The organism is Palleronia marisminoris (assembly GCF_900172315.1).
In the GTDB taxonomy this organism is placed as follows: Bacteria; Pseudomonadota; Alphaproteobacteria; order Rhodobacterales; family Rhodobacteraceae; genus Palleronia; species Palleronia marisminoris.
In genome coordinates this window covers 168,062-223,302 of sequence record NZ_FWFV01000006.1, presented here as the reverse complement: position 1 = coordinate 223,302, position 55,241 = coordinate 168,062, and the positions used below count along the sequence as shown (strand labels likewise).

Sequence of the window (55,241 nt, the reverse complement as noted above, 5' to 3'; positions counted from 1 at the left end):
AACCTGATAGCCGGCGCCCGTCCAGGCCGGATAGCTGCCGATGGACACGGCCGAGTGGTCCGTGGCCAGTTGCCGGAGAACGTCGGCGATGTCGCCCTCGCCCCGGTCGAGCAGGAAGCTGCGCGACACGACCTGCCGCCCGCCCTCGATCTGCCGCAGCAGGCCGTCCAGCATCGCCTCGAAAATCCGGGGGACGCCGGCCATGACGTGGACATTGCCGATCGAGAAACCCGGTGCAGCCGAGACCGGGTTATCGATCAGCGCAGCGCCGTCGGGGATGCGGGCCATGCGCAGGCGCGCGGCGTTCATCTCGATCTCGCGGGCGTCGTAATAGGCCTGCAGGATCGCACGCGCGTCGTCGCGGACGTCGATGCCCGCGCCCATCGCTTCGGCCACGCAATCGGCGGTGATGTCATCATGAGTCGGGCCGATTCCGCCCGAGGTAAAGACGTGATCACGCTGCGCCGAAAGGTCCTGCACGGTGGCGACGATCGTCCTGCGGTCATCGCCGATGAAGCGCACCTCGCGCAGGTCGATCCCCTGGATCGCCAACCGGCCCGCCAGATGATGAGCGTTCGAATCCCGCGTGCGCCCCGAGAGGATCTCGTCCCCAATCACGATCATTGCGGCGGTGGGGTTGGTCATGGGCGCTCTCTCGCGGGGTTTTGGGCGTCAGGGTAGCCTCCGGCGCTGCGCTTTCAATCGCGCGGCCGCCGCTGGGCAGCAACGTCCTCGGCCCCGCCTGCCCGTCAGGAGCTGGCGCGGACGACTCGCCCCTTGGTGTCGAAGACATGGGCGTTGGCCGGATCGAACCACGCCTCGACGGTGTCGCCCACCTGCATCTGGCCATTCTGAACGATGATCAACCGCTGCCCACCCGGCGTCCTGCCGTAGACGAGCGTCTGTCCGCCCAGGTTCTCCTGAAGCTCGGCGCTGATCTCTCCGAGGTTCTCCTGGGCGGGCTGCGGGTCGAGACGCAGATGCTCCGGGCGGATGCCGATCTCGACCTTGTCGCCCGCGCTCAGCCCGTCCATGCGTCGCGGTACGGTGATCTTGCGCCCGTCGATCTCGAACGTGGTGCTGTCACCGGAGCCACGGACCGTCGCGGTGAAGAAGTTCATGTGTGGAGAGCCGATGAAACCGGCGACGAACCGGTTCGCCGGTGCATTGTAGAGATCCAGCGGCGAGCCGACCTGCATGATGTGGCCGTCCTTCAGGACCACGATCTTGTCGGCCATGGTCATTGCCTCGACCTGGTCGTGGGTGACGTAGATCATGGTATTGCCAAGCCGCTTGTGCAGCTGCGAGATCTCGACCCGCATCTGCACCCGCAACTCCGCATCGAGATTGGACAAGGGCTCGTCGAACAGGAAGATCCGCGGCTCGCGCACGATCGCGCGCCCGATCGCGACACGCTGCCGCTGCCCGCCCGACAGTTGCTTGGGCTTGCGGTCGAGCAGGTGGCCGATCTGAAGGATATCCGCGGCGCGATTGACCCGCTCGGCGATATCGGCCTTGGGCTGGCCCATGGTCTCCAGCCCGAACGCCAGGTTCTTGTATACGGTCATGTGCGGGTAGAGCGCGTAGGACTGGAACACCATGGCGATGCCTCGCGCAGCGGCGTCGACATTGTTGACCCGGTCATCTCCGATGAAAAGGTCGCCCTTCGAGATCGTTTCCAACCCCGCGATCATGCGCAGCAGCGTGGACTTTCCGCAGCCCGAGGGTCCGACGAAGACGACGAATTCCCCCGGATCGATCGTCAAGTCGATCCCGTGGATGACTTCGAGCGCGCCGAACGTCTTTACGAATTTCCTCAGCTCGATCCTGGTCGACATGCGGCCTTCTCCTGTGGTTCTGCGGGCGATCAGCTGGCTGCGGGAAGCCATCCGCTGCGGGCGGGATCGGTGTCGGATAGCGGCAGGGTCACCTGCCTCTGTGTCGCTGCAGACCGGTAGAACGCGGTCAGAAACGCGATGGCCGCGCGCGCATCGGCAACGCCAACGGGCGGCGGGGCGCCGGCTTCGAGCGCATCGTGGAACGCCATCATCTGGCCGGTAAATCGCTCGGGCGTGTCCGCACAGGCGCGCGCGATCTCGTCGCAACGCGCCTGCCGCTCGGGGTCGCGCGCGGTGATGGTCCACGGCCCGCGACCTACGGCATAGGGCGCGCGCGTGGTTTCGAAGCTGACATGCTCGAACGCCATGAACAGGCGGGAAAATTCGTCATGGCTTCCGGTGCAGGCGCTGAGAGAGCCCAAAGCGCCGGAAGCGAAGGCCACGCTGGCAGACGCGGTATCCTCTGTTTCGATGTCGTGGATGCGCGTCGCCATTCGGCCGAAAACAGCCTCGACCGGGCCCATCAGCCAGCTCATCATGTCGTGGATGTGGATCGCATGGGTGGTCATCGTGCCACCCAACTCGGCCCTGAGGTTGCCACGCCAGGGATTGTCGAAATAGGCGGCGTCACGGAACCAATGGGTCTCTGCCGTGGCGACGAGCGGCTTTCCGGCTATTCCCTCGTCGATTATCCTCCGCGCGGCCTTGGCGCCAGCGCCGAAGCGATACTGGAAGACCGGCATCAGAACGCCGGGGGCGCGCCGTTCCGCAAGTTCCAGCCTTTCGATCTCGTCCAGGGATCCGGCGAGAGGCTTTTCGCAAATGACGTGCTTGCCGGCGGATAGCGCCGACTCGACCTGCGGCAGGTGCAGCGCCGGCGGCGTGCAGATATCGACGATGTCGATATCTTCGCGCGCGATCACCGCGTCGAAATCGTCCGACGCGTCGCAGCCATACTCCTGCGCGACACTGTCCCTCCGCCCGGCATCCAGATCACAGACGACGGTCAGTTCGAATTGGCCCGGAAGTGTGGCCCATGCTTCTTCGATGTGCCCGCGTCCGACACCGAGGCCGATCACGGCGACCCTGTAGGTTTTCATCCGGTCTTCACCTCTCCGAGTTCCTGCGCGATGAGCCCCGCCTCCATGATGTGAAAGGCGGTATCCTGCGGGATCGCCGTTTCCGTGCCGTCTCGCGCATCCGCGAGCACACGGGCGCAGAAGTCGGACTGGTCTTCGCAGGGGATACGCCGCGGCCCGTCCGCATCGGTCAGGATCACGTGAGGGCCCACCCCTTCTCCGGCAGGGTCCACGTACTTGCGCAGTTCCAGGACGCCGTCGGTGCCGGTCAGGATGATCCGCCCGTCGCCCCAGGTCGGCATGCCCGCCGGAGTGTACCAGTCGACACGCGCGTAGCCCTGCGCATCGCCGGCCTCCATGACCATGTCACCCATGTCCTGAAAACCCTTCGCCGCACCCTGGCATGCCGTGCGGGCCGAAGTAATGCGCACGCGCGTTTCGCCGGTGAAAGCGAGGAATTGCGCGATATGGTGGGCCCCGATATCGGCGAGGATTCCCCCGTTGCGGTCGCGGTCCCAGAACCAGTCGGGTCTCGAGTCCGGATTCCCCATCCTGTGCGGTCCGGTACCGAAATAGTGGATGACCCGGCCGATCGCGCCGTCCCGCACCAGCCGCAATGCGGTCTGGGCGGCCGCGTTGCTTTCCAGTTCCGAATGATGGACGCGCACACGGCGTCCCGTCTCGGCATGGGCGGCGCGTAGCGCGGCAAGCCCGTCACGGGTTATCACGCCCGGCTTGTCCAGCAGGACGTCCTTGCCCGCCTGCATGGCCCGTCGTGCCAGCGCTGCCCGGTCGGATGGAACGGCGGCCGAGGTTATCAGCGCGATCTCGGGATCGGCCAGCAGATCGGCCTCGCTCCGCCGTGGGGCGTCTGGATGCGCGTCGAGGAACGTCTTGGCCTGCGCCTCGTCTTCAGTGGCGAAGCCGTCCAGCCGGCCGCCGGCGGCAAGCAACTCGGCCACCTGCCCATAGATGTGGTTATGATCGAGGCCGATGGCCGCGAAACTGGTCATGGATTGCTCCTACTTCATGCCTGTCGTGGCGATGCCGTCGATCAGCAGCCGCTGGAAGAAGATGAACAGCAGGAAGACCGGCAAGAGCGACAGGATCGACATCGCGAACAACCCGGACCAGTTGGATTGGCCCGTCGCGTCGATAAAGCTGCGCAGGCCAAGCTGGACGGTGTAATCCTGCATGCTGTTGAGATAGATGAGCGGCCCGAAGAAATCGTCCCATGTCCACAGGAACGAGAAGATCGCCGCGGTCGCCAGAACCGGCAGGGACAGTGGCAGGATTATCTTCCAGTAGATTCGGAACGGCGAGCACCCGTCCATCCGCGCGGCCTCGTCCAGCTCTTTCGGAATGCCACGGAAGAACTGCACCATCAGGAAGATGAAGAACGCGTCGGTGGCCATGAATTTCGGCACGACCAACGGCAGGATCGTGTCCACCCACCCCAGGTTGAGGAACAGCACGTATTGCGGGATCAGCGTGACGTGGTAGGGCAGCATCAGGGTGCCCAGCATCAGCGCGAACCAGAAGTTCTTCCACGGGAATTGCAGCCGGGCGAAGGCGAAAGCGGCTAGCGAACAGGCGACCACGTTGCCGATCACCGACAGCACCGCGATCACCATGCTATTGGCGAAGAACTGCCCGAAGCTGACCCGCAGGCCGAACCATCCCTCCGGATAGGATTCCACCCGCAACTGGCTGGGGATCAAGGAGGTGGAGCTGAAGATCTCTTCCGTCGGCCGGAAGGACGCCGAAAGCATCCACAGGATCGGATAGAGCATCGCGAACGAGAACGCGATCAGCAGCGCATGGGTCAGAAGCGAGCGCCAGAGCGGCCGGCTGCCGGGTTCCCGCGACGTTTCGGCTGGCTGAACATCAGTCATCGTAGTGTACCCAGTAGCGGGCGGTTAGGAAGCTGAAGGCGGTGAAGAGCGCGATCATGATCAGGAGGATCCACGCCAGCGCAGACGCATAGCCCATCCGGAAAAAGCCGAATGCCTCCTGGTAAAGATACAGCGTGTAGAACAGCGTCGAATTGATCGGGCCGCCGGTTCCGCCAGAGATGATGAACGCTGGCGTGAAGGCCTTGAAGGCGTCGATGGTCTGCACGATGGCATTGAAGAACACGACCGGGGTCAGCATTGGCAGCGTGATCCGCCAGAATTGCCGCGACTTCGATGCGCCGTCCATTCGTGCGGCCTCGTAGATATCGGCAGGGATTTGGCGCAATCCGGCCAGGAAGATGATCATCGGTGAACCGAACTGCCAGACCGCCAGGATCACCAGCGTATACAGGGCGGTGTCAGGGCTGGAGATCCAGCTTGGTCCCTGGATTCCGACACCGAGCAGCAGGTTGTTGATCAGCCCGTCGGCCGCGAAGAGTTGTCGCCACAGAACGGCGATGGCGACCGAAGTGCCCAGAAGCGACGGCAAATAGAAGATCGCGCGGTAGATCGTCAGTCCCCTCAGGCCGCGATTCAGCAGCATCGCCACGCCCAGCGCCACCGCCAGCTTCAGCGGGACGGACAGAAGCACGAAGGTCAGCGTCACGCGCACTGCATCCTGAAATGTCGGATCGTTCGTGGCGATCCGCACGTAGTTATCCATCCCTGCCCATCTGGGTGGAGTTATCAGGTCGTAGTCCGTGAAGCTCAGGTACAGGGAATAGAGGGCGGGGCCCGCGGTCAGGATCAGGAAGCCGGCCAGCCACGGGAACAGAAAAACATAGGCGGCACCCGAGGGTCCAAGCATCCGCGTCAAGCGGGCGCGAGGACCGTTTCGCATTACCAGCGGCGCGGCGGCTGCGGCAGAATAAGCCGGGGGATCGGATTGGGACGACATCGACACCTCCTGGACAAGTTGGAACGCCAGCCGCACGGTTCCGGACGGAGCTGACGCCCCGCCCGGACGATCGCGGCACTCAGCGTGACAGGATGCTCTCGGCCGAGGAGACCAGGCGCTCGGCGCCTTCCTCCGGGGTGAGCTGGCCGAAGGCCACCTGTTGCCCGACGGAGATCATCATCTGGTCGATCTCGCCCGCGCCCTGCGGCGGCGGCGGCGGCAGGGTTCCGGCATAGGGGTCAAGCCCTTCGATGAATTCAAGCTGCGCGAGCCCGTCCTCATCCAGTTCAGGACGGATCGCCTCGCGAACCTGATCCGAGATCGGGACCCCACGCTCCACGTCCAGAACCTTGCCGGCTTCGGTATCGGTAATGAAGAAGTTCACGAAGGCCATCGAATCCTCGGGGAATTCGGTGGACGCCGCCACGGAGAGGAGCTGCGAGGGCTTGAAGTAGTGCCCCTCGTTGGTGCTGCCTTCCACGAGCGGGAAGACCCGCATCACGATCTCATCTTCGTTGATCTGGGAAAAGCCGACCAACTGGTTGGAATTGGCGAACCCGATGGCCGTATTGCCAAGGGAAACCTGGTTCGTCTCGATGGACCGCTGGTCCAATGCCTGAACGTCGGGCGGCGGCGCCGCGCCGCTGTCGCGCATGTCGGCCCAGAACTCGTACCAGGCGACGACGTCGGACTCGTCGAAGGCCAGCTGGCCCTCGGCCGTATACAGGTCCTTGCCGCGCTGACGCAGCCAATTCTGGAACGCGGGCTCATAGCCGGAGCTGTCCTCGATCCCGTAATCGATCTGGTCGGACTTTTCCGCCACCTCGATGGCCAATTCCTTGACCTCTGCCCAGGTGTCCCCGTTTTCGGGCAACCGCACACCGGCTTCTTCGAATGCCGTGGCGTTGACCATCATGGCGACGGAATTGACGCCCAGGTTCACACCCCACAGCTTTCCGTCGGCCATGCCGCTTTGCAGATCCTCTTCGCTGACGCCGGGCAAGGCCAAAATCTCATCGCGATAGGGCATCATGTCCGCGAGCGCGCCGCGGCTTCCATATTCGAACAGGTAACGATAATCCTGCTGAATGACGTCCGGTGCATTTCGCCCGGCGACCTGCGTGGCCAAGCGCGTCCAATAATCGGACCAACCCACCGTTTCGCCCTGGATCGACACGTCGGGATTGGCTTCCTGGTACATGTCGATGACTTCAAACGTGCGGTCGGCGCGGGGCTGAGAGCCCCACCACAGCATCCGAAGCTCCTTCGCATCCTGCGCCGCCACCGGACCGGCCAAAAGTGCTGCAGCAGCGACCCCTGCCAGCGCAGCGATGCGGCCCATTCCAAACCGTTTCATGTAGATTCCTCCCCATTTCAAGGCAGAGCACAGGCCCCACCAATTCGAAGAGCGCCAGACCCCTCCTCGGCCGAAGCGCCCACCTTCCTCGAATCGATAGCAAGGCGACGGAAACCGGGCAAGCTTTATTACCGGTCGGTAGGTTATTAGTTGCTCCCTCCCCGCTTGGTGCATACGCTGCACGCCAACTACGCCGTCGCGAACGCAATCTCGGGGAGAAACCATGACAGCCACACATACGAGGGCCGAGGCCGATACGGAAAAACGGGCACGCTACGTTCTGGCGGGAACGGGGAACCGCGGGACGACGATGTGGGGGCAAGAGCTTCTCGAGGGCTGGAACGACCGTGTCGAACTGGTCGGCATCTGCGATCTGAACGATATGCGCGCCGAACGCGCACGGACGATGATCCGGAGCAACGCTCCGATCTGGACCGATTTCAACGCCTGCCTTGCCGAAACACGTCCGGAACTGGTCATCGTCTGCACGCCCGACGACACCCATGACGACCTCATCGTGGCTGCCCTGGAAGCCGGTTCCGACGTCATCACCGAAAAGCCGATGACCACCTCGCCGGAAAAGATCGCCCGGATCCGCGCGGCCGAGGCACGCACCGGGCGGCGGGTCGATGTGTCCTTCAACTACCGTTTCGCACCGACCTCCTACAAGATCCGCGAACTGCTCGCCTCGGGCGCCATCGGAACGGTGACCTCCGTGGATTTTCACTGGTATCTCGATACGGATCACGGCGCCGACTACTTCCGCCGGTGGCATGCCTTCCGCGAGCATTCGGGCTCGCTCTTCGTCCACAAGGCCACCCACCATTTCGACTTGCTGAACTGGTATCTCGACGCCGATCCGGTGGATGTCTCGGCCTTCGGCGAACTGCGCAACTATGGCCACAACGGGCCGTTCCGGTCCACGCGCTGCCACGACTGCCCCCATGCCGCAGAATGCAACTTCTACTTCGACATGGAAGCCGACGATTTCCTCTGGCCACTCTACGGTGACCCGGCAGAAGTCGACGGTTACTTCCGTGACGCCTGCGTCTTCCGCGAAGAGATCGACATCCCCGACACGATGACGTCCACCATCCGCTATTCCAATGGTGCAGTCGTGTCGTATTCGCTCAACACCTACATGCCGATCGAGGGGCACCACATCGCCTTCAACGGTACGGGCGGGCGGATCGAGCTGCGCCAGCACGAACGCCAGCCTTGGGAGGTCGAGCCCGAGGACCGCATCCTTTTGACCCGCAATTTCGGCGGCGGGCACGAGGTGATCACGGTTCCGCACGAGCCCGGCGGGCATTACGGTGGCGACAACCGGATGCGCGACACGATATTCCGTAATCGCGATGATCCGTTGAAGCAGCGCGCCGACAGCCGCGCGGGCGCCTTGTCCGTGCTGACCGGCATCGCCGCCCTGCGCAGCGCGGACACCGGGCGCATGGTCACGATCGCAGAGATCTGCCCCGGAGGTCTCGACCTCGGATTGCGCTGAGCGGGCGTCCAGACCCCTGCTTCGGCCCGGAAGCCGCGCCGAACTGATCCCCGGTAACGCTGCAATGCACGTGTGCCGGGGCTAGCCCTCGTTCGGCGGAGCGGTGTCTTCGGCTTGGGACAAGTAAGCCAGCAGCATATCCGCCGCGTCTTCGGCCCGACGGTCAAGCCAGGTATCATCGATCGGCAGGCGAAACACCGCGCGGAGGGTGTGCATGTTCGAAATCGGAAAATAGCACAGGGACGCCATGAACACGTAGAACTCGGCCGGATCGACCCGGCGAGCGAACACGCCCTGCCGCACGCCCTGCTCCAGCACCTCGCTCAGCCGCGTCACGAGTATCGACTGGATTTCGGATGCGTCATGAAGGCGGGCGACCGTCTCACCGCCTAGCAGGTTCTCGGAATTCAGCATCCGGATGAACCAGGGCTTGGCTCGAAAATGGTCCATGGTGAAACGCACCAGCTCGCGTACCGCCGCGCGCGGGTTGTCGGGGTCCAGCGCAAGATCCGCTTCGCCGCGTCGGATCTGGACGTAAGCCTCGCGCAACGCGGCGGCATAGATCGCGTCCTTGTCGCCGAAATAGTCATAGATCATCGGCTTCGAGATCCCGGCCCGCGCGGCGATACGGTCTACCCGCGCGCCCGAGTGACCCATGGTCGAAAACTCTTCCAACGCAGCCTGGAGTATGTCTTCCCGCGTCTGCTCGGCATCGCGGCGGCGGCGCGGTGGAGACTTCGCCGCAGACTTGGCCGAAGCTCTGGTCGATTTTCTGTCATCTTGCGCCATCGGACGACTTTACTGCCCGCAGCACGCCAACGCCAGTCATCCACGCACCAGAACGGCGCGGAAATCGTTGACATTGGTATGGGTCGGGCCGGTTTCGACCAGGCCGCCGGTGCCGGCGAAGAAGCTCCAGGCGTCGTTTTCGTCCAGGTGCGACAGGGCGGCGATACGGTCGAAGGGATCGCTCCCGACCCAGATCGCGCCGGCGTTGTGCTCCGACCCGTCTCGGCCATCGGTGTCGCAGGCCAGTGCCGCGACTTCGCCAAGACCGTCGGCCGCGAGGGCGAACGCCAGCAGGAACTCGCTGCACCGCCCGCCCCGGCCGCCTTCGGCACGCAGGGTCACCGTCGTCTCGCCGCCCGACAGCAGGCAGAGGGGCACGGGGGCGGGCTGGCCGTGACGCGCGACCTGATGCGCGATCCCCGCCATGACGCGCCCGACCTCGCGCGCCTCGCCCTCGATCGCGTCGCCCAGGATCAGGGGCGTCACACCGTGCTGGCGACAGACTTCTGCCGCTGCCTCCAACGCCATCTGGGCCGAGGCGATCACGCGAACCTCTCCCGACGGCGTGTCCGGTGGAGGGGGCGCGGCGATCAGACGGTGCGCGGCTTCGGGCAGCTCGATCCCCCAGCGCCGCACGATGTCGGCAGGGTCGGGACCGTTCGACGTCGCCGCGATGGTCGGCCCTGACGCGACGAGCGCCGGATCGTCGCCGGGCACGTCGCTGACGATGAAGGTCAGGACGCACGCGGGGGCGGCCGCGCGAGCCAGCCCTCCGCCCTTCACCGCCGACAGCCGCCGGCGGACCGCGTTCATCTCGGAGATTGGCGCGCCCGACCGCAAGAGCGCGCGCGTCACCGCCTGCTTGTCTGCCAGGGTCAGCCCGTCTTGCGGCGCAGCCAGCAAAGCCGACCCTCCGCCCGAGATCAGCGCCACCAACGTGTCGCCGGCCACGAGGTCGCCGGCCATCGCCAGCATCCGCCGCGCCGCGTCCTCGCTGGCCGCATCCGGCACCGGATGCGCGGTCTCCACCAGTTCGATGCGGGTCGTGGGAAGGGTTGCGCCATGGGGCACGGCGACGAGGCCTTCGACCGGGCCCCATGCCTCTTCGAGCGCCTGCGCCATCCGGGCCGAGGCCTTGCCCGCACCCAGCGCCAGGACCCGGCCTTCGGGACGCGGCGGAAGTGCAGGCGGAAGCGCGCGGCCGGGATCGGCCGCGGCAAGGGCTGCATCGAACATGGCGCGGAGAAGGTCGGGGTCGGTCATGGGCGGATCCTAGCAGACCGTGCGAGCGCGCTCGACGACCGTGGCAAGCACCTCGTCGGGATCGCGGCGCCACCAGTCGCGATCCGAGAAGATCTCGACCTCGTTCAGCCCTTCGAAGCCCTGTGTCTCCACCAGGCCGCGCAGATGGGGGATGTCGATCACCCCGTCGCCCATCATGCCCCGGTCGGTCAGCAGATCCCGCGTGGGCACCAGCCAGTCGCAGATGTGGAAGGCCATCAGCCGGTCACGGCCGGCCCGTTCGATCTGGGCGGCCAGCGCCGGATCCCACCACACGTGGTAGACATCCACCGCGCAGCCGATCCCGTCGCCCAGCCGGTCGCAGAGGTCCAGCGCGTGGGCCATCGTGTTCACGCAGGCCCGATCGGCGGCATACATCGGGTGAAGCGGCTCGATCGCCACCTTCACACCGGCCTTGCGGGCGTGGTCCAGTGTGCGGGCGAGGCCCTCCTCGACCAGATCCCAAGCCCGGGGCAGGTCCTTCGACCCCCTGGGCAGACCGCCGACGACCATGACGAGGCAATCCGCGCCGAGTGTCGCGGCCTCGTCCACCGCACGGGTATTGTCGTCGATGACCGCCTGATTGATGGCGCCGCTTTCGGTGAACCAGCCACCGCGACACAGGCCCGAAACGCGAAGCCCCGCATCACGGATGGCGCGGGCTGCCTTGTCGACGCCCATCTCGTGGAGCTTGTCCCGCCATGGCGAGATTCCGGCGATCCCATGCCGGGCGCAGCCTTCGATGCATTGGGCGAGGTCCCACTGCTCCCGCACCGTCGCGGTGTTGAGCGACAGACGCTCCGGTCCGATCCCGCCACTCATGCCGCCACCCCGCGCGCCGCAAACACCGCCCGCGCCCGCGCCGCGGCCCGGTCCGGGTCCACGATCAGGCCCGCTTCGTTGGCCAGCCGCACGATCTCGGCCAGGTGCAGGGTCGAGCGTGCGCTCTCTTGCCCGCCGATCATGGTGAAGTGGTCCTGATGCCCGTTGAGATAGGCCAGGAATACCACCCCGGTCTTGTAGAACCGGGTCGGCGCACGGAAGATGTGGCGCGACAGCGGGACCGTCGGTGCGAAGGTCGCGTGGTAGGCTTGCGTGTCGCCGCGCGCCAATTCCGACAGCGCCTTGGCGGCAACCCCCGCAATGGGGTCGAAGATGCCCAGAAGCGCATGGGAATGGCCCTCGGCATCGCCCTCGATCAGGTCGGGGTAGTTGAAATCGTCTCCGGTATACATGAGCACGCCGTCGGGCAGGCGGCGACGCATGGCGATCTCCTTTTCGGCGGACAGAAGGCTGATCTTGATCCCGTCGACCTTGTCCGCGTTGTCGGCGATGACCGACAGGCATGTCTCCATCGCGGCCATGTGGTCGTCCGACCCCCAGTAGCCCTTCAGCGCGGGGTCGAACATCTCGCCCAGCCAATGCAGGATCGCGGGCTGTTCCAGCCCCGACAGGACCCGCGCATAGACGCGTGCGTAGTCCTCGGGGCCGGTTGCCGCCGCCGCCAGCGCACGCGAGGCCATCAGGATCACGCGCGAGCCCGCCGCCTCGACCGCCTCGCATTGCTCCTCGTAGGCGCGAATCACGTCGTCGATGGTCACGTCAGGCCCGGGCGCCAGATGGTCGGTTCCGGCACCCGAGGCGATCAGGTGCCCGTGTCCACGCGCAAGCTCGGTCGACCTGCGAATGAGGTCGAGCGAGGTCGGCCAGTCCAGCCCCATCCCTCGCTGCGCGGTATCCATCGCCTCGGCCACGCCGAAGCCGAGGCCCCACAGATGCTCGCGGAAGGCCAACGTGCGGTCCCAGTCCACGGCGACATCCACCCACGGATCGGCCTCTGCAAGCGGATCGGCGACGACATGAGCGGCGGCGTAGGCGGTGCGGGTCCAGTCTCCGCCCCCCGCCGAAGCGGGGCCGGCGCGCAATTCGACGACCCCGCCGGGAAGATCCAACCGGGTGCTCATAGGTCGAGATCCTCCAGGTCGATCCAGCGCCGCTCTTTCGACGAGCGATATCCCGCCTCGGCCAGCTGCACGCCCTTGGCGCCTTCGGCCAGCGAATAGGACCACGGCGCGTCCTCGGCCACGTGGCGCAGGAATGCCTCCCACTGCACCTTGAAGCCGTTGTCGAAGGGGCGGTTGTCGGGCACCACCTCCCAGTTGTCATAGAAATCGAGCGCCTGCGGCTCGTCGGGGTTCCAGACCGGCTTGGGTGTGTTGACCCGGTGCTGCGACCAGCATTCGTGCAGCCCCGCCACGGCCGAGCCATGGGTGCCGTCAATCTGGAACGTCACCAGATCGTCGCGCCGCACGCGGGTACACCAGCTCGAGTTGATGTGGGCCACGATCTCTCCGTCCGGGCCGTCGAGCAGGAAGGTCGCATAGGCAGCGTCGTCAGCCGTCGCCTTGAAGCGCTCGCCGCGCTCGTCGAGGCGGCTGTCGATATGGGTCATGCCCAGGCAGCTTACCGACTTGACCGGAGCGATCACGTTGTCGAGCACGTAGCGCCAGTGGCAAAGCATGTCCGAGATCATGCCGCCGCCATCCTCGGCCCGGTAGTTCCAGGACGGGCGCTGCGGCGGCAGGTCGTCGCCGGTGAAGACCCAGTAGCCGAACTCGCCCTTCACGCTCAGGATCTTGCCGAAGAAGCCCAGGTCGCGCAGCCGCTTGAGCTTGATCAGGCCGGGCAGGTCCAGCTTGTCATGCACGATGCCGTTCTTCACGCCCTTCTCGCGGGCATGACGCGCCAGCGCAACGGCCTCGTCCAGCCCCTCGCTGACGGGCTTCTCGGAATAGACATGCTTGCCGGCGTCGATGGCCTTGCGCAGAAGGCCCGGCCGCATCTGGGTCGAGGCCGCATCGAAGAATATCGTGTCGCGGGGATCGGCCAGCGCCGCGTCGAGATCGGTCGTGAACCGCTCGACCCCGTGTGCGCGGGCCAGTGCCTCGATCTTGTCGGCGTTGCGGCCGACGATGATGGGATCGGGCACGAGCCGCCGTCCGTCGGACAGCACGACGCCGCCCTGGTTGCGGATGGCCAGAACCGAGCGGATCAGATGCTGGTTCATCCCCATCCGGCCCGTCACCCCGTGCATGATGATGCCGATACGTTCCTGTTTCAATCTGCGGATCCTCTCACATAGCCTTGAAGCACTATAACCTACCACACGGTAGGTTCAAGACGAATTCGGCCATACGGCCTTCTAGACGCCGCCGAACCCGGGCCGGTCCAGCGACCCCACGGCGACTTCGCCGTTCTCGATCCTGAGCGCGGGTCGCCCCTCGGTCTGCCGATAGATATCGTGATGTACCGAAAGCCTCTCCAAGACCTCCGCATCGGTCGCGCCCTGCATGCCTCCCGCGAAGTGGTGGCCATTGCGTTCCATGTCCTGCACTCCGCAGGCAGCGGCCATGGCGGTGTCCTGTTGCCAGCACAGGCCCGGCTGGCAGGTCAAATCCTCACCCGACAGAAGCGCTCCGGCGACATCGGCACGCGCGCGGTTCAGGAGCGCACGCAGAACGCCCTTGCAGCTCTTGATCGAGGTACCCTGCCAGCCTAGCGCCAGTGCCTCGGCGAACGCATCGTCGTGATCGTCGCTTTCGTCGATCACAAGCGGCACGGTAATCTTCCCGGAGACCGGGGCGGACAGCGCCTCGGCGCGATCGAAGGGCTGCTCGACGAAGCGCAGCGCGTCGCGGATCGGGGCCAACTCTGCCGCGCTCGAAAATCCCTCCCAGAACGCCGTGAAGCTGTCGACGGCGTATTGCTCGTTGGCGTCGAGCGTCACCGACCGCCCGGCCGTTCCGGCAATCACCGGAGCGATGACCGGCACGATGGCGCGCAGACGGGTCAGATCCGCCTGCGGATCGCCTTTCAGCTTTATCTTGAAAGCGCGGATCCCGTAGGTCCCGATCACCTGGTCCAGCGAGACGGGCAGCTCGTCTTGCGGTGCATCCGCCCCGATTTCATCCGCCGTCAGTGGCGCATCGAAGCCAATCGTATGCCGAAGGCGTACGCGGTGCGGCGGGCCGATCCGCGCCAACGACTGCTCCAGTGCATCTGCCGCGAGGTCCTCGGGACAATGCGCGCCCAGCCTGAAGACATCGCCTTGGGCGGCGCGCCAGAACGGCAGACCCGTTGCGTGGCAGACCGCATCGATCAGCGCCATCTCGACCAGCGCGGCCCCGAAGCCCGCGGCCAGTCGGGGCGTGGCTGCGGGCATCCGCGCCGCCGCCTCGACGCGCAGATCGCGCGCGACAGCGACCATCGGCCCCTTCATCCCGATACTGGCCTCGCAAGCGGCGCGCACGCTGTCCCGCAACTCGTCGATCGTGTCCTCCGCCGACAGCTCGGGGCGCTTGTCGAACCAACGGGGCACCATCAGCTGGGCCGAGCGACCCTCGACCTCCTTCCCGTCGATCACGGCGGCGATGCGGCAATGCGCTTCTCCGGTGCGCTGCATCGTCACCGCGCCGAACTGGAAGGGAAGGCGCATGACCACGTCCCTCTCGGTCCAGTCGGCGCGCTCGATGCGGATTTCCGTCATGTCGGTGTCCTCTCACAGGCGCGCAGGGTGGCGATGCCGGTGGCGGCCGTCACCGTTGCGTCGATCAATGTCCGAAACGGCTCCACCCCGATCGGGTGCGGCCACCCTGTGGTCGTCAAGGCCGGTACGATGTCGTGGAACGGGTCGTGCCCCATGCCGGGAGCACCCCGATTGGTGTCGTTCGCATGGATATGACCGATCATCCCGGTGGGCACCCAGTGGCGGATCAGGTCGGCGACCGGCGGCTCCACCTGTCCTGCGGCGCTGCAATCGATCATGGTGCGAAAGGCCGGGTGATCGACCGCCTCGACCAGCGCAGCACCCTCGGCCACGGTGCGGATCGTGTCGGCCTCGGCCAGTGGTTCGATGCAATAGGTCACGCCCAGCTCCCCGGCGCGCTCGGCGAGCGGCGCGAAGAACCCGGCCAGCCGCTCCAGAAGCTCGGTGTCGCCCAGCCCCTCGGGGCGAAGGCGCTGAGCGGGCGAACCGTGCACCAGCACCCGACCGCCAAGACCGGCGCAGAGGTCGATGAGGCCCAGAAGGATCGCTTTCGTTTCGGCTGCCCGGCCGGGATCGGTGATCGAGGCATCGGGCACGTTGGACAAGAGCCAGTGCAGACCCGTGATCCGGATACCCTCGCCCTCGACGATCCGACGAATGCGCGCGACGTCTCTGTCCGAAAGCTGGTGCGGCGCAGGCCCCAGAGTTGCGGGCGCCAACTCGAGCCCCGCATAGCCCAGCTCGCGCGCAACGGCTGCCTGGCGATCCAGCGCCAGCCCCTCCTGCGCCAAGAGCTCGTTGCACAGGGCATACTCAAGCATCGCGCGGACCCCACCGCGCGATCATGCTTGCCAGCCAGCGCCGCACGAAACTCAGGTTCGCCAGGATCGACACCGCGATCAGGATGGCGAACGCGGCCGAGACCGGGCGCGTGAAGAACGGCGTCAGATCCCCGTCGCTCAGTGTCAGGCCGCGCCTCAGGCTCTTGTCCAGAAGGTCGCCCAGAATGATCCCCAGCACCAGAGGCGCCATCGGATACTTCATCTGCCGCAGCACGAACCCGGCCAGCCCGAAGCCGACCATTATCCAGATGTCGAAGACGCGCTGGCTGAGCGCATAGGTCCCGATCACGCACAGGACGAAGACCACCGGCATCAGGTAGGAATAGGGAACCCGCAGAACCTGCACGAAGGCGCGCGTTAGCGTCAGTCCGTAGAACCCCATGAACACGGTCGCCAGGATCAGCATCGCCGCCACGCTCGAGATGAATTGCGGCTGCTCGATCATGATCAGCGGCCCCGGCCGGATGCCGTGGATGAAAAGCGCGGCGATCAGCACGGCGGAACTGGCAGACCCCGGAACCGCCAGCGTGATCGCCGGGATGAGAGAGCCAGGCACGACCGCGGAATTGCCGGTCTCTGCCGCCAACAGCCCCTCGTAGCTGCCCTTGCCGTAGAGATGGGCCTCCTTGCTGCTTCGGCGCGCGGCGACGTAGCTGGCCCAGGCGCCGATATCCTCGCCCACACCGGGCACGATCCCGACCAGCGTTCCGATAATCCCGGACCGCAACGCCGTGACCTTGTAACGCCACAGGTCGCGCAGCTCGGGCAGGATCCGATCGCTCTTGTCCTTCACGGTCGCCAGCACGCCGGCCCGGCCCCACATCGCGTTCAGCACCTCGGCAAAGCCGAAGGCGCCGACCATGGCCGGGATCAGCCCTATCCCGGCGTTGAGGTCCGAGAACCCCATCGAGAAGCGGACATGGGCGTGGATTCCTTCGGAGCCCACCATGGCCGCCATCAGCCCCAGGATACCCGCGATGTAGCCCTTGATCGGCGTCGTGTCGGCGGTGAGCTGGCCAGAGATCACGATCCCGAAGACCGCCAGCCAGAAAAACTCGAAGCTGCCGAAATTCAGTGCTGCCTCGGCCAGCGGCGGCGCGATCATCACCAGAAGCGCGATGCCCGCGAGCGTACCCATCATCGACCCGGCGGTGGCCAGCCCCATGGCGTAGCCCGCCCTTCCCCGCTGCGCGAGCGGGTAGCCGTCAAGGGAGGTTGCCGCACTGGCCGGCGTCCCGGGGATATTGAGCAGGATCGCGCTTCGCGACCCTCCGTAGATTGCGCCCACATACATGCACAGCAGCACCAGGATCGCCGTTGTGCTGTCCAGCGAATAGGTCAGCGTGGTCATCAGCGCGACGCCCATGGTCGCGGTCAGCCCGGGCAGGCTGCCGATGATGATGCCCAGCAGCGTGGACCACGCGGCGTGAAAGATCATCGTCGGGGTCAGCAGCGCGATCAGCGCTGCCCCGAGATCGCCGAGCGCGCTCATGGCAGACGCACCAGGAAGACCTCGGCAAAAAGCAGCGCGGTTCCGATCGCCGTCGCCACCGCCAGGATCGCGGCACCCGCCAGCGCCTTGACCAGCGCGACGACGTCACCCGATCCGGGCCAGCTGAAGATCGCGGCGAAGGTGAAGACGAACAGCCCGGTGGACCACACGAAGGGCAGGAAGCCCACCAGGACCAGCGCATAGATCAGGCAGGTCCCCGCGGTCAGGCCCAGGCGGAGCCACGACCCGTCCGACAGCACCGGCTCGCCCGTATCGGGCCCGGCACGCGCCGCCTCGCGCCACAGCATTGCCGCGCAGATGACCAGCAGTACTCCCAGGATCATCGGCACCAGCCCGGGGATCGAGCCGGGATGGATCTGCCGGATCTCCAACCGGTCCATCCGGTAGCCGCCCACGGCCATCGAAAGCCCAAGCGCGGCAAAAACGATCGCGGTCAGACGATCCGCCAGCGTCATTCGCATGAACATGTTCCGCCTGTAGGGAAATGAACCGGGACGGCGCGCACCGCCGTCCCGGCCGGGTTCAACCGGCGTCGCAGTCGATGCCGATCTCGGAAGGATCGATGACCGCCTCGCCGCGCTCGACCCGCGCGCAGGCCTCGGCGATCACGACCGGCATGGCGCGTTCCAGCGCAGCCTCTCCGTAGCTGGGCGCGAAGACGGCGCCACGGTCATTGGCGTAATCCTTCAGCGCCTGGCTGTTCATCACGTGCTCTTCCCACACGCGGTCCACCGTGTCGTAGACTTCCTGCGGGGCGCCCACCGGGATGAACACGCCGAAATAGTCTGCCGCGACCTCGAAATCGGGCAGGAATTCGGTGATTGGCGGCACCGGATCGATCCCCTCGAGCTCCAGCGGCTCGTCCGACAGCACGGTCAGCGCGCGCAGGCGGTCGGCGCGCACCATCTCGCTTTGCTCGACCGCAAGCTGCGTGGTGGCGTCCACCTCGCCCGACGCGGCGGCGATCACGGCAGGGTTGCCGCCGTCATAGGTGATCATCCGGGCGCCCGGCAGGTCGCTTTCGGCCTCTTCGCGCAAGGCGGCCAGCGCCATCCCGCCCGAGCTGTTGATGCCAGCCGTGCCGACCGTGACCGACCCGTTCTTCATCGCCTCGAGCAGGGCCGGAAAGTCCTGATACTCGCTGTCCGCGTTGACGCTGACCATGGGCACGTTGGCGACATGGAGGTAGATCCGATAATCCTCGATCGAGGTATCGGGAACCAGCCCGGTGACCGCGTAGGTCGCGTTGTTGGCAATGGCGTTCGCTGTCCACGTGTAGCCGTCACGCGGTGCGTCCAGTGCGGTCGCCGTCCCCGTGGAGCCCGATGCGCCGGGCTGGTTCACCACGACGATCTGGGTTCCCAGCGCTTCCTCCAGAATCGGGGCGACCACGCGGGTGACCTGGTCGGTCGAGCCTCCGGCAGCCCACGGCACGATGATGTTGATGGGACGGTCCGGCTGCCACTCGTTTTCTTGCGCCAGTGCGGCGGGTGCAGTCAGGCAGATCGCCGCGGCGATCGCTGTCGTCATTCGACTGAACATAGTATCCTCCCAGATCTACTGGATAGTAGGTTACGGGCTATGAGCATCTTGTCAATGACCACGTGAGCACCCTTCGGCGGACGCTGAAACTCGCCGAAGCACATGCAGGGCGGTCTGCGCCGTTACGGCCCCGAGAACCTGTGGCGTCTGGAGGATTTGTGCCAAGCCGCGTTTGACCGCCGTCTCGGCCTGAACCGGTGGCAATCCCCGGCACATTTCCCTATCTTGGGATCGTCTGAACGGCAGGAGAGCTTCCTTGGAGAATTCGACCGGACGTCTGACCAAGGACGGAATCCGCATCTACGAACCCGGCGATTTCGCGGGCATGCACGTGGCCGGCCGTCTGGCGGCCGAGCTTCTCGACCGGATCGCGCCTCATGTCGAACCGGGCCAGACGACGAAAGAGCTCGACCGGCTGATCACGGAATGGATCGACGCGTCCGAAGCGACTTCGGCAACGATCGGGTATCGCGGCTACCAGCACGCCAGCTGCATCAGCGTAAATCACGTGGTCTGCCACGGAATCCCCGGGGAGAAGCGGCTGAAGGACGGGGACATCCTGAACATCGACATCACCGTGATCGTCGACGGCTGGTTCGGTGATTCGAGCCGCATGTACGTCGCCGGCAAGCTGGGCCGAAAGGCCGAGCGGCTGATCGAGGTGACCCACGACGCCCTGATGATCGGGATCGAGGCGGTCAAGCCGGGCAACACGTTCGGCGACATCGGCGCGGCCATCCAGTCCTATGTCGAGGCGCAGCGTATGTCGGTGGTTCGCGATTTCTGCGGTCACGGGCTGGGGCAGGTGTTCCACGCGCCGCCGAACGTGCTGCATTACGGCCGGCCCGGAACCGGTCCGCGGCTCGAGGAAGGCATGTTCTTCACCATCGAGCCGATGGTGAACCTGGGCCGACCCGAGACGAAGGTCCTGTCGGATGACTGGACTGCAGTGACGCGCGACAAGTCGCTGTCGGCGCAGTTCGAACACTCGATCGGCGTCACGGCGGATGGGTGCGAGATCTTCACTCTCTCGCCGGGCGGCCTGTTCCACCCCACCTGGAGCTGACAGGGAACCGGACAGCGAAAAGGCCGCCCATCGGGCGGCCCTTGCGACTGACTGGCAATTTCGTCTGCTCAGTACATCATGCGGTCACGGAAGACGTGACGCACGATCTCGTCCCGGCGAAGGCCCATTTCGGCCAGTTGATCGTCCGACTTGCGCTGCAGGCGCTCGATCTGGTCGAAGCGGGACGAGGATTCCATCACCTCGACGAACCAGGTGGCAACGGCGTGGCCGATGCGGGCGAAGATGCCCGGGCCGTCGTGGTGGGCGTGGGTGCGAATGTAGGCCATGTTTGCCTCCGGTACTGTCTATCTCGTTCGAGGCAACAGATAGGTCGCCGCGGCGCAGCGCACCACGGATCAGTTGGCAAGTCCGGGTTGCACCAGACGGGACGCTGCAGTGCAGCGAATTTTAGCCTTCGTGCCGCGCGAGCGAGATCCACGTGTCTCCGTAGCGCCGGGTTTCCAGCGGACTCAGCCCTTCAGGCAGGTCGACGGCGGCGGCTTCTTCCCACACGATCAGCGCGCCCGGAGCGATCCAGCCGCCCGCCCGGGCCGCGGCAATCGCCCGCTGCCCGAGACCCTTGCCATAGGGCGGGTCGAGGAACACCAGGTCGCAGGGTCGGTCCGACGGACCAAGCCGAGCGGCGTCCTGGCGAAGGATGCGGGTGCGCGCAGCCTCGCCCAGCGTTTCGATGTTGCGGGACAGGAGCGCCAGCGCCTTGCGCCCGCTTTCCACGAAGGTCACGTCGGCCGCGCCACGCGACAGCGCCTCCAGCCCCAGCGCACCGGTGCCCGCGAACAGGTCGAGGACGTGCGCACCCTCGACCGGATCACCGAAGCGCCCCCCTTCGAGGACGCCGAACAGGCTCTCGCGCACGCGGTCGGTCGTCGGGCGCAGATGCGCCGCCGGGTCGCCCTTGCCGACCGCGGCGAGGGCCCGTCCGCGATGGGTGCCGGCGATGATCCTCACCGCTTCAACAGGGCCTTGAGGTCGGTGTCAGGGTCGGCGACCTCTTCGGGCGTGACCCTCGCGCCGGATTCGAGCAGGCGCTTGCCCACCATGTAGGCCCGCCCGTCGCCGATCGAATCGACCGCCCGCAGCTCGTCCCCGCAGAAGTACCAAAGCGAGACGGGCACCTGCCCCGCCCCCCGCATGACGACCCGGTCATAGCCGGTGTTCAGCCCCGCGATCTGCAGCTTGACGTCGTACTGGTCGGACCAGAACCATGGCAGGGGGCTGTAGGGCTCTTCGGTCCCCAGCATGTTGCGCGCGACCGCCTGCCCCATGTCGATGGCGTTCTGCACCGATTCGAGGCGCGTCAGAGACCCCCGATAGGGGAACAGCGCGCAATCTCCGGCAGCCCAGATATCGGGGGCGGACGTGCGCCCGCAGGCATCGACCACGACCCCGCCGTCGCAGTCGAGCCCCGCCATCGCGGCGATCTCGCAGCGCGGAACGAGGCCGATGCCCACGATCACCACGTCCGCCGGCAACTCCTCGCCGCTCTCGAGGTGAGCGGCCGTCACGCGCCCCTCGCCCACCAGCCGGTCGAGCCGCGCATCCTCGCGGATCGTGACGCCGTTCCGGGCGTGGAGGTCGCGCATCACGCCGGCCGTCTCGACCGAGGCGACGCGACCCAGGATCCGCTGGCCGGCCTCGACCACCGTGACCTCGGCACCGAGCTTGCGCGCGACCGCCGCCGCCTCGAGCCCGATATAGCCGCCGCCCACCACGACCACGTTCCGCGCGGCCTTCAACGGAGCCTCCATCCGATCGACATCGGCAAGGTTGCGCACGGTGAACACGCCGTCGAGGTCGCCACCGGCGTCGGCCGAAACGGTCCGCGCGTCGAGCCCCGTCGCGATGGCCAACTGATCCCAGTGCACCACCTCGTCGCCCAGCCGAAGCGTGCGGGCGTCGGGGTCGATGTCGGTCGCGGGCGTGCCGAGGCGCAGGTCGATCCCGTGATCCGCATACCACGCCTCGGGCTTCAGAAAGAGCCGCTCGCGCGCCATCTCGCCCAGCAGGTAGCCCTTGGACAGCGGAGGGCGCTGGTAGGGCGGATGCGGCTCGGCCCCGATGAGGGTGAGGCGCCCGTCGAACCCCTTGTCCCTGAGCGTGGCACAGATCTGCTGCCCGGCCTGCCCGGCCCCCACGACGACGATATGCGACATCCGCGCCTCTTCTCTGGTCCCGTCCGTGGGAACGCCTATAACCGCGGTCACACCGATAGTTAAGGAGCGCTGCCCCATGCCCATCCGCCAAGGCGACACCCTGCCGGACGCCACCCTTCTGCGCATGGGCGACGGACGCCCCGAAGAGGTGCACCTGTCCGAGCGCCTCAAGGGCCGCAAGGTCGTGATCTTCGGCCTGCCCGGCGCCTATACCGGCACCTGCACCACGGCGCATGTCCCGTCTTTCGTCAGGTCCATGGACGACCTGAAGGCCAAGGGCGTGGACGAGGTGATCTGCATCGCCGTCAACGACCCCTTCGTGATGAAGCAATGGGGCGCGGATACCGGTGCGCACGAGGCCGGAATCACCATGCTGGCCGATCCCGCCGCCGAGTTCACCAAGTCAGTCGACATGGCCTTCAACGCACCGCCCGCCGGGTTCTACGACCGATCGAAGCGGTACGCCTTGGTGGCCGAGGACGGCGTGGTGTCGCTGATCCACGAGGACGAGCCCGGCACCTGCAACGCCAGCGGCGGCGCGGCGATCGTGGCCGCGCTCTAGGCTCAGGTGCGAGGCTCGTCGTCCCGCACGTCGGTCTCGTGCGATTTTCCGGTGTGGCCGTGGACCGGCGCCGGGTCTGGCCGCTCCATGAACAGGGTGCGCGTGGGGAACGGGATGTCGATGCCGTTCGCGTCGAAGGCCTCCTTGACCCTGCGCTTCATATCCGCCTGGTAGGCGAAGTAGTCGTCCGCGCTGACCCAGGCGCGGACAAGGAAATCGACCGAGCTTTCGCTCCATGCGTTCACCTGCAGGAACATCTCTTCCGAGGTGTCGGTGCGGGGGTCGGCCTCGATCGTGGCGCGGATGACCCGCTCGGCCTCTGCGAGGTTCGCGCCGTAGCCCACGCCGAAGGTCCACTCCGCGCGGCGCCGGTCGTAGGCCGAGTAGTTGACGATCGTGTTCCCCCACACCTCGGAATTGGGGATGATGATCTGGACGTTGCCGATGCTGGCAAGCTCGGTGAAGTTCAGCGTGACCTCCTTCACGGTGCCCATCTGGCCGTTGATCTCGACGAAATCGCCCTCCTTGATCGGGCGGAAGAAGATGATCATCACTCCCGCCGCCACGTTCGTCAGCGTGCCCTGAAGCGCCAGGCCGATCGCAAGGCCCGCGGCACCGATGGCTGCCACAATCGAGGTCGTCTGGATCCCGAACGTGTTCAGCACGAAGAGGAACGTGAACGCCAGGATCGTGTAGCGGGCGATGTTGCCCAGGAAGTTGAACAGCGTGGTATCGAGCTGCGGCCGCCGTCCGCCGATCCCGCGGATGCGCCGCTTGACCCAGCCGGCGATGGCAAAGCCCAGGATCAGGATGAAGATCGCCGCCAGCACGTCCCCCAGGAACGCCATCAGGAATTCCAGGGTCAGGAGGTCCGCGACCGACTGATCGCCCAACCGGATCGCGGTGATGCTGGTCCAGACGTCTCGGATCATCAAAGGTCGTCCATCTTGCGCGCAAGTTTCACGTCGCGCTCGGTCAGGCCGCCGACATCATGAGAGGTCAGGACGACCTCGACCCGGTTGTAGGTGTTCGACCATTCGGGATGGTGGTTGGCCTTCTCCGACAGGATCGCCACCTGCGTCATCCAGCCGAAGGCGGCCACGAAGCTGTCGAACTTGAAGGACTTGGCGATGGCATCGCGCCCTTCGACCAGGTCCCATCCGCGGGCTTTCAGGGCATCCAGCGCCTCGGTACGGGCCGCGCCATCCAGTTTGTCGCTCATTCGCGCTCTCCTTGCGTCTTTCGGAACGGGCCGTAGCTTGTCAGGATCTCGATCTCTTCGTCCACCGCCTGTCGCTCGGCGGTCAGGAATTCCTCGACCGCGTGGCGGAAACCCGGGTTGGCGATCCAGTGCAGCGAATGGACGGGGTGGGGCAGGTATCCACGCGCCAGCTTGTGCTCGCCCTGCGCGCCAGCCTCGACGCGGGTCAGCCCGTGGGCGAGCCCCCAGTCGATGGCCTGGTAGTAGCACAGCTCGAAATGCAGGAACGGCACGTCGCGGGTGCAGCCCCAGTAGCGCCCATAGAGGCAATCGCGCCCGATGAAGTTTAGGGCGCCCGCGACCGGCTCGCCCCCGTCCAGCGCCAGGAACATCAGGGCATCGTCGCGCAGATGCGCGTGGGCGTCGTGGAAGAACTGACGCGTCAGGTAGGGCGTCCCCCATTTCCGCGCGCCGGTGTCCTGGTAGAAGGTCCAGAAGGCGTCCCAGTGATGCGGCCTCAGGTCGTCGCCGGTCAGGTGGACGAACTCCAGCCCCGCCGCCTGCGCCTGCTGCCGCTCCTTGCGGATGTTCTTGCGCTTGCGCGACGACATCGAGGCGAGGAACCCTTCGAAATCGCCATACCCCTCGTCGAACCAGTGGAACTGCTGGCCGGTGCGGTGGAGCAGGCCCATCTCGGCCCCCTGCTCGGCCTCTTCCCCGGTGCAGAATGTCGCGTGGAGGGACGAGACGTCGTTCTGGTCCGCCACCCGGACGGCGGCCTCGATCAAAGCGGCGCGGCCGATCTCCTCGAAGCCGGGCCTTGTCAGGAGGCGACGGCCAGTCACGGGGGTGAAGGGAACGGCGATCTGCAGCTTGGGATAGTAGCTGCCGCCGGCCCGCTCGAAGGCCTGCGCCCAAGCATGGTCGAAAACGTACTCGCCCTGGCTGTGCCCCTTGGCGTAAAGCGGCGCGCAGGCGACGATCTGACCGTCGATCTCGGCGGTCAGGTAGTGCGGCTCCCACCCCGATCCGCGCCCGACCGAGCCCGAGGTTTCGAGCGCCAGCAGGAAGCGATGCGTGGTAAAGGGATCCGCCGCCCGGCCGTCGGCCGCTTCGGGACAGGCGCAGGCGTCCCAGTCGGCGGGATCGATGCCTGTCAGGCTGGAATGCGAGGAAACGGAGACGCTGGCTTCGGTCATGCGCGTGGAGGTGGCGTCGCGGGTCGGCCTTTCAAGGCGGTGCGTCAGTCCGGCCGGAACCCCTCGAACGTGATCTGGTGGGCAAGCTTCAGCGCCGCCCCTGCATCGACCTTGCTGCGTATGGTCCAGCACAGGATGCTGGCGCCCTCGGCCTTCAGGTCGGCAATGCGCGAGTCTTCAAGGTGCCGATGGTCGTGACTTACGAAGCTGAGCCCCGGCCCCCAATCCGCGATCCGCGCCAACCTGCTGCGCGTCTCGGCCGGTAGGTCGGAACCGTAGTCTTCGGCCGCGCAGGTGGTCAGCCCGCGTGGGGCATTCAGCCCCTCAAGGCCGTGGATGTAGGACGGGTTGAACGACATGACCGCTATCGGTCCAGTGGCAGCGGCGATGGCATGCCCGACGGCGGCAGGAAACCCGTCGCGAGCACCTTGGTCCTTGATCTCGACCAGCACCGGGACGCGCCCACCGATCCGTTCGAGAACGTAAGGAAGCGGCAGGATCGTGTCCGTGCTTCCGTCCAGCGCCACGGTCTCCAGTTCTTGCGCCGTCAGATCGGCCACCGGCCCTCGGCGAGAGGTCAGCCGGTCGAGCATGTCGTCGTGGAAGACGACCGGCACCCCGTCGCGGCTCATCTGAACGTCCAGCTCGATGCCGTAGCCGGCCTCCACGGCGGCGTCGAACGCGGCGGAGGAGTTCTCGATCACCCCGACCGCGCGGTCGTGCAGGCCCCGATGGGCGAACGGGTGGGCCAGAAAAATGGCGGGCAAGCTCATGACAGGCGGAAGATGCCTTCGATCTCGACCATCACGCCAAGAGGCAGGGCCGATGCGCCGACGGCCGAGCGGGTGTGCCGGCCCGCGTCGCCCAGCACCTCCACCAGGAAGTCCGAGGCGCCGTTGATCACCTTGGGCTGGTCTGTGAAGCCCGGCGCCGAAGCGACGAAGCCCGTCAGCTTGACCACCTGCGCCAATCGGTCGAGATCGCCTCCCGTCGCGGCACGAACCTGCGCCAGAAGCGACAGCGCACAACACTTCGCGGCGTCGCGCCCGGTTTCGATGTCTCCGGGCCCACCCAGCGTGCCGGTGATGGGGCCGTCGGGGCCTTGGCTAATCTGGCCCGAGACATAGAGCATGTCGCCCACCTGCAGGTAGGGCACGTAGTTCGCCGCCGGTGAGGGCGCGTCCGGCAAGGTCTCACCCAACTCTGCGAGTCTATCGTCGATCCGTCCCATCTCGTGCCTCCAATGCGCCGTCCGGCGCCACATGACGCGGGGGGCGGCCCTGCGTCAACCTTCCCGGAACGCGCGGTTGAAATAGTCGGCGAGCGGCTTCACCAGGTAGGCGATCGGGGTGCGGTCCTCGGTCCGCAGATACGCCTCGACCGGCATGCCGGGGATCAGCTGCAGACCCGGGGGCAGACGGTCGATCTGGCCGGGATCGAGCACCAGCTCCACCCGATAGAAGGGCTGCCCGCTGGCCTCGTCCGCGAAGCTGTCGGCCGAGACGCGGGTGACGGCGCCGGTCAGTTCGGGCGTGGTGCGCGCATCGAACGAGGAAAAGCGCAGCACGACCGCCTGTCCCACATCCACCTGGTCCACGTGGATCGGTGGAACGCGTGCCTCGATCACCAGGGGGCGGTCCTGCGGCACGACATACAGCAACGGCTCGGCCGCGCGGATCACGGCCTGCGATCCGAACACGGTCAGGTCGTATACCACCCCGCCCACGGGCGCGGTGATCTTCGTCCGTTCGACCTGCGCAGTAAGCGAGGCGACCTGCTCGGCGGTTTCGGCCTCCTTCGGGCGCAGGTCGCGCAGCTCGGTGATCGCCTCTTCGCGGCGACGGACGGTGTAGACCAGCTCCTGGTCCGCGATCTCGGAGATACGCTCGGCCGCTTCGGCGCGCGAGGCGACAACCTCGCCGATCCGGCCGTCGAGCCGCGCCGCCTCGCGCTGCAGGGACAGCACCCGGCTGGCCTGCGCGAGCCCACGATCGAGCAGCACCTGCTGATCGGCAAGCTCTTCGCCCACCAACGCGACCTGCCGTTCCAAGCTGTCCTCCTGCGCAGCCTGGCCCTCGATCTGGCGTTCGATCTGCGCATGGCGGCGGCGTAGTTGAGCAAGCGTCTTTTCCGCCGTCTCGCGTCGTGCCTCGAACAGGTTGCGCTGTCCCTCGACCAGATCGGCGGCCTCGGCGTCTAGGGCGGCCGCCCCGAGGAGGCCGGCGGGGAATTCGACCTGCGGCGTCCCATCCCGCTCGGCCTCCAGCCGGGCGCGGCGTGCGCGCAACTCGAACAGCTGCGCGCGGGCGGCGGTCAGGCGGCCCTGCAGGGTTGTCGGATCGAGCGTCAGAAGGACATCGCCGGCGGCGACCGTGTCGCCCTCGGCGACATGAATCTCCTCGACCACGCCACCATCGGGGTGCTGGACCACCTGGCGGTTCTGCTCGACCTTGATCTGCCCGGCGACGACGACCGCGCCGGCGATCTGGCTGAACGCGGCCCAGGAGCCGAAGCCGCCCACAAGGAACATGAGCGCCAGCAGCCCGATCGCCACGGGACCACGTGCCGACCAGGCGTGAGGCAGGCCGCTCACGATACGCCCCCGACGCTGGTGTGCCCGATCAGCTGCCCGTGGTTCCGGGTGACCTGCCGCAGCACCTCGTCGCGCGTGCCGAAGGCGCGGCGCATCCCGCTTTCCAGCATGACGAGCTTGTCACATAGCTGGATGGCGGCGGGGCGGTGAGCCATGATCACCACGGCGCCGCCCGACGACTTGAGCGTGGCGATGGCCTCGTTCAGCGCCTGGCTCCCCTCGTTGTCGAGATTGGAGTTCGGCTCGTCCAGCACCAGGAGGACCGGCGCGCCAAACATCGCCCGCGCGAGGCCGATGCGCTGGATCTGCCCGCCCGACAGTCGCCCCGCCGCGCTGGATACTTGCGTGTCGTAACCCTGCGGAAGCTTCAGGATCATGTCGTGCGCGGCCGCCTTCTGCGCGGCCGCGACGATCTGCGCGTCGTCGGCGCCGGGACGAAGGCGGGCGATATTCTCGGCGATGGTCCCGTCGAAAAGCTGGACCCGCTGCGGCAGGTAGCCCACATGCTGGCCGAGGACGTCGGGCTCGTACTGGTCCAGCGCGGCGCCACCCAGCCGGACGCGACCCCCGGCGGGAAGCCAGACACCGACGAGCGCGCGGGCCAGCGTGGACTTGCCGGATCCCGAAGGTCCGATCACGCCCACCGCCTCGCCGGGCGCCACGTCGAACGAGACCATGCGCAGCGAAGCCTGGGCCTGCCCGGGCGGGATCACGGTGATCTGGTCGACGGTCAGCCGGGCCTCGGGGCGCGGCAGGGCGGTGCGCGGCGGCTCTTCGGCGACACTTCCCAGAAGCTCGGCCATGCCGCTCCAGCCTTGCCGCGCGCGCTGCAACACCTGCCACTGCCCCAGCGCCAGATCGATCGGGGCAAGCGCGCGGCCCAGCATGATGGACGCAGCGATCATTCCGCCGGCGGTCAACTGTGCTTGCAGGACGAGCCACGCCCCGAGCGCCAGCATCAGGGACTGGAGGAACATCCGGAGCGTCCGGGTCAGGGCCGAGAACCCTCCAGTCGTCTCGCCTGCGCGGACCGCCTGATCCAGTGCGCTCTCGCGGATGCCCTGCCAACGGGTGAAGGCGGAATCCTGCATTCCCAGCGAGCGCACCATCTCGGCCTCGGTCCGGATCTGCTCGGACATTCGCTGCGCGCGGGTCGTGGCCACCATCGAAGCCGCCTGCGACCGCCGCGACAGCCACTGGTTCGCTGCCGCGACCAGCGACAGCGCGACAAGACCGGACAGCGCGAGCCACCCGAGAAGCGGATGGAACACGAAGATCAGGCCGAGGAAAACAGGGGTCCACGGCATGTCGAACAGCGCGGGCACCAGTGGCGAGGCGATGAAGCGGCGCACCGATTCGAGATCGTCGAGATGGTTGCGCGCGCCCTCGTCCGGCGCGCCCGCAGCGTCGCGGACCATGGCCTGGAACACCCGCCGGTCGAGCCGCCCCTGGAACCGGGCACCGATCCGCGACAGGATCCGCCCGCGCGCAAAGTCGAGCACCCCCATCATCGCGAAGAGAAAGGCCATCAGAAGCGTCAGCGCCACCAGCGTCGCCTCGGACCGCGAGCCGAGCACGCGATCATAGACCTGCAGCATGAAGAGCGGCCCGGTCAGCATCAGCAGGTTCACGAAAAGCGAGAACACCCCCACGACCGCGAACAGCCGCCGGCTTTCCGCCCGGACCGCCCGGAGTTCCGCCGCGCCACACCGTATCTGCCCTGGGGTTCGCATAGGCTCCGCAACTTGAGTTCGCCAAGCCGGACGCTACCTGCCAGATGTTCCCGTACCGTTAATGATCTTGCCGTGCACAGGCTCGGACCTGAACAACCGGAGCGACCGCCTTGACCCTTCGCCCTCTGACCGCCCTCGCCCTTCTGATTCCCGTGACGGCCCATGCGCAGGACCACACGTTCGACGGGTTGTGGCGCGCCGACAGCTCGATGGCCTGCATTCAAACGGGCGAGGAAGGCAGCGCGCTGAAGGTCGAGGACGACACGCTCTACGGCGGATCGACCACCTGCGACATGAGCAACCCGGTGGACGTCACCGACATGCAGGCCGTCCTCTACGACATGGCCTGCGAGGATGACGACGACGCATTCGACGGCCGCGCCATGTTCATGAACGCGGCCGACGGGGGCCTCTTGCTCATCTGGGACGGCTTCGCCTTCAAGTACGAGGCCTGCGAAGAGGGCGAGCCGGCGGGTGAAATACCGGCCGCCGCCCTCGCCATCGACGAGGACGACGGCGAGTGATCAGCGCCCCTTGAGCTCTTCGGTCAGGGTGATGCGCTCGTCCGGGTTGCCCAGCCGCGCACGGTAGACCGGCAGCGATTCGGCGACGCGCATGGCGTAGTTGCGGGTCTCGTCGAAGGGGATCATCTCGATCCAGTCGATCACGTCCACATCCGCCTCGCGCGGGTCCCCGCGCGCTTTCATCCATTGCAGCGGCCGCCCCGGCCCGGCGTTGTAACCCGACGAGACAAGCACCGGGTTCTGCCCGAAGCGCCGCTCGAGCCCCGCGAGGTAGGCGGTACCGAGGCGGGCGTTGTAGCTCGGATCCTCGAACAGCCGGTCGCGCGAGTAGCCGATGCCGAGCGAGCGGGTCACGTCCTGCGCCGTGCCCGGCATCAGCTGCATCAGCCCGCCTGCGCCGACATGGGACGAGACCGAGGGATCGAACTCGCTCTCGCGGCGGGCGATGGACAGGGCCAGCGCTTCCGAGACCGGCATGCTCTCCTGCCCCAGGTCCACGACCGGATAATAGGCGCGGGGGATGACGATGCCGTTCTGCGCGGCCCGCTTGGCGACAAGCACCGCGATATGCGGCTCACCCAGCTCGAGGATCAGGTCGCCGAGCGTCGCGGCCTCTTCGACGTCGAGCGATTCCACCAGGTGGGCGAAGAACTGCTCGGCCATGTCACGCTCGCCCGCCGCTTGCAGCAAGAGCGCCGCCTCCAGCACCGAGGACGTGCGGAAGCTGGCCTCGGACAGGGGCATCGATGGCCCCGCATCGATCAAGGCCGGGTCGACCGGAGCGCCGATCTTTTCGGCAGCCAGGAGGCCGTAGAAGCTGGTCTGGTGCTTCGCACCTTCTTCATAGGCGACCTGCGCTTCCTCGGCCTGGCCGAGCGCTTCGTGAGCCCGGCCGATCCAGTACCATGCCCGCCCCAGCGAGATCGGCGTGAACACCGCGTCGTTCTGGTTCTGGAAATGCGCCAGCGCATCTTCGGGGCGGTCGAGCCGCGTGAGGGCGAGGTAGCCGGCGAGCCATTCTAGGTCCGCGAAATCGGATCCTTCGACCAGCCCGTTCGAAGCCGCAAGCGCGTAGGCGCGGCGGTCCTCGCCCTCGCGCATCAGGTCGCGGACCATGTCGCGCCGGGCCCGCGCCCAGGCCTCGGGATCGCCGAGGTTGTCGGGCGATTGCTGAAGCGTCAGCCGCTCGGCGGCACTGGTGCGCCCCCCGGCAATGTGCTGGCGGAATTCCCGATAAGCGAGGCCGGGATCGGCCCGCAGTGCCTCGGGCAGGCTTTCGGCAAGTGCCGACGGATCGGCACCCCCGAGCGCGCGCGACCGCGCCCTGACCAACGCCCCCGCATTGCCGTCGAGCCGATCGGCCGACCGTGTCAGGGCGCGGCTTTCGCCCATCCAGAACATGCGGTCGGCCCGTTCCTCTTCGAGCGGTTCGAGCATGTCGGGATAATACGACAGCAGCGCCCGCTCGGCACCCTCGGTCATCGACCGGGTGGTCCAGGCCAGCGCTGTCTCGGCCTGCGCGTCGGCGTCGCGATCCAGTGCGCGATAGGCGTTGACCAGCGCGACGGTGCCGCGGCCGGTTGCAGGGGTGGTGTCGCCGAAGAAGCGCAGCACGTCCTCGGCCTGCTCGGGGCCTGCGGGCGTTTCGGGAAGGTACTGTTCGGCCTGGGCGCGCAGACGGGCGAGGCCCGGCCAGTCGGGTCGCCGTTCGAGGAAGGCGAGCGCGGAGGCGAAGTCTCCGAAGCCGTCGCGCAGATACATCCACTCGATGATATCGGCGGAAACGGGTCCGGCACGCTCGGCCGCGGCACCGGCAGAGAGCCACTGGCCCGCGCGGGCACGTTCGATGGCCTCGGCAATGCCGACATCGAAACCGGGCGCATCGGGCGGGGCCTCCTGCGCGACGACAGGGGAGGCAAAGGCGAACAGGGTCACGATAAGAAGATGGCGCATGATCCCCCAGATAAGGCACGCGGCTGTTCTGGCCAATTCACGACCTTGGCAACCGCGGGTGCGCCGCATAGGGTCCCACCCGCCGGTACCCCGGCCAGCCATGAAGGAGCCAGACATGTTCAAAGGGTCGATCGTCGCATTGGTCACGCCGTTCAAGGACGGCAAGCTGGACCTCGACGCCCTGAAACGGCTGGTCGAATGGCATGTCGAGGAAGGCACGAGCGGCATCGTCCCCGTCGGCACCACCGGCGAGACGCCGACCCTGTCCCATGTCGAACACGAGACCGTCGTGGCCGAGGTCGTCAAGACCGCAGCCGGGCGCGTGAAGGTCATCGCGGGCGCTGGTTCGAACAGCACCGACGAGGCGATCCAGCTTGTCCGCCACGCGCAGGAGGTCGGTGCGGACGGCGCGCTGGTCGTGACGCCTTACTACAACAAGCCGACGCAGGCCGGCCTCTACGCCCATTTCGAGGCGGTGCATAACGCCACCGACATCCCGATCATCATCTACAACATCCCCGGCCGCTCGGTCGTGGACATGACGCCCGCGACCATGGGCGAGCTTGCCAAGCTTCCCCGGATCGTCGGCGTGAAGGACTCGACGGGCGACATCGTCCGCGTCAGCGAACAGCGCATGACCTGCGGTCGCGACTTCATCCAGCTGTCGGGCGAGGATCCCTCGGCGCTCGGTTTCAACGCGCATGGCGGTGTCGGCTGCATCAGCGTGACCGCCAACGTCGCCCCCCGCCTCTGCGCCGAGTTCCAGCAGGCGATGGCGGATGGCGACTGGGCGAAGGCGCTCGACTACCAGGACCTACTGCTGCCGCTGCACACCGCCGTCTTCACCGAACCCGGCCTCGTCGGCGCGAAATACGGCCTGTCGCTGCTGGGGCGCTGCACCGAAGATGTGCGCCTGCCCCTCGTCGGGATGACCGAGGGCACCAAGCTGATGATGAAGAGCGCGATGGAGAACGCGGGCGTCCTGGGCAGCTGACGCAATCCTCCACTGGCCCCGCGACTGCGCAGGCCGGTGGACACCTCGCGCAGCCGCGCCTATCTGGACGCCATGGCCAAACCAAAGGACAACCCGAACTACAAGGTGATCGCCGAGAACCGGCGTGCGCGGTACGACTACGCGATCGAGGACGATCTCGAATGCGGGATCCAGCTCTACGGATCCGAGGTGAAGTCGCTGCGCACCGGCCAGTCGAACATCGCCGAAAGCTACGCCACCGTCGATGGCGGCGAGCTGTGGCTCGTGAACGCCTATATCGCTCCCTACGATCAGGCCATGTTCGGGCATGAGGACCGGCGCCGTCGCAAGCTGCTGGTCAACAGGAAAGAGCTGGCGAACCTGTGGTCCGAGACGCAGCGCAAGGGCATGACGCTCGTGCCGCTGGTGCTGTACTTCAACCACCGGGGCATGGCGAAGCTGAAGATCGGGATTGCCAAGGGCAAGAAGGCCCCCGACAAGCGCGAGACGGCGGCGAAACGCGACTGGCAGCGCCAGAAGCAGCGCCTCTTGAAGGAACACGGCTGATCCGATTCTTGCGCCGCGGCGGGACGTGGCGGCGGGATCATGCCCTGGAACCCCCGCAGGACTAGGTATCATTGCGTTTCGCGCGGCTCCGTCTTGCGTGGGCGGCGGCGCTTGGCTACGCCCTGCGGAACGTGAACCGCTCCGAAGGCCGGCCCCATGACCGACGACCCGAAGACCCTCGTATCGACCGATTGGCTCGCCCGGCATCTCGGCGATCCCGATCTGCGGCTCATCGACGCCTCGTGGCACATGCCCGACGCGAATCGCGATCCGCGCGCCGAGTACGAGGCCGCGCACATCCCCGGCGCGCGCTTCTTCGACCTGGACGAGATCAGCGACCAGCGCCTGGACCTGCCGCACATGGCGCCCCCGCCCGAGAAGTTCATCAGCCGGATGCGCGCCATGGGAATCGGCGACGGCCACCAGGTCGTGGTCTATGATGGCAAGGGCATCTTCTCGGCCGCGCGCATGTGGTGGCTGTTCAAGCTTATGGGCAAGAAGGACGTCGCCGTTCTGGATGGTGGTCTTCCCAAGTGGCAGGCCGAGGGCCGCGAGATCGAGGACCTGCCCCCCGTCATCCGCGACCGGCACATGACGGTGTCGCGCCGCAACGATCTGGTGCGCGACGTGACGCAGACGGCCGAGGCCTCGAAGCTGGGCACGCCGCAGATCCTCGACGCCCGCGCCGCGTCTCGCTTCCGGGGTGACGAACCCGAACCGCGCGAGGGGTTGCGGGCGGGGCACATCCCGGGATCGAGGAACCTGCCGTTCACGCAGCTTCTGAACGCCGACGGCACGATGAAGGGCCGCGACGGCCTGAAGGCGGCGTTCGAGGGGGCGGGCATCGACCTGTCGAAGCCCGTCATCACCACCTGCGGCTCTGGCGTGACCGCCGCGATCCTGGCCCTTGGGCTGGCGCGGATCGGTCACGACGACTGGTCGCTTTACGATGGCTCATGGACCGAGTGGGGCGCCTATCGCGACCTGCCGGTCGCAACGGGAGACGCCTGAATGCTCGGGAACCTGAAGGACCAACCGGCGGACAAGATCCTCATGCTCATGGCGAGCTACCGCGAGGACCCGCGCGACGACAAGATCGACCTCGGCGTCGGCGTCTACAAGGACCCGGACGGCAACACGCCGATCATGTCGGCGGTGAAAAAGGCCGAAGAGCGTCTGCTGAAGTCCGAAACCACCAAGAGCTATACCGCGCTGTCGGGCGACCCGGCCTATGCGCAGGCGATGCGCGAGCTGGTCTTCGGCGAGACCGGCGCGGCCGACCGCGTGGCCGCCATCGCGACGCCGGGTGGCACCGGCGCGTTCCGGCAGGGCGTGGACCTGATTCGCATGGCGAACCCCGGCGCGACCATCTGGGTCAGCGCACCGACATGGCCGAACCACCTGTCGATCCTCAAGACGACCGGCACGCCCTTCGTCGAGTATCGCTATTTCGACGCCACCACGGGCGGAGTCGATTTTGACGGCATGGTCGCCGACCTGAACAGCGCGAAGGAAGGTGACGTGGTGCTGCTGCACGGCTGCTGCCACAACCCGACCGGCGCGAACCTGACGGCCGACCAATGGCATCGGGTGGCCGAGATCCTGCTCGAACGGAAGCTCGTCCCCATGGTCGACCTTGCCTATCAAGGCTTCGGCGACGGGTTGGACGACGACGCGCAAGGCACCCGCATCCTCGCCGAGACGCAGCCCGAGCTGCTCGTCGGTGCCTCCTGCTCGAAGAACTTCGGGATCTATCGCGAGCGCGCGGGGATCCTGTTCGCCATCGGCGATGCGTCGGACACCAAGACGGTGCAGGGCAACCTCAACCACCTAAACCGGCAGAACTACTCGTTCCCGCCGGATCACGGGCCCCGCATCGTCACGACGATCCTGAACGACCCCCAACTCCGCGCCGAATGGCAGGCCGAGCTGGAAGAGATGCGCTCGGGAATGCTCGCCCTGCGCAAGCACTTGGCCGACGAGTTGCGCCAGCGGCTGAACGACGACCGGTTCGACTTCATCGCGCGGCACCGGGGCATGTTCTCGCGTCTCGGAGTCGATGCCGACAAGGTCGAGGCGATGCGCCGTGACCACGGCATCTACATGGTGGGCGACAGCCGCCTGAACATCGCGGGCCTCAACGCCCGGACCGTGCCGATCCTGGCCGAGGCGATCGCCAAGACCTGCGCCTGATCAGCGAACACGCTTCCGAACACGAAAAGGCCCGGGCGATCTTGCCCGGGCCTTTCCTTTTGCAATCCGGCGGAAGGGGAGGAGACCTCCGCCGGGTCGCAATCCTCAAGCCTTGGAGAACTCGGGATAGGCCTCCATCCCCAGCTCGGCCACGTCGAGACCCGTGATCTCGGCCTCTTCCGAAACCCGGATACCGCCGGCCGCCTTCAGGATCAGCCACACGATCATGCTGACGACGAAGACGAAGATGCCGACTGCCGCGACGCCGATGAACTGCGTCACGAAGCTGGTGCCGTCATTCGACAGCGGGACCGCCAGCGTGCCCCAGATGCCGGCGAAGAGGTGCACCGGGATGGCGCCGACCACGTCGTCGATCTTCATCCGGTCAAGCATCGGAACCGCAAGGACCACGATCACGCCACCGATGGCACCGATCAGGGTCGCACCGCCCAGCGTGGGCATCAAGGGCTCGGCCGTGATCGAGACGAGGCCCGCCAGAGCGCCGTTCAGCACCATGGTCAGGTCCGGCTTCTTGTACATCACCTGCGTCAGGATCAGCGCGGCGATGGCACCACCCGCCGCAGCGGCATTCGTGTTGGCGAAGATGCGGCCCACGTCGGTGATGTCGCCCACGGTGCCCGCGGCAAGCTGCGAGCCGCCGTTGAACCCGAACCAGCCGAGCCACAGGATGAACGTGCCCAGCGTCGCCAGCGCCAGGTTCGAACCCGGCATGGGATTGGTGCGACCATCACGGTACTTGCCGATCCGGGGGCCGAGGACGATGGCACCGGCCAACGCGGCGAAGCCACCCGCAGCATGCACCAGGGTCGAGCCGGCGAAGTCCGAGAAGCCGATCTCCGACAACCAGCCGCCGCCCCACTGCCAGGACGCCTCGATCGGGTAGATGAAGCCGGTCAGGATCACGACGAAGAACAGGAAGGGCCACAGCTTGATGCGCTCGGCCAAGGTGCCCGAGACGATCGACGCGGTGGTGGCGCAGAACATCAGCTGGAAGAAGAAGTCCGACGCGACCGAGGCATAGTCCAACGATGCGGCACCTGCGGAAAGGCCTACGGGCTCAAGCGCGGTGGGTGCGAAAAGGGTGCCAACCCAGCCCGAAACGATCCATCCGTCGCCCGGATACATCAGATTGAACCCGATCAGCCAGTACATCACCGCGGCGATGGAAAAGAGCGCGATGTTCTTCATCAGCTGCATGGTGACGTTCTTGGACCGGACAAGCCCGGCTTCGAGCATGGCGAACCCGGCCGCCATCCAGAAGACCAGGAAGCCGCCGATCAGGAACAGCAGCGTGGTCATGAGGTAGGGGCCGATCTCGTCGAAGGTCGGCGCGACCTCGACCGCTTCGGCAGCCTCCTGCGCGACGGCGGCGACCGGCAGGAAAGCCAGGGCAGCCGTTGTGAGAATGCGGTTCATACGTGTCATCTTTCTTGCGATGTCCTTCGGCTTCTGGCTTCAGATGGCGTCTGCGTCGGTTTCGCCCGTGCGCACGCGCGTCGCGCTCGCGACGTCGAGGACGAACACCTTGCCGTCGCCGATCTTGTCGGTCTTGGCGGTCTTCACGATCGTCTCGACGACCTGGTCGGCCATGTCCGACGTCACCACGATCTCGAGCTTGATCTTGGGCACGAAATTCACGGCATATTCCGCGCCGCGGTAGATTTCGGTGTGTCCCGACTGAGAGCCGAAGCCCTTGATCTCGGTCACCATCATGCCGCGCACGCCGATGGAGGTGAGCGCCTCGCGCACCTCCTCGAGCTTGAACGGCTTGATCGCTGCGATGATGAGTTTCACGTTCCTGTCACCCCTTGTCGCGTCTTGTTACGGCCGCCCGAACAGCGGGCCTTGGCAGCGAGGAACCCGCCTGCGCGCGGCGTTCACAAGTTCAGCCGTTCCGAAACGGGGGGCAAAAACACGGCAGTTGCACAATTTATGCGCAAATGGACGCCTGCGCCCGATAAATAGGCAACCATGAGTCTGACAAACGCGCGACCGCAGGTTCTCTGTCGCATCGCAAGCCTGTATGATCCGCTGCAGAGCAGAACGAACACCAAGGGGCCGCTGGCCATGGCACGAACCCCGCTGACCGCGTCCAGACGATCGACACCGAAAAAGAAGACCAACGGACGCACGTCGAAGCCGAAAAGCGCGAACACCCGCGCGCGCAGACGCACCGCCCCCCGCGGACCGATCGGGTGGCTGTTGTGGCCGTTCCGGCTGGTCTTCAGGATCGTCTTCCGCCTCGCATGGCGCGGCGCGCTGGTGATGGCGCTGATCCTGGGGCTGGGCGTGGGCTACGTCTATACGACCCTGCCGCCCCCCCAGGCGATTCTCGACGGCCGCTCGCAAGGATCGGTCACGCTCCTTGACCGCTACGGCGAGATCTTCGCGTGGCGCGGCGAGCAGTTCGGCGGCCAGATCACCACCGCCACCGTCTCGCCCTACCTGCGCGACGCCATCGTCGCGACCGAGGACCGCCGCTTCCGGATGCATCCGGGCGTCGATCCGGTGGGCATCGCCTCGGCGGTAAAGATCAACTTGCAGGAAGGGCGCGGCCCGCTGTCGGGCCATGGCGGATCAACCATTACGCAGCAGACGGCCAAGCTTCTGTGCCTCGGCACGCCCTACGATCCCGACGTGTGGGAGAACGAGACCGCCTACGAGTCCGACTGCCGCGAGACGACCCTGTGGCGCAAGATCAAGGAAGGCGTCTACGCGCTGGCCATGGAGGCCAAGTACTCCAAGGACGAGATCCTCACGATCTACATGAACCGCGCCTTCCTCGGTGCCGGTTCGCGCGGGTTCGAGGCCGCCGCGCAGCGCTATTTCGGCAAGTCCGCGAACGAGGTCGACCCGGCCGAGGCCGCCATGCTCGCCGGCCTTCTCGTCGCGCCCACCCGCTACGCCCCGACCGCCGACCTCGAGCGCAGCCGCAACCGCGCCGCGACAGTCATCAACCTGATGGAGCAGCAGAACTACCTGACCGCCGCCGAGGCGCAGTTCGCCCGCGACAACCCGGCTGAACTGTCGGCCGCCGCCGAAGCCCGCGCCGGCGGCTACTTCGCCGACTGGGTGATGAGCGCCGCGCCCGACTTCCTGTCGCGCAAGACGACCGAGGACGTCATCATGCGCACCACCTTCGATTCGCGCATCCAGACGGCGGCCGAAAACGCGCTGAGCTACGTGTTCGAAAACAAGGTCGCCCCCGATTCGCAGGCGCAGGCGGCCATCGTGGTCATGTCGGCGGACGGCGCGGTGCGCGCCATGGTCGGCGGGCGCAAGTTCAAGGGCGTCGCGGGCCAGTTCAACCGGGCGATCATGGCCAAGCGGCAGACGGGCTCGGCCTTCAAGCCCTTCGTCTTCGCCACCGCGCTGGAACTGGGCTACTCACCGAACGACACGGTGACGGACGAGCCGCTGACGATGAACATCCCCGGCTCGGGCACCTGGTCCCCCGAGAATTACGACCGGCGCTTTCGCGGGCCGGTCACGCTGACCGAAGCGTTGCAGAACTCGCTCAACATTCCGACGGTGAAGGTCAGCGAAGCGGTCGGCAGGGACAACGTGCGCCGCGTCGCCGCGGATTTCGGGATCGACAGCGACCTCGCCGCCGGTCCGTCCCTGGCGCTCGGCGTGTCGGAATCGACCTTGATCGAGATGACCGGTGCCTATGCCGGCATCCTCAACGGCGGCACCTCGGTCGAGCCCTACGGGATCCGGGACCTGCGCCTGCAGGGTGAGGGCGAGGTGCTTCTGGGCCAGGAAGGCGGGCTGGGCGAACGGGTGATCAGTCAGGAGGCGGCGGAAGAGCTGGTCTACATGATGAACAAGGTGATCGAGGGCGGCACCGGATCGCGTGCCGACCTGGGTGCACGCCCCGCGGCGGGCAAGACCGGCACGACCCAGGCCGCCCGCGATGCCTGGTTCCTGGGCTTCACCGCGGAATACGTCACCGGCGTCTGGATGGGCTACGACGACAACACCCCCCTGACCGGCGTGACCGGCGGCGGACTCCCGGCCGACATCTGGCGCGAGACGATGGTGCGGGTCCATGAAGGGCTGCCCGTGGAACAGTTGCCGATGCGCGACCCCGCCCCGGCCCAGCAGGTTGCGCAGCCCGAAGCCACCCCTGCACCCCAATACGAAGGCGGAGCCGAGATCGCCCGATCCGAGAACGACCGCCTGATCGGGCCGGCGCCGCAGACACAGCAGCCGGCGAGACCGGCAAACGTGGCCGAGCAGATCATCAACGACGTGCTCAGCATCTTCGGCAACTGACCGCGAAGCGCGCACTCTGCCGTGATATGAAGCACCGCGCTGGAACCCCTGCGCGGTGCTTCAGTTGACCGCCCGTCGCCCCGCTGGAGTTCTCCCCGTGCAAGTTTTCCGCTGTCCCGTCTGCGAACGGCCAGTCTATTTCCACAACACCCGGTGCGCCTGCGGGCAAGAGGTCGCCTTCGACCCTGATGCCCAGGCCATGCGCATCGCCGTGAACACCTGCGCCAATCGCGACCGGATCAGTTGCAATTGGGTGGCAGACGATAAGCTCTGCCGGTCATGCGCGATGACCCGCACCGTGCCTGACCTCGGCGCGCCGGAAAACCTCGGCCATTGGCGCATGACCGAGAATGCCAAGCGGTGGATGCTGGCCAACCTGGCGCGCTGGGGCTGGTTCGGCCCGGAGGATCACGGCGAAAGACCGGTGTTCCGGCTGTTGTCCGAGCAGACGTCGAAAGGCGAGGCCAACGTCACCATGGGCCACGCCAACGGCACGATCACGATCAACGTAACCGAAAGCGACGAAGCCGTGCGCGCCGAGCGCCGCGCCGAGCTGGGCGAGCTCTACCGAACCATGCTGGGCCACATGCGCCACGAGATGGCGCATTTTCTGCATCTTCGCCTGTCGCGCGACGCAGGCTTCGTCACCGCCTTCCGGCAGCTCTTCGGCGACGAACGCGCCGATTACGGCGAGGCGCTGAAGAGGCACTACAAGAACCCCAGGACCGCCGACGACAACTACATCTCGGACTACGCGACGATGCACCCGCACGAGGATTGGGCCGAGACGGTCGCACATCTTTTGCACCTCGTCGATGTGCTCGACAGTGCGATGGCCGTCGCGCTGACCCTGCCCGGCGTCGAGACGGACGGTTACGACGCCTATGCACAGACCGACACCGAGGCCGTCCTGAATCGGGCGGTCCAGGTTTCGATCGCCGTGAACCACGTGAACCGGGCCGTGGATCTTCCCGATCTCTACCCGTTCGTGCTGACCCGCGGCGTGCGCGAGAAGCTGGCTCTGGCCCACGGCACGCTCCGCACGCCGGCCTGACGGCGGGGCTTTCGCAAGGGGCCGCGAGCAGGCAGGATGGCGCGGCCCCATCCTGCAGGAGGACCCATGGCCGACATCGTCATCCTCGGCATCTTTGCCGCCGACACCGCCTATCGCGCCCGCCGTCTGCCCCAAATCGGCGAGACCGTGATGGGCGAAGGATTCGCGCTGAACGCGGGGGGCAAGGGCTCGAACCAGTCGGTCGCGGCGGCGCGGGCCGGGGGCGACGTGGCGTTCCTCAGCAAGATCGGGCGCGACACGTTCGGCGCGCTCGCCCGTCGCACATGGGACGAGGCCGGCGTCGCCTTCGCCGGGGACGAGACAGACGACCCCACCGGAGCGGCCTTCATCTTCGTGGACGCCGAATCCGGCGACAACGCGATCATCGTGACGCCCGGCGCCGCGGGGACGATCACGCCCGCCGACCTCGACCGCTGGGCGCCGACGATCGGCGGGGCGCGCGTCTTCGTCACACAGTTGGAACAGCCGCGCGATGCGGCGCAGCGGGGACTTGAGATCGCCCGCGCCGCCGGGGTCCGTACCGTGCTGAACCCCGCCCCCGCCGCCGACATCCCGGACGAGATGCTGGCGCTCTGCGACCTGATCACGCCGAACGAAAGCGAGGCTGCGCTTCTGACTGGCATGTCCGTGGCCGGCCCCACCGATGCCGAAGCCGCTGCTGCAAGACTTCGCGCGCGGGGCGCTGGCGCGGTGATCGTGACGCTGGGTGAGGCCGGCGCACTCTACCACGATGGCGACACGGTGCTGCACATCCCCGCGCTGAACGCCGGACCCGTGGTCGAGACGACGGGGGCCGGCGACGCGTTCAACGGCGGGCTCGCCGCGGCCTTGGCCGAAGGTCAGCCCATCGAACGGGCGTTGCGGGTCGCCACCGCCACCGCCGCCCTGTCGGTCACCCGCGCCGGGGCCGCGCCCTCGATGCCGACGCGGGACGAGATCGACCGCCTGCTCTAGCCGTGCTGGCCCGGGTCGCCCACATCCGCCTCGTTCGTGTCGTAGACCGCCCAGGTGCCAGAGCCCGGCGGCGGCGGGGGCGCTTCCCTGGTGTTCTCGCGGTGCATGTTCACCTTCGAGATGAGGTGGGCCGAGATCGGCGCCGTCACGAACAGGAACGCCATGATCAGCACCTCGCGCAGCGATCCGTCTCCCAGTGCGAAGGCCTGGATGATCGAAGCGAGCAGCAGCGACCCCACCCCCATCGTCGACGCCTTCGTCGGCGCGTGCAGCCGCTTCATCGGCGTGTCGAGCTTCACGAGGCCGATCGCGCCCACCAGCGCGAAGATCGCGCCCAGCACCAGGGCGATGGTCATCAGGACGTCCCAGATCATTCGATGATGTCCCCCCTCAGAACGAAGCGCGCATAGGCGACCGTCGCGACGAAGCCGAGCATGGCGAAGATCAGCGCCCCCTCGAGATACAGCCTTGTCTCGCCGGCCATGCCGAGAAGCACGATCAGCGCGATCGCGTTCACGGTCATGGTGTCGAGGGCGAGGATGCGGTCGCCGGCACAGGGGCCGATCACCAGCCGGATCATCGCCAGCAGTTGCGCGAGGCTGAGCGAGCCGAAGGCGATGAGCAGCCCGATATCGGTCATGGAGGTCAGGGCGATCATTCGAAGATCTCCTTCAGTCGGCGTTCGTAACGCTCCTTGATGTCGCGGACGTCCGCCGCGGGGTCCGCGCTGTCGAGCGCGTGCACCAGAAGGCAGCGCCCGTCATCCGCCAGGTCCGCCGAGACCGTGCCCGGCGTCAGCGTGATCGTGCCGGCCAGGATCGTGATCGCCTCGGGCGTCTTCAGCTCCAACGGGATGACCAGCCATTCCGACCGCATGCTCGCATTGCTGCGGAACAGCACGATGAAGGCGACCCGCGCGTTCGCCACCACGATGTCCCAGATCACCAGGATGATATAGCTCGTCAGCCTGAACAGCTTGGGCGTCGATGGACGGTGGGGCCAGTAGGGCGCGGTCAGGGCCGGCACCACGAGCCCGAGGATCACGGCCATGACCAGGGTGCCGACGGTCAGCGAGTTGGTCAGAAGGCACCACACCACGGCCAGAAGAAGCGACAGCGCCGGATGCGGCAGAAGTCGTTTGCCCAGTCCAAGCATCAGTGTCCGCCCTCCTCGCTGGAGCCCGACTCGTCGTAGCCCGCCTCGTCCTCGTAGTGGCCGTAGCTGATCTCCTTGCCCGGCGTGTCGAGCACGGTCGAGACATAGGCGCCGGGCCGCATCAACTGATCCACAGTCGCGCGCATGTAGTCGGTCATCGGGCCGGCAAAGATCGTCTGCGCCGCCAGCAACGCGACGAACCCACCTACTGCGACCACCGGCAGCGCCGGGGCCGACTTCCCCCGGCTGTCGCGGTCGGCTTCCGAAATGTGTTGCTCGGCCTCGAGGTCGTCCATCCCCTTCGCCACCTGCTGCGGCTTCCAGAACACCGTCGAGCCTGCGCGCGCGAAGCCCACCACCGCCACGAGGGACGAGCCCAGGACGACCGTCCAGATCCAGGCGATCAAGGTGCTGTCATAGGCCGCGTCGAGGATCAGCAGCTTGCCGAGGAACCCCGACAGTGGCGGCAGGCCGGCCATGGCGATCGCCGAGGCGAAGAACAGTCCCCCCAGCAGCGGCCCCCCGACCATGGGCGCGCCCCCCTCGATCCGCGCTCCGGCGCCGCGGCGTTGCCCGACGATGTCGACCAGAAGGAACAGAGCCGCCGTCGCGAAGGTGGAATGGGCGACGTAGTAGAGCGCGGCCGTCAGGCCCGCCTCGCTCATCAGGCCGATCGCGGTCATCACCATGCCCATGGATCCGACCACGGCGAAGGCGACCAGCCGGTCCAGGCTGCGCGCGGCCAGGACGCCGATCATCCCGATGGCAAGCGAGATCAGCGCCAGCGGCAACAACCACACCTCGTGCAGGCCCGCCGTCACCTCGAGGTCGGGCGGAAAGACCAGCGTGTAGATTCGTATGATGGCGTAGGCGCCCACCTTGGTCATGATCGCGAACAGCGCCGCAACGGGCCCCGGCGCCTGAGAATAGGCCGCAGGCAGCCAGAAATGCAGCGGAAGCAGCGCCGCCTTCACGGCAAAGACCAGAAGCAGCAGTACCGCCGCCACCCGGATCGAGGCCGAAGCCCCAGGATCGATCATCGCGACCCGCCCCGCAAGGTCGGCCATGTTGAGCGTTCCAGTTTCCGCGTAGAGCGTGCCGAGGGCGAAGAGAAACAGCGTCGACCCGAGCAGGTTGTAGAGCACGTATTGCGTTCCCGCCCGCACCCGCTTGGCCCCGCCCGAATGGACGAGCAACCCGTAGGAGGCGATCAGCAGGACCTCGAAGAAGACGAACAGGTTGAAGATGTCGCCCGTCAGGAAGGCGCCCGCGATCCCCATGATCTGGAACTGGAAGAGCGGGTGGAAATGCCGTCCCCGCTTGTCCCAGCCCGATCCGATGGCATGCAGCATCACCAGGAGCGACAGGATCGCCAGCAGCAGGACCATGTAGGTGGACAGCCGGTCGGCCACCAGCACGATCCCGAAGGGCGCCTGCCATGCGCCCAGCTGATAGATCGTGACGGTCCCGTCCCCGGCCTGCCAAGCCAGCCCGAGGGCAAGGGCGAGGAAGGCGGTCAGGCCGGCGAGCGACAGCGCCCGCTCTACCCCTGCGTGGTAGCGGGCGAGCAGCGTCATCGCGGCCGCAAGCATCGCCGGCAGGACGACCGGCAGGACGATCCAATGGCTCATCTGCCGGCCTCCTCGCGCTTGCGGCCCTGGTCGATCTCGACGTCGTCGTCGTTCACCTTGTCATTGCCGAGGCCCAGATAGCTGCCCAGGGCAAAGACGACCACGACCGCCGTCATCCCGAACGAGATGACGATCGCCGTCAGCACCAGCGCCTGCGGCAGCGGGTCGGCGTAGAAGACCAGGCCGTCGCGCAGGATCGGGGGGTGGTTCATCGCCAGCCGACCGCTGGCGAACAGGAAGACGTTCACCGCATAGGTCAGAAGCGACATGCCGACGATCACCGGGAAGGTGCGGAAGCGCAGCACGAGGTAGATCCCGACGCTTGTCAGGACGCCGATGGAAGACGCGACGATAAGCTCCATCAGGCCCGGTCCTCGACACGCGACGGATCGATGTCCATGGGGTGTTCGCTTTCTCTCTGATCTGCCCGCCGCGCCAATCGCGCAAAGCTTTCGAGCGACAGCATGACCGCGCCGACCACGGTGAGGAATACGCCGAGGTCGAAGGCCATGGCGCTGGCGACCTCGAACTCCTCGATCGGCGGGATGTGGATATAGGTGAAGGACGAGGTGAGGAACGGGTAGCCTGTGAACCACGCCCCGATGCCGGTCAGCCCCGCGATCAGGACGCCGGCGCCGATGATCCCGTGATAGGGATAACGCTGCCGTGCCTCGGCCCAGTAGAACCCGCTGGCCAGGTATTGCATCACCAGCGCGATCGCCGCGACGAGCCCGGCGATGAAGCCGCCACCCGGCATGTTGTGCCCGCGCAGGAAGATGTAGATGGCGACCAGCAGGACGAGGGGCATGATGACCCGCGTCAGCACCACCATCATCAACGGGTGCCGGTCGCCGGCCAGGTTCTTGTCCGGCCGCCGGTTGTAGAGCTTAGCGCGCACCGGCCCGGCCAGCAGCGCCTCGGTCAGCGCGTAGATGACCAGCGCGGCGATCCCGAGGACGATGATCTCGCCGAACGTGTCGAAGCCACGGAAATCCACGAGGATCACGTTGACCACGTTGGTGCCGCCGCCGCCGTAGTAGCTGTTCTCGAGGTGATAGTCCGAGATCGTCGGCGCCACGAAATCCGAGCGCAGCATCTGCCAGGCAAGCCCGCCCGTGGCGAGGCCTCCGGCCGCTGCCAGCACGATGTCCTTGGCGCGCTTCAACCCGCCGGTTTCCTTCGGCGTGTCGTTCGGCAGGAAGTTCAGCGCCAGAAGCAGCAGGATGATGGTCACGACCTCGACCAGGATCTGCGTCATCGCGAGATCCGGCGCCGAGAACACGACGAAGCCCAGCGACACCATCAGGCCCAGGATGCCCACCAGGATCAGGGCGAAGAGCCGGTTGCGGTGGAACACGGCCAGGGCCAGCGCCGCCGCGACCAGCAGCGCCCAGCCTGCAATCGCAGCCGCCGTCATCGGCAGCGTCTCCCGCGAGGGCGCGACGCTTTCGCCCGTGACCCAGGCGTGCACGCCCAGCGCCAGCACAGCGGCCATGAAGACACCCGCATAGCGTGAGAATGCCCCGTCATGCAGGCCATTCGTGACCCCGCGCGACGCCGCCACGGCCCCGGCGATGATCCCGTCGAAGATCGACTTCGCCCGCGGCACGTGCAGCGCGGCCCACAGCCACGCAGCCGCGCGATAGATCAGCACCAGCGCCAGGCCGCCCAGAACCGCGACCACCGACATCCACAGCGCAGGGGTGACGCCGTGCCAGATGGCAAGGTGGTAGCCCTCGGGGATCTGGCCCTCGGTCCCCATCACGGCGCGGGCGACGAAGAACACCAGCGGCTCGACCAGGCCCGGCAGGATTCCGATGCCCAGCACCAGCACGCAGAGGAACGCGGGCGGTCCCCACATGCCCATGCCCGGATCATGCGGCTTGGCCGGGTAGTCGTCGCGCACCCGCCCCAGGAACGTGTGCCCGATATAGCGGAACGAATAGGCTGCCGAGAACAGCGCCCCCACCGTCGCCAGCACCGGAACCAGCAGGCCGGGGCCGAAGAACTCGGTATGGGCGGCTTCCTCGAGGAACATCTCCTTCGACAGGAAGCCGTTGAACAGCGGGATGCCGGCCATCGCCAGTCCCGCGATGGAGGCGATGGCGAAGGTCACCGGCATCAGCCGCGCCAGCCCGCCCAACCGCTTGATGTCACGGGTATGTGCCTCGTGATCCACGATGCCCGCGGTCATGAACAGCGCCGCCTTGAACGCTGCGTGGTTGAGGATGTGGAACACCGCCGCCAGCGCGCCGAAATCGGTGCCCGTGCCCAGGAGGAACACGATCAGCCCCAGGTGCGAGATCGTCGAGAACGCCAGCAGCGCCTTCAGGTCGTCCTTGAACAGCGCCGTGATCGCGCCGACCAGCATGGTCAGAAGGCCCGCGCCGGCGACGAGATAGAAGTAGATCTCGGTGCCCGACAGGACCGGCCAGGTCCGCGCCAGCAGGAAGATGCCGGCCTTCACCATCGTGGCCGAGTGCAGGTAGGCCGACACCGGCGTCGGGGCGGCCATCGCGTGCGGCAGCCAGAAGTGGAACGGGAACTGCGCGGACTTGGTGAAGCAGCCCAGCAGGATCAGCACCAGCGCCGGCACGTAGAGCGGCGAGTCCTGGATCGCCTCGCGGTTCTCGAGGATCACGCTCAGGTCGTAGCTGCCGACGATCCGCCCCAGAAGCAGCATGCCGCCGATCATCGCCAGCCCGCCCATCCCGGTGACGGTCAGCGCCATCCGCGCGCCCTGCCGGCCGTCGGGCAGGTGCTTCCAGTAGCCGATCAGCAGGAAGGACGACAGCGAGGTCAGCTCCCAGAACACCAGCAGGACGAGGATGTTGTCCGACAGGACGATCCCCACCATCGCGCCCTGGAACAGCAAGAGGTAGGCGAAGAACTCGCCCATATTGTCCTCGCGGGCGAGGTAGTAGCGCCCGTAGATGATGATCAGGACGCCGATCCCCAGGATCAGGGCGGCGAAGAACAGGCCCAGCCCGTCCAGCATCAGGTTCAGGTTCAAGCCCAGCTCGGGCATCCAGGGGATTTGCTGGATCACCGTTTCCCCGCCCAGCACCGCCGGGGCTTGCGAGATCAGGCCGACCAGGGCGGTCAGCGTGACCCCCAGCGTCACGACCGCACAGGTCTGACGGCCGGTGCGAACCATGAGCCCGGGAAGAAGCGCCCCAAGAAACGGGGTAAGGACGATCAGGACGAGCGACATGGACCTCTCTCGGATAGCGGCTCCGCGGATAATTGTGACTATCACCGGGATCCACAAACGGAAATGTCCCTGGCCCAGCCCCGGCGGGACCTGTGACATGCACGGCCTTCGACGCAGGAGGGCACCGTCGATGCGCCCGACCCCGGCGCGGTAGGCATGCCCTGGACGACGTGCTCGCGACGAAACACCGCAGGCGGCGGGCGAGCAGAGCAAGGAGCCGTTGCCCGTCTGACCCCCGCGGGCTAGGGATCGGGCATGACGAATTACCTCTATCAGGGCGATCTTCCCGACGGGCTGGACCTGGGGCCGGTGGTCGCGATCGACTGCGAGACGATGGGCCTGAACCCCCATCGCGACCGGTTGTGCGTGGTACAGATGTCCGGCGGAGACGGCGACGCTCATCTCATCCAGCTGGCGCGCGGCCAGACAAGGGCGCCGAACCTCGAGAACATCCTTACCGATCCGAACGTGCTGAAGCTGTTCCACTTCGGCCGGTTCGACATCGCCGCATTGTACCATGCGTTCGGAGCGCTGGCGCAGCCGGTCTATTGCACCAAGATCGCGTCGAAGCTGGTGCGGACCTATACCGACCGGCACGGCCTCAAGCAGCTTCTGACCGAGATGCTCGGCGTGGATATCTCGAAGTACCAGCAGCAATCCGACTGGGGCGCCGAAGAGCTTTCCGAGGCACAGATCGCCTACGCCGCGTCCGACGTGCTGCATCTGCACCACCTTCGCGAGGCCCTCGACGAGCGGCTCGTCCGCGAAGGGCGCACCGACCTGGCCGAGGCCGCTTTCGCATTCCTGCCCGTGCGGGCGCGGCTCGACCTTGGCGGTTGGCCGGAGATCGACATTTTCGCGCACTGACCTTCGCGCCAGCGCTTCGGACGGATACATCCCCCACATGCAACGGCGAGCCAGACAGAAACGTCACTACGACAACCGCCATTCGCGCTGGGTCAGGCGGCTGAAGGTGCTTCTGCCGCTGTTCGCGCTCGCGATCCTGTGCACCCTGTTCCTGGTCGCCGACCGGCGCGACGGCACGGCGCTGGAATTCGCCGACCCCGCCACGCTCGACCGGCTTCTGAGCGAGGGGCGCGTGGTGAACCCGAGCTATTCCGGCCTCGGAGACGACGGCGCGGCGGTCAGCTTCCTCGCCGACGAGGCCCGCCCGGACGGCGAGGACGCCGAGGCCGATCGCATCCTGGGCGTCTGGACCAGCCGCGACGGGTCCGAGGTGTCGCTGGAAGGCGACACGGGCGTTCTGACGAACCTCTCGGGCGACATGCGGATCGAAGGCGACGTGGTCGTGACCGAATCGCAGGGCTACCGGTTGCAAAGCGATGCTCTCGACATCGACGGGGCCAGCAAGGACATCGTCTCGCCCGGCCCCGTCAGCGGGTCGGGGCCGGGGCTGACGCTGGACGCGGGGGGAATGCGCGTCGCACAACGCGAGGGTTCGCCGCGTGTGACCTTCACCGATGGCGTTCGCGTGATATACGAGACCCAGCCGGCGGAAGGGAACTGATCACGTGTTACGCCTAATCCTCGCACTCACGCTCGTTGCAGGCGCCGCCACGGCGCAGGATTCGACCATCGATTTCGGCGGGTTCGAGCAGAATAGCGGCGCCCCGATCGAGGTCGTGTCGGACCAGCTCGACGTGGACCAGCAGGACGGCACCGCGGTCTTCACCGGCGACGTGACAGCGACCCAAGGCGACCTGGTGCTGACGGGCGAACGGGTCGAGGTCTTCTACACCACGGGCGAGGATCGCCAGATCCGCACGCTCCACGTCACCGGCGGAGTCACCCTCGTAACCAGCGAAGAGGCCGCCGAGGCCGAGGAAGCGACCTACGAGGTCGTCGACGGCACGATCCTGATGACCGGTGACGTGCTGGTGACCCAGGGCGACAATGCAATCGCCGGCGAGCGCATGACGATCGACCTCGAGACCGGGACGGGCCGCGTCGAGGGACGCGTCCGCACGATCTTCCAGACCGGCAATTGATGCAGGACGCGGCACCGCAAGAGGGCCTCGTCGTCGAGCACCTCCGGAAGAGCTATCGCAAGCGCCCGGTGATCCGCGACGTGTCGCTGAACCTCGCGCGGGGCGAGGTGGTGGCGCTGCTCGGGCCGAACGGGTCGGGCAAGACGACATGCTTCTACGCCATCGCGGGCCTCGTGACGCCCGACGGCGGGACCGTGCTGATCGACGGGCGCGAGGTGACGACCCTGCCGATGTATCGCCGCGCCCGCATGGGGATCGGCTATCTCCCGCAGGAGATGTCGATCTTTCGCGGCCTGACGGTCGAGGACAACATCCTCGCGATTCTCGAACTGGTCGAGAAGGACCGGCACGCCCGGCGCGACCGGCTCGAAGGACTGTTGCAGGAGTTTTCCATCTCGCATTTGCGCAGCACCCCCTCGCTGGCGCTGTCGGGCGGCGAGAGGCGCCGCGCCGAGATTGCCCGCTGCCTGGCCGCGAACCCGAGGTATCTGCTGCTGGACGAACCCTTCGCCGGCGTCGATCCCATCGCCGTCGGCGACATCCGGATGCTGGTCGCCAGCCTGACCGAACGCGGCATCGGCGTGCTGATCACCGACCACAACGTGCGCGAGACGCTGTCCATCGTGGATCGGGCCTATATCCTGCACGATGGCGGCGTGCTGATGAGCGGCACCAGCGAGGACGTCGTGGCCGACAGGGACGTGCGTCGCGTCTATCTCGGAGACAGCTTTACCTTGGGTTGAGCCTGCCGGCGTGCATCCCTTGACAGACAACCGCATTTGCGCGCCAAATGGGCGAATGAGACGCGGCATAACGACATCCGCATATTCGACTTTCCTTCCATATTCCAGTGGCTTGGAACGTATTTCCGGGTGTCCCGCGAGCTCGGCTCTGGCGCGTTTCCCTGTCATGCCCGGATCCTTGCGCCGGTTCAGGCGGACGCGCTGCTTTCAGGAAAGGAAGACAGATGCGCTACCAGGTGAGCGGCAAGCAGATCGACATCGGCGAGGCCCTTCAGGCCCATGTCCAGTCCCAGATCGACGCCGTGGTGGAGAAATATTCCGGCCGGCCGACCGATGCGCTTTGCGTATTCTCGCGCGACGGATCCGCCTTTAGCTGCGAAACCGTCCTTCATCTGTCCAGCGGAATGACCGTTCAGGCCCGCGCGAACGAGCACGATATCTATGCCGCCTGCGACTCGGCGGTCGCCAAGATGGAGAAGCAGTTGCGGCGCTACAAGCGGCGGCTGAAGAACCACAACAAAGAGCGGACGACGCCCGTTGAACTTTTCGGGGCCTCCTCGTATATCCTCGCCTCATCGGAAACCGAGGAGGAGACCGAGCCCGACACGCTGCAGCCGGTCATCGTGGCCGAAATGGAAACACGGATCCCGACGCTGTCCGTCGGCGAGGCCGTGATGCAAATGGAGCTGCACGGGGCACCGGTTCTGGTTTTCCGGAACGAGAAGCAGGGGAGCGGGGTCAACGTCGTCTACCGTCGCGATGACGGCAATGTCGGATGGATTGACCCCAATACGGCAGGGTAAGGCGGCGCGCATCGCCGCCAGGGATTTTCAGGGTACCGCATGATTTCGTCCGATCTCCTTTCACCGGAGGCCATTCGGGTCATTCCCGGGATGTCCAGCAAGAAGCGTCTGTTCAACACGTTGTCCGACGTGGCCGAGCAGGTTTATCACCTGTGTCCTGAATCCGTCTGTGACGCCCTGATGGAGCGTGAAAGCCTTGGCCCCACCGCCGTGGGCCAGGGCGTCGCCCTTCCCCATGCGCGCATCGATTCCATCGACCGCGTGCGCGGCGTGTTCCTGAAGCTCGAGCGCCCGCTGGATTTCGGCGCGGCGGATCGGCAGCCCGTGGACCTGATCTTTGGCTTGTTCGCGCCCGAGGATGCGGGCGTCGATCACCTGAAGGCCCTGGCCGCAGTCTCGCGCACCCTGCGCGATCCCGACCTCTGCGCGCTTCTGCGCGCGAACGGGGATGCGTCCACGATCCACACGGTCCTGACCCAGCGGCGCACCACGAACGCCGCCTGAGGGTCAACGCCAGGCGGCGAAACCGAACATCATGTAGTCCCGCTGGTAGGCCGCCTTCACCGCCGCCTCGACCTCGGCGTCGTAGATCGCCGACAAGGGCATCGGGTCCGGGTCAGGCTCGGTGATGTAGGTCGGCGCGCGCAGGTTCTGCGCGACGGCCAGATCGGCGAGGCGCTCGGCCGCCTCGTCCTCGCGCAGGATCAGATCGGGCAGCCCGAATTGCGCCACCCCCTGCAGCAGCACGCTCTGGCTGGCCCACGCGGGATCGACGCGCAGGCCGGTCTGCCCGCCGAGGTTGCCCTTCACGAATGCGGCGAAGGCGCAGAACGCGGTCTTGTGGCGCTCGACCCCATAGCCCGGCCCCGGCACGCCCTCGGGGATCGGCAGCCCGTAGGTGCTGCGCAGGGCCTCGCGGATCTCGTGGAAGCACTCGGGCCCGGGCATCAGGATGTGACGGCAGAAGGCGTGGTAGAGGCGCGGAACGGGATGGCGCAGCACCGTGAAGCTGCGGTGCCCGGGGCGCTGCCGCTTCCACTTGCGCAGGTCCTTCTGCGTCATCCCGCGCCCCAGATCGGAGGTTGTCACGCTGTCGATCCCGGCCAGCCATGCCTCAACCGACGCGCGCGGCCCGCCCTCGATCGGGATGAACAAAAGCGGCGCCGCGGCCGCCGCAATACACGCGGGGATCGCCGGCCCCCGGTGCGGCTCGAAACTGAGGGTGCGGCCCAGGTCGAACGGGTCGAGCCGCGCAAGGGCGGCAATCATCTCGTCGTGGTTCTCGACCTTGTCCGCCAAGGCACCGGGGTTCTGCACCTTCGTCCGGCCCGCCAGCGAGTCGAGCCGCCCCGTCACCCCGAGCCACGCGGCCAACCCGTTCAACACACCGAGATCGCCGATATCCTCATACGCAAGGTGGAACGCAGTTTGACCGGTGGTCTGCAACCTGTGCAGCACGCGCCGCTGGAACCCCCGCAGCGCGTCCAGATGGCGCGAGAACTCGGCTGCGTCGAACCGGATGCGGGCGGTCCTGGCACCCACCATGTCGCCCAGCCGCCATTGGTTCGTGGCCCGCGCGATCTTGAGGCTGACATAGGAGTCGAGCGGATTGCGAGTCAGCACGATCTTGGCACATGCCGGGTCCGGAAGAAGCCGGTCAATCACCCGCGCGTCATGGTCGTGGAAGAAGCGGAAGCCCGGCAGCCCCTCGGTCTGGGCGGCCATCGCGTCCAGGAGGCGGCCCGGGTCACGCTCACGCTCGGCTTGGGTGATGCCGGCCATCTGGGACTGGCCTGCGTGACCGACGAAGGCGGGGTTGAAAGCCTCTCCCCAGCAGCGCAGGCCGCCCAGCGCGTTGAGGTTCTCTTCCAGGAAATTCGATCCGGTGCGCATCTCGGCCAGCAGGATGAAGCGCGTGAAGCGAGTACTCATGGGCTCGTCCCGTTGGGGGGGTCGCCCGGAAAGTCGCCGATGAGGTAAGGGTGCATCCCGGCGTTCCGCAGCTGTTGCAGGAAGGCGCCGAACCCGGTCAAGTCGACCATCTTCGGGACCTCAGCGGGGTTTTGGGCAACGGTGAGCGAAGCCTCTTCGCTCACCGTCCGAAGGGGTTCGGCCGGGTTCTCGACCAGGTCTGCCATGGTCCAGATGCGCACGCGGGCCTTGGTGGCCGGGTTGCGCAGATCGGCAAGGTGGGCGTTCTCGATCTTCTGCAGGCGGGCGGCCTCGGCGCGCAGATCGGTAAAGGGGCGCTTCGAGGTGAAGAGCGGCACGGCCCAGGCGCCGGTGACGCAGAAGACATCGGCGTTCGGGTCGCGCGGGAAGAACCGGCCGGGGGCTGGAGTGTCGCGCGGGCCGAACAGGAAGGACTGCCGCTCGCCCCGCGTGTTCCAGATGAGGTTGGTCAGGAACATCTCGGGATTGTAGTCCCGCAGGCGCGCATTATCGGACAGCGCTCCCGAGAACACCGGCAGACCGCCGGCGAACTCGGCCCGCTCGGGCGCGAAGAGATGCCCATGGGCGCGCAGGCCCGCGCTTCGCTGAACCCAGTCGGGAAAGCCCGCAAACAGGTCGCCGAAACCCTCGAAGACGACGTACCGGGCCGCGGTCAGCCGGTTGTCGTGGTTCTTCCTGGGGAAGCGGCCGGTCATGTAGAGGCCCGCACGGCCGGATGTCCGCCGCTCGGTCGCCTTCGAGAAGATGCGGTCGATCTTGCCCGGATGCGGCTCGGCCCGGTTCGCCGCGTCATGCTCACCCGACAGGAAGGCGGCATAGAGCCGCTCCGCACGCGGCCACGCCTTGCGCGCAACGAAGCAATCCGACCGCCGCAGAAGCTGCAGGTGATCGTCGTAGAACACGTGCGGCTTGCCCTGGAAGTCGAACTTGGACAGCGTCAGCGATCGGCTTTCGACCCGGTCCGAGACGAGGCGCACGAGGGACTGGAAATAGCTCTCGTCCGGGATCCACACGCGCGCGAAGTAGCGATCGAACTCGGTCCGGCGCGGATGAGAGAGGATGGCCTCCAACGTCTCGCGCGTCAGGCACCACCATTGCGAGCCCATATGCGGGGTCACCCCCTCGGGGATGCGACGACGCAGGTTCAGCCGCCGTTGCAGCCGCACGTAGCCATCGAAAAGGCGCCTTTGCCGCTTCCACGAGAAGGGAAAGCGCAGGGTGAACCGCTCGCGGTCCAGGCCGCCCGTGGTCCAGGGCACGTCCTTGGTCGTCGCGCTTTCGATGAAGTCGGTCTGTGCATGCGCGCCGAGATAGCAGACGAGCTCGTCCACCGGGCGCAGGGGCAGGCAGCTTCCCGAGGCGAGGAAGACGTGGCGCACGTCGGGGAAGTTCTTGAGCATCATCTCGGATGCGGCCTGAGCTGACTGCACCAGCGAGAATCGCCCCCATTCGCAGCGAAAGCGCCGGCAGAACAGGATGTTGTCTCGATCGCTCAGGGCCTCGCGGAACGCGTCGTAGTCATG

General features: G+C 66.8%; 55 protein-coding genes (2 of these 55 running past the window's edge). 17 read left to right on the top strand and 38 right to left on the bottom strand.

Annotation, left to right across the window (positions count from 1 at the left end; translation table 11 throughout):
* From PAM7066_RS12020 to PAM7066_RS11990, 7 genes are all read right to left on the bottom strand, one after another.
* Positions 1-645: the 5' portion of a competence/damage-inducible protein A gene (locus tag PAM7066_RS12020; RefSeq protein ID WP_085854421.1), read on the bottom strand. The gene continues 87 nt to the left of window position 1, outside the view; 645 of the gene's 732 nt are visible here — the first part of the coding sequence; the start codon lies at positions 643-645; its stop codon lies off the left edge, out of view.
* 104 nt (positions 646-749) lie between these two features.
* Positions 750-1,838, bottom strand: a complete 1,089-nt coding sequence (locus tag PAM7066_RS12015) for an ABC transporter ATP-binding protein (protein ID WP_085854420.1) — start codon at positions 1,836-1,838, stop codon at positions 750-752.
* Positions 1,839-1,867: 29 nt separating this feature from the next.
* Positions 1,868-2,938 carry a Gfo/Idh/MocA family protein gene (locus tag PAM7066_RS12010; protein ID WP_085854419.1) on the bottom strand — a complete coding sequence of 357 codons (1,071 nt, stop codon included), beginning with the start codon at positions 2,936-2,938 and terminating at the stop codon, positions 1,868-1,870.
* Complete coding sequence (locus PAM7066_RS12005; protein ID WP_085854418.1) at positions 2,935-3,930, bottom strand: Gfo/Idh/MocA family protein; 996 nt, start codon at positions 3,928-3,930, stop codon at positions 2,935-2,937. The genes PAM7066_RS12010 and PAM7066_RS12005 overlap by 4 nt, the downstream gene beginning before the upstream one ends.
* A gap of 9 nt (positions 3,931-3,939) precedes the next feature.
* Positions 3,940-4,812: a carbohydrate ABC transporter permease gene (locus PAM7066_RS12000; protein ID WP_085854417.1), complete on the bottom strand. Its 873-nt coding sequence runs from the start codon at positions 4,810-4,812 to the stop codon at positions 3,940-3,942.
* Positions 4,805-5,680 carry a carbohydrate ABC transporter permease gene (locus PAM7066_RS11995; protein ID WP_090928973.1) on the bottom strand — a complete coding sequence of 292 codons (876 nt, stop codon included), beginning with the start codon at positions 5,678-5,680 and terminating at the stop codon, positions 4,805-4,807. The genes PAM7066_RS12000 and PAM7066_RS11995 overlap by 8 nt, the downstream gene beginning before the upstream one ends.
* Before the next feature lie 169 nt (positions 5,681-5,849).
* Entirely contained in the window at positions 5,850-7,301 is a 1,452-nt protein-coding gene (locus PAM7066_RS11990; protein WP_217639957.1) for an ABC transporter substrate-binding protein, read from the bottom strand.
* 49 nt (positions 7,302-7,350) lie between these two features.
* Here PAM7066_RS11990 and PAM7066_RS11985 point away from each other — a divergent pair, with 49 nt between their 5' ends.
* Positions 7,351-8,631, top strand: a complete 1,281-nt coding sequence (locus PAM7066_RS11985; RefSeq protein WP_085854415.1) for a Gfo/Idh/MocA family protein — start codon at positions 7,351-7,353, stop codon at positions 8,629-8,631.
* 81 nt (positions 8,632-8,712) lie between these two features.
* On the opposite strand, the gene PAM7066_RS11980 is transcribed toward PAM7066_RS11985, so the two are convergent.
* The 10 genes from PAM7066_RS11980 to PAM7066_RS11935 all read right to left on the bottom strand — a co-directional run bounded on the left by PAM7066_RS11980 (position 8,713) and on the right by PAM7066_RS11935 (position 19,132).
* Positions 8,713-9,420 carry a TetR/AcrR family transcriptional regulator gene (locus PAM7066_RS11980; RefSeq protein WP_085854414.1) on the bottom strand — a complete coding sequence of 236 codons (708 nt, stop codon included), beginning with the start codon at positions 9,418-9,420 and terminating at the stop codon, positions 8,713-8,715.
* 36 nt (positions 9,421-9,456) lie between these two features.
* Positions 9,457-10,683 (bottom strand): glycerate kinase type-2 family protein, encoded by a 1,227-nt coding sequence (locus tag PAM7066_RS11975; RefSeq protein WP_085854413.1) that lies wholly within the window; start codon positions 10,681-10,683, stop codon positions 9,457-9,459.
* A gap of 9 nt (positions 10,684-10,692) precedes the next feature.
* Complete coding sequence (locus PAM7066_RS11970; RefSeq protein WP_085854412.1) at positions 10,693-11,523, bottom strand: sugar phosphate isomerase/epimerase family protein; 831 nt, start codon at positions 11,521-11,523, stop codon at positions 10,693-10,695.
* Entirely contained in the window at positions 11,520-12,665 is a 1,146-nt protein-coding gene (locus PAM7066_RS11965) for a dihydrodipicolinate synthase family protein (RefSeq protein WP_085854411.1), read from the bottom strand. Before PAM7066_RS11965 ends, PAM7066_RS11970 begins: the two co-directional genes overlap by 4 nt.
* Positions 12,662-13,822, bottom strand: coding sequence for a Gfo/Idh/MocA family protein (locus PAM7066_RS11960; RefSeq protein WP_090928969.1), 1,161 nt, complete (start codon positions 13,820-13,822; stop codon positions 12,662-12,664). Before PAM7066_RS11960 ends, PAM7066_RS11965 begins: the two co-directional genes overlap by 4 nt.
* Before the next feature lie 81 nt (positions 13,823-13,903).
* Positions 13,904-15,247 (bottom strand): enolase-like domain-containing protein, encoded by a 1,344-nt coding sequence (locus tag PAM7066_RS11955; protein WP_085854410.1) that lies wholly within the window; start codon positions 15,245-15,247, stop codon positions 13,904-13,906.
* Positions 15,244-16,068, bottom strand: a complete 825-nt coding sequence (locus PAM7066_RS11950; protein WP_085854409.1) for a sugar phosphate isomerase/epimerase family protein — start codon at positions 16,066-16,068, stop codon at positions 15,244-15,246. Before PAM7066_RS11950 ends, PAM7066_RS11955 begins: the two co-directional genes overlap by 4 nt.
* Positions 16,061-17,581, bottom strand: a complete 1,521-nt coding sequence (locus PAM7066_RS11945) for a tripartite tricarboxylate transporter permease (RefSeq protein WP_085854407.1) — start codon at positions 17,579-17,581, stop codon at positions 16,061-16,063. The genes PAM7066_RS11950 and PAM7066_RS11945 overlap by 8 nt, the downstream gene beginning before the upstream one ends.
* Positions 17,578-18,063 carry a tripartite tricarboxylate transporter TctB family protein gene (locus PAM7066_RS11940; protein WP_175484634.1) on the bottom strand — a complete coding sequence of 162 codons (486 nt, stop codon included), beginning with the start codon at positions 18,061-18,063 and terminating at the stop codon, positions 17,578-17,580. Before PAM7066_RS11940 ends, PAM7066_RS11945 begins: the two co-directional genes overlap by 4 nt.
* 61 nt (positions 18,064-18,124) lie before the next feature.
* Positions 18,125-19,132, bottom strand: a complete 1,008-nt coding sequence (locus PAM7066_RS11935; protein WP_217639956.1) for a Bug family tripartite tricarboxylate transporter substrate binding protein — start codon at positions 19,130-19,132, stop codon at positions 18,125-18,127.
* Between the two features lie 268 nt (positions 19,133-19,400).
* Here PAM7066_RS11935 and map point away from each other — a divergent pair, with 268 nt between their 5' ends.
* Positions 19,401-20,210 (top strand): type I methionyl aminopeptidase, encoded by an 810-nt coding sequence (gene map / locus PAM7066_RS11930; protein WP_085854402.1) that lies wholly within the window; start codon positions 19,401-19,403, stop codon positions 20,208-20,210.
* A gap of 68 nt (positions 20,211-20,278) precedes the next feature.
* Here the strand turns inward: map and PAM7066_RS11925 are convergent, their stop codons facing one another.
* From PAM7066_RS11925 to PAM7066_RS11915, 3 genes are all read right to left on the bottom strand, one after another.
* The gene (locus PAM7066_RS11925) at positions 20,279-20,497 is read right to left on the bottom strand and encodes a hypothetical protein (protein ID WP_085854401.1); all 219 of its coding nucleotides are present in this window, start codon (positions 20,495-20,497) and stop codon (positions 20,279-20,281) included.
* A gap of 121 nt (positions 20,498-20,618) precedes the next feature.
* Complete coding sequence (gene rsmD, locus PAM7066_RS11920; RefSeq protein WP_085854399.1) at positions 20,619-21,179, bottom strand: 16S rRNA (guanine(966)-N(2))-methyltransferase RsmD; 561 nt, start codon at positions 21,177-21,179, stop codon at positions 20,619-20,621.
* Positions 21,176-22,384 carry an NAD(P)/FAD-dependent oxidoreductase gene (locus PAM7066_RS11915; RefSeq protein WP_085854398.1) on the bottom strand — a complete coding sequence of 403 codons (1,209 nt, stop codon included), beginning with the start codon at positions 22,382-22,384 and terminating at the stop codon, positions 21,176-21,178. Before PAM7066_RS11915 ends, rsmD begins: the two co-directional genes overlap by 4 nt.
* Positions 22,385-22,460: 76 nt before the next feature.
* Between PAM7066_RS11915 and PAM7066_RS11910 the strand changes: the two genes are divergently transcribed.
* Positions 22,461-22,946, top strand: a complete 486-nt coding sequence (locus PAM7066_RS11910) for a peroxiredoxin (protein ID WP_085854396.1) — start codon at positions 22,461-22,463, stop codon at positions 22,944-22,946.
* Between the two features lie 2 nt (positions 22,947-22,948).
* Here the strand turns inward: PAM7066_RS11910 and PAM7066_RS11905 are convergent, their stop codons facing one another.
* The 7 genes from PAM7066_RS11905 to PAM7066_RS11875 are packed head-to-tail and all read right to left on the bottom strand — an operon-like array spanning position 22,949 to position 29,672.
* Entirely contained in the window at positions 22,949-23,878 is a 930-nt protein-coding gene (locus PAM7066_RS11905; protein WP_085854395.1) for a mechanosensitive ion channel family protein, read from the bottom strand.
* The gene (locus tag PAM7066_RS11900) at positions 23,878-24,168 is read right to left on the bottom strand and encodes a 4a-hydroxytetrahydrobiopterin dehydratase (RefSeq protein WP_085854394.1); all 291 of its coding nucleotides are present in this window, start codon (positions 24,166-24,168) and stop codon (positions 23,878-23,880) included. The genes PAM7066_RS11905 and PAM7066_RS11900 overlap by 1 nt, the downstream gene beginning before the upstream one ends.
* Positions 24,165-25,346, bottom strand: coding sequence for a GNAT family N-acetyltransferase (locus tag PAM7066_RS11895; RefSeq protein WP_085854393.1), 1,182 nt, complete (start codon positions 25,344-25,346; stop codon positions 24,165-24,167). The genes PAM7066_RS11900 and PAM7066_RS11895 overlap by 4 nt, the downstream gene beginning before the upstream one ends.
* 44 nt (positions 25,347-25,390) lie before the next feature.
* Positions 25,391-26,119, bottom strand: a complete 729-nt coding sequence (locus tag PAM7066_RS11890; RefSeq protein ID WP_085854391.1) for a glycerophosphodiester phosphodiesterase family protein — start codon at positions 26,117-26,119, stop codon at positions 25,391-25,393.
* Positions 26,116-26,577, bottom strand: coding sequence for a RidA family protein (locus tag PAM7066_RS11885; protein WP_085854389.1), 462 nt, complete (start codon positions 26,575-26,577; stop codon positions 26,116-26,118). The genes PAM7066_RS11890 and PAM7066_RS11885 overlap by 4 nt, the downstream gene beginning before the upstream one ends.
* 54 nt (positions 26,578-26,631) lie before the next feature.
* Entirely contained in the window at positions 26,632-27,939 is a 1,308-nt protein-coding gene (locus PAM7066_RS11880; RefSeq protein ID WP_276326078.1) for an HlyD family type I secretion periplasmic adaptor subunit, read from the bottom strand.
* Positions 27,936-29,672, bottom strand: a complete 1,737-nt coding sequence (locus PAM7066_RS11875) for a type I secretion system permease/ATPase (protein WP_085854388.1) — start codon at positions 29,670-29,672, stop codon at positions 27,936-27,938. The genes PAM7066_RS11880 and PAM7066_RS11875 overlap by 4 nt, the downstream gene beginning before the upstream one ends.
* Positions 29,673-29,782: 110 nt before the next feature.
* Between PAM7066_RS11875 and PAM7066_RS11870 the strand changes: the two genes are divergently transcribed.
* Positions 29,783-30,196: a hypothetical protein gene (locus PAM7066_RS11870; protein ID WP_085854387.1), complete on the top strand. Its 414-nt coding sequence runs from the start codon at positions 29,783-29,785 to the stop codon at positions 30,194-30,196.
* On the opposite strand, the gene PAM7066_RS11865 is transcribed toward PAM7066_RS11870, so the two are convergent.
* Entirely contained in the window at positions 30,197-32,149 is a 1,953-nt protein-coding gene (locus PAM7066_RS11865; RefSeq protein ID WP_085854386.1) for a lytic transglycosylase domain-containing protein, read from the bottom strand.
* 115 nt (positions 32,150-32,264) lie between these two features.
* Between PAM7066_RS11865 and dapA the strand changes: the two genes are divergently transcribed.
* The 4 genes from dapA (at position 32,265) to PAM7066_RS11845 (ending at position 35,882) form a co-directional block, all read left to right on the top strand.
* Positions 32,265-33,143, top strand: coding sequence for a 4-hydroxy-tetrahydrodipicolinate synthase (dapA, locus tag PAM7066_RS11860; RefSeq protein ID WP_085854385.1), 879 nt, complete (start codon positions 32,265-32,267; stop codon positions 33,141-33,143).
* A 72-nt stretch (positions 33,144-33,215) separates the two neighbouring features.
* Complete coding sequence (gene smpB, locus PAM7066_RS11855; RefSeq protein WP_085854478.1) at positions 33,216-33,689, top strand: SsrA-binding protein SmpB; 474 nt, start codon at positions 33,216-33,218, stop codon at positions 33,687-33,689.
* 156 nt (positions 33,690-33,845) lie between these two features.
* On the top strand, positions 33,846-34,700 hold the full coding sequence (gene sseA, locus PAM7066_RS11850) for a 3-mercaptopyruvate sulfurtransferase (RefSeq protein ID WP_085854384.1): 855 nt from the start codon (positions 33,846-33,848) through the stop codon (positions 34,698-34,700).
* Entirely contained in the window at positions 34,701-35,882 is a 1,182-nt protein-coding gene (locus PAM7066_RS11845) for an amino acid aminotransferase (RefSeq protein WP_085854383.1), read from the top strand.
* 105 nt (positions 35,883-35,987) lie between these two features.
* On the opposite strand, the gene PAM7066_RS11840 is transcribed toward PAM7066_RS11845, so the two are convergent.
* Both PAM7066_RS11840 and PAM7066_RS11835 read right to left on the bottom strand, forming a co-directional pair.
* Positions 35,988-37,319 carry an ammonium transporter AmtB gene (locus tag PAM7066_RS11840; protein ID WP_370738092.1) on the bottom strand — a complete coding sequence of 444 codons (1,332 nt, stop codon included), beginning with the start codon at positions 37,317-37,319 and terminating at the stop codon, positions 35,988-35,990.
* A 39-nt stretch (positions 37,320-37,358) separates the two neighbouring features.
* Positions 37,359-37,697, bottom strand: coding sequence for a P-II family nitrogen regulator (locus PAM7066_RS11835; protein WP_085854381.1), 339 nt, complete (start codon positions 37,695-37,697; stop codon positions 37,359-37,361).
* 273 nt (positions 37,698-37,970) lie between these two features.
* Here PAM7066_RS11835 and PAM7066_RS11830 point away from each other — a divergent pair, with 273 nt between their 5' ends.
* From PAM7066_RS11830 to rbsK, 3 genes are all read left to right on the top strand, one after another.
* Complete coding sequence (locus PAM7066_RS11830; protein ID WP_085854380.1) at positions 37,971-40,181, top strand: transglycosylase domain-containing protein; 2,211 nt, start codon at positions 37,971-37,973, stop codon at positions 40,179-40,181.
* Between the two features lie 97 nt (positions 40,182-40,278).
* On the top strand, positions 40,279-41,235 hold the full coding sequence (locus tag PAM7066_RS11825) for a zinc-binding metallopeptidase family protein (RefSeq protein WP_085854378.1): 957 nt from the start codon (positions 40,279-40,281) through the stop codon (positions 41,233-41,235).
* 66 nt (positions 41,236-41,301) lie between these two features.
* Positions 41,302-42,210 (top strand): ribokinase, encoded by a 909-nt coding sequence (rbsK, locus tag PAM7066_RS11820; RefSeq protein WP_085854376.1) that lies wholly within the window; start codon positions 41,302-41,304, stop codon positions 42,208-42,210.
* On the opposite strand, the gene PAM7066_RS11815 is transcribed toward rbsK, so the two are convergent.
* From PAM7066_RS11815 to PAM7066_RS11790, 6 genes are read right to left on the bottom strand one after another with little or no spacing between them, the layout of a single operon-like run.
* Complete coding sequence (locus tag PAM7066_RS11815) at positions 42,207-42,584, bottom strand: Na+/H+ antiporter subunit G (protein WP_085854375.1); 378 nt, start codon at positions 42,582-42,584, stop codon at positions 42,207-42,209. The two genes, rbsK and PAM7066_RS11815, sit on opposite strands and share 4 nt — an antisense overlap.
* The gene (locus tag PAM7066_RS11810) at positions 42,581-42,868 is read right to left on the bottom strand and encodes a K+/H+ antiporter subunit F (RefSeq protein ID WP_245749669.1); all 288 of its coding nucleotides are present in this window, start codon (positions 42,866-42,868) and stop codon (positions 42,581-42,583) included. The genes PAM7066_RS11815 and PAM7066_RS11810 overlap by 4 nt, the downstream gene beginning before the upstream one ends.
* Positions 42,865-43,356, bottom strand: coding sequence for a Na+/H+ antiporter subunit E (locus PAM7066_RS11805; RefSeq protein WP_085854474.1), 492 nt, complete (start codon positions 43,354-43,356; stop codon positions 42,865-42,867). The genes PAM7066_RS11810 and PAM7066_RS11805 overlap by 4 nt, the downstream gene beginning before the upstream one ends.
* Before the next feature lie 8 nt (positions 43,357-43,364).
* Positions 43,365-44,996, bottom strand: a complete 1,632-nt coding sequence (locus PAM7066_RS11800; protein ID WP_085854374.1) for a monovalent cation/H+ antiporter subunit D — start codon at positions 44,994-44,996, stop codon at positions 43,365-43,367.
* The gene (locus PAM7066_RS11795; protein WP_085854373.1) at positions 44,993-45,358 is read right to left on the bottom strand and encodes a Na+/H+ antiporter subunit C; all 366 of its coding nucleotides are present in this window, start codon (positions 45,356-45,358) and stop codon (positions 44,993-44,995) included. The genes PAM7066_RS11800 and PAM7066_RS11795 overlap by 4 nt, the downstream gene beginning before the upstream one ends.
* Positions 45,358-48,210, bottom strand: a complete 2,853-nt coding sequence (locus PAM7066_RS11790) for a monovalent cation/H+ antiporter subunit A (RefSeq protein ID WP_085854372.1) — start codon at positions 48,208-48,210, stop codon at positions 45,358-45,360. Before PAM7066_RS11790 ends, PAM7066_RS11795 begins: the two co-directional genes overlap by 1 nt.
* Positions 48,211-48,465: 255 nt before the next feature.
* Here PAM7066_RS11790 and PAM7066_RS11785 point away from each other — a divergent pair, with 255 nt between their 5' ends.
* The 6 genes from PAM7066_RS11785 (at position 48,466) to PAM7066_RS11760 (ending at position 52,269) form a co-directional block, all read left to right on the top strand.
* Positions 48,466-49,077, top strand: a complete 612-nt coding sequence (locus tag PAM7066_RS11785; protein WP_085854371.1) for a ribonuclease D — start codon at positions 48,466-48,468, stop codon at positions 49,075-49,077.
* Positions 49,078-49,114: 37 nt separating this feature from the next.
* Positions 49,115-49,738, top strand: a complete 624-nt coding sequence (gene lptC / locus PAM7066_RS11780) for an LPS export ABC transporter periplasmic protein LptC (protein WP_085854370.1) — start codon at positions 49,115-49,117, stop codon at positions 49,736-49,738.
* 4 nt (positions 49,739-49,742) lie between these two features.
* Positions 49,743-50,219, top strand: a complete 477-nt coding sequence (lptA, locus tag PAM7066_RS11775) for a lipopolysaccharide transport periplasmic protein LptA (RefSeq protein ID WP_085854368.1) — start codon at positions 49,743-49,745, stop codon at positions 50,217-50,219.
* Positions 50,219-50,962: an LPS export ABC transporter ATP-binding protein gene (lptB, locus tag PAM7066_RS11770; RefSeq protein WP_085854367.1), complete on the top strand. Its 744-nt coding sequence runs from the start codon at positions 50,219-50,221 to the stop codon at positions 50,960-50,962. Before lptA ends, lptB begins: the two co-directional genes overlap by 1 nt.
* A 224-nt stretch (positions 50,963-51,186) precedes the next feature.
* Positions 51,187-51,765: a ribosome hibernation-promoting factor, HPF/YfiA family gene (hpf, locus tag PAM7066_RS11765; RefSeq protein ID WP_085854365.1), complete on the top strand. Its 579-nt coding sequence runs from the start codon at positions 51,187-51,189 to the stop codon at positions 51,763-51,765.
* 39 nt (positions 51,766-51,804) lie between these two features.
* Complete coding sequence (locus PAM7066_RS11760) at positions 51,805-52,269, top strand: PTS sugar transporter subunit IIA (protein ID WP_085854363.1); 465 nt, start codon at positions 51,805-51,807, stop codon at positions 52,267-52,269.
* A gap of 3 nt (positions 52,270-52,272) precedes the next feature.
* On the opposite strand, the gene PAM7066_RS11755 is transcribed toward PAM7066_RS11760, so the two are convergent.
* Complete coding sequence (locus PAM7066_RS11755; protein WP_085854362.1) at positions 52,273-53,697, bottom strand: nodulation protein NodH; 1,425 nt, start codon at positions 53,695-53,697, stop codon at positions 52,273-52,275.
* Positions 53,694-55,241, bottom strand: the 3' portion of a protein-coding gene (locus PAM7066_RS11750) for a DUF5927 domain-containing protein (RefSeq protein WP_085854360.1). The gene runs 120 nt beyond the window's last position; 1,548 of the gene's 1,668 nt are visible here — the last part of the coding sequence; its start codon lies beyond the right edge, outside the window; it ends in the stop codon at positions 53,694-53,696. The genes PAM7066_RS11755 and PAM7066_RS11750 overlap by 4 nt, the downstream gene beginning before the upstream one ends.

What these genes read in the sequence shown, in the direction of transcription:
- PAM7066_RS12015 (WP_085854420.1), bottom strand. Translation starts at nt 1,838, where the DNA reads ATGTCGACCAGGATCGAGCTGAGGAAATTCGTAAAGACGTTCGGCGCG.
- PAM7066_RS12010 (WP_085854419.1), bottom strand. Translation starts at nt 2,938, where the DNA reads ATGAAAACCTACAGGGTCGCCGTGATCGGCCTCGGTGTCGGACGCGGG.
- PAM7066_RS12005 (WP_085854418.1), bottom strand. Translation starts at nt 3,930, where the DNA reads ATGACCAGTTTCGCGGCCATCGGCCTCGATCATAACCACATCTATGGG.
- PAM7066_RS12000 (WP_085854417.1), bottom strand. Translation starts at nt 4,812, where the DNA reads ATGACTGATGTTCAGCCAGCCGAAACGTCGCGGGAACCCGGCAGCCGG.
- PAM7066_RS11995 (WP_090928973.1), bottom strand. Translation starts at nt 5,680, where the DNA reads ATGCTTGGACCCTCGGGTGCCGCCTATGTTTTTCTGTTCCCGTGGCTG.
- PAM7066_RS11990 (WP_217639957.1), bottom strand. Translation starts at nt 7,301, where the DNA reads ATGCACCAAGCGGGGAGGGAGCAACTAATAACCTACCGACCGGTAATA.
- PAM7066_RS11985 (WP_085854415.1), top strand. Translation starts at nt 7,351, where the DNA reads ATGACAGCCACACATACGAGGGCCGAGGCCGATACGGAAAAACGGGCA.
- PAM7066_RS11980 (WP_085854414.1), bottom strand. Translation starts at nt 9,420, where the DNA reads ATGGCGCAAGATGACAGAAAATCGACCAGAGCTTCGGCCAAGTCTGCG.
- PAM7066_RS11975 (WP_085854413.1), bottom strand. Translation starts at nt 10,683, where the DNA reads ATGACCGACCCCGACCTTCTCCGCGCCATGTTCGATGCAGCCCTTGCC.
- PAM7066_RS11970 (WP_085854412.1), bottom strand. Translation starts at nt 11,523, where the DNA reads ATGAGTGGCGGGATCGGACCGGAGCGTCTGTCGCTCAACACCGCGACG.
- PAM7066_RS11965 (WP_085854411.1), bottom strand. Translation starts at nt 12,665, where the DNA reads ATGAGCACCCGGTTGGATCTTCCCGGCGGGGTCGTCGAATTGCGCGCC.
- PAM7066_RS11955 (WP_085854410.1), bottom strand. Translation starts at nt 15,247, where the DNA reads ATGACGGAAATCCGCATCGAGCGCGCCGACTGGACCGAGAGGGACGTG.
- PAM7066_RS11950 (WP_085854409.1), bottom strand. Translation starts at nt 16,068, where the DNA reads ATGCTTGAGTATGCCCTGTGCAACGAGCTCTTGGCGCAGGAGGGGCTG.
- PAM7066_RS11945 (WP_085854407.1), bottom strand. Translation starts at nt 17,581, where the DNA reads ATGAGCGCGCTCGGCGATCTCGGGGCAGCGCTGATCGCGCTGCTGACC.
- PAM7066_RS11940 (WP_175484634.1), bottom strand. Translation starts at nt 18,063, where the DNA reads ATGCGAATGACGCTGGCGGATCGTCTGACCGCGATCGTTTTTGCCGCG.
- PAM7066_RS11935 (WP_217639956.1), bottom strand. Translation starts at nt 19,132, where the DNA reads ATGACGACAGCGATCGCCGCGGCGATCTGCCTGACTGCACCCGCCGCA.
- PAM7066_RS11925 (WP_085854401.1), bottom strand. Translation starts at nt 20,497, where the DNA reads ATGGCCTACATTCGCACCCACGCCCACCACGACGGCCCGGGCATCTTC.
- PAM7066_RS11915 (WP_085854398.1), bottom strand. Translation starts at nt 22,384, where the DNA reads ATGTCGCATATCGTCGTCGTGGGGGCCGGGCAGGCCGGGCAGCAGATC.
- PAM7066_RS11910 (WP_085854396.1), top strand. Translation starts at nt 22,461, where the DNA reads ATGCCCATCCGCCAAGGCGACACCCTGCCGGACGCCACCCTTCTGCGC.
- PAM7066_RS11905 (WP_085854395.1), bottom strand. Translation starts at nt 23,878, where the DNA reads ATGATCCGAGACGTCTGGACCAGCATCACCGCGATCCGGTTGGGCGAT.
- PAM7066_RS11900 (WP_085854394.1), bottom strand. Translation starts at nt 24,168, where the DNA reads ATGAGCGACAAACTGGATGGCGCGGCCCGTACCGAGGCGCTGGATGCC.
- PAM7066_RS11895 (WP_085854393.1), bottom strand. Translation starts at nt 25,346, where the DNA reads ATGACCGAAGCCAGCGTCTCCGTTTCCTCGCATTCCAGCCTGACAGGC.
- PAM7066_RS11890 (WP_085854391.1), bottom strand. Translation starts at nt 26,119, where the DNA reads ATGAGCTTGCCCGCCATTTTTCTGGCCCACCCGTTCGCCCATCGGGGC.
- PAM7066_RS11885 (WP_085854389.1), bottom strand. Translation starts at nt 26,577, where the DNA reads ATGGGACGGATCGACGATAGACTCGCAGAGTTGGGTGAGACCTTGCCG.
- PAM7066_RS11875 (WP_085854388.1), bottom strand. Translation starts at nt 29,672, where the DNA reads ATGCGAACCCCAGGGCAGATACGGTGTGGCGCGGCGGAACTCCGGGCG.
- PAM7066_RS11865 (WP_085854386.1), bottom strand. Translation starts at nt 32,149, where the DNA reads ATGCGCCATCTTCTTATCGTGACCCTGTTCGCCTTTGCCTCCCCTGTC.
- dapA (WP_085854385.1), top strand. Translation starts at nt 32,265, where the DNA reads ATGTTCAAAGGGTCGATCGTCGCATTGGTCACGCCGTTCAAGGACGGC.
- smpB (WP_085854478.1), top strand. Translation starts at nt 33,216, where the DNA reads ATGGCCAAACCAAAGGACAACCCGAACTACAAGGTGATCGCCGAGAAC.
- sseA (WP_085854384.1), top strand. Translation starts at nt 33,846, where the DNA reads ATGACCGACGACCCGAAGACCCTCGTATCGACCGATTGGCTCGCCCGG.
- PAM7066_RS11845 (WP_085854383.1), top strand. Translation starts at nt 34,701, where the DNA reads ATGCTCGGGAACCTGAAGGACCAACCGGCGGACAAGATCCTCATGCTC.
- PAM7066_RS11840 (WP_370738092.1), bottom strand. Translation starts at nt 37,319, where the DNA reads ATGAACCGCATTCTCACAACGGCTGCCCTGGCTTTCCTGCCGGTCGCC.
- PAM7066_RS11830 (WP_085854380.1), top strand. Translation starts at nt 37,971, where the DNA reads ATGGCACGAACCCCGCTGACCGCGTCCAGACGATCGACACCGAAAAAG.
- rbsK (WP_085854376.1), top strand. Translation starts at nt 41,302, where the DNA reads ATGGCCGACATCGTCATCCTCGGCATCTTTGCCGCCGACACCGCCTAT.
- PAM7066_RS11815 (WP_085854375.1), bottom strand. Translation starts at nt 42,584, where the DNA reads ATGATCTGGGACGTCCTGATGACCATCGCCCTGGTGCTGGGCGCGATC.
- PAM7066_RS11810 (WP_245749669.1), bottom strand. Translation starts at nt 42,868, where the DNA reads ATGATCGCCCTGACCTCCATGACCGATATCGGGCTGCTCATCGCCTTC.
- PAM7066_RS11800 (WP_085854374.1), bottom strand. Translation starts at nt 44,996, where the DNA reads ATGAGCCATTGGATCGTCCTGCCGGTCGTCCTGCCGGCGATGCTTGCG.
- PAM7066_RS11795 (WP_085854373.1), bottom strand. Translation starts at nt 45,358, where the DNA reads ATGGAGCTTATCGTCGCGTCTTCCATCGGCGTCCTGACAAGCGTCGGG.
- PAM7066_RS11790 (WP_085854372.1), bottom strand. Translation starts at nt 48,210, where the DNA reads ATGTCGCTCGTCCTGATCGTCCTTACCCCGTTTCTTGGGGCGCTTCTT.
- PAM7066_RS11785 (WP_085854371.1), top strand. Translation starts at nt 48,466, where the DNA reads ATGACGAATTACCTCTATCAGGGCGATCTTCCCGACGGGCTGGACCTG.
- lptC (WP_085854370.1), top strand. Translation starts at nt 49,115, where the DNA reads ATGCAACGGCGAGCCAGACAGAAACGTCACTACGACAACCGCCATTCG.
- lptB (WP_085854367.1), top strand. Translation starts at nt 50,219, where the DNA reads ATGCAGGACGCGGCACCGCAAGAGGGCCTCGTCGTCGAGCACCTCCGG.
- hpf (WP_085854365.1), top strand. Translation starts at nt 51,187, where the DNA reads ATGCGCTACCAGGTGAGCGGCAAGCAGATCGACATCGGCGAGGCCCTT.
- PAM7066_RS11760 (WP_085854363.1), top strand. Translation starts at nt 51,805, where the DNA reads ATGATTTCGTCCGATCTCCTTTCACCGGAGGCCATTCGGGTCATTCCC.
- PAM7066_RS11755 (WP_085854362.1), bottom strand. Translation starts at nt 53,697, where the DNA reads ATGAGTACTCGCTTCACGCGCTTCATCCTGCTGGCCGAGATGCGCACC.